The sequence below is a fragment of the Roseomonas sp. KE2513 genome (assembly GCF_016107305.1).
In the GTDB taxonomy this organism is placed as follows: domain Bacteria; phylum Pseudomonadota; class Alphaproteobacteria; order Acetobacterales; family Acetobacteraceae; genus Roseomonas.
The window spans coordinates 1-55,368 of the sequence record NZ_RCVR01000006.1 but is presented as its reverse complement, the minus strand read 5'-3'; the positions used below and the strand labels follow the sequence as shown (position 1 = coordinate 55,368).

The following is a 55,368-nucleotide window of genomic DNA, read 5'->3' as shown; positions in this document are numbered from 1 at the left end:
CAGCTTCGACAAGTCGCGGGACAGCTCCGACATCTCGCGGGCGGAGGGCGTGATGCTGTTCGAGGTGCTGGACGCCTGCGACGGCTGGGCCAGCCGCCAGCGCCTCACGATGCGCCTGCAGGACCGTGACGGCCAGACGATCGAGACCGCCTCCGACTACGCGACCTGGGAGAGCAAGGACGGCCGACGCCTCCGGTTCTCGATGACGCAGATGACGGGCGGCGCCGTCAGCAACCGCATCACCGGGGAGGCGGTACTGCAGGCCGACGGGTCCGGCGTGGCGAATTACGACCAGCCGGGCGCGCGGCAGGAGGCGCTGCCGCCCGGCACGCTCCTGCCCATGGCGCACACCATCCGCGCGATCGCGGCCGCCCGCGGGGGCCAGCGCATTCTCAACGTGCCCCTCATGGACGGGACGAGCGAGGATGGGGCGCAGGAGAGCACCACCGTCGTCTCCCCCTGGAAGCGCGAGGCGGACGCGCAGCCGCGCTTTCCGCTGCTGGGCGGGCAGGAGAGCGGGCGCATGCGCATCGCGTTCTTCGGCAAGGACAACAGCGGCGGCGGGGCCTCCTCGCCGGACTACGAGGTTGGGCTGCGCTACTACGCGAACGGCGTCGCCGATGAACTGAACATGGATTTCGGCGAGTTCTCGGTAAACGGGAAGCTGGAGACGCTGGAGGCGGTGCCGGGCGGCTGCTGAGGCCGCCCAGCCCCGGAAGCACCCTTAGAGGTTAAAGGCGGCGCGCAGGCCGACCGCCTGGAAGTCCCGCCCGGGGCCGTCCAGCACCGTGGTGCCGTTCTCGTAATGGGCGGCGAGGCGGAGGCGGTCGGTCGGGTACCAGTTCAGCCCGAGGGTCAGGACGGATTGCCGCGCGCCGCGTGATCCCTGCCTGAGGTCGACGGTGCTGTAGCGGCCGGCGAGTTCGAGGGCACCGGGAAAGCCGCCCGCCTCGGGCCGCTTCCAGGTGCCGCTCTCCGCCGCCCGCTGGCGGGGCGGGCCGACCACGGGCATCAAGGCCTGGACGTACCAGCCCTCGAAGCGGGCGTCGGGACCTGAGACGGCGTCCACGGCGACCCGCTGCCACACGCCCTCGAGGTAGACCGGGCCGAGACGGACCGAAGCTTCCGGCCCCGCGGCCCAGGCGCTGTCCGCGCGGATGCTGCCGCTGTCGAGGAAGCGGCGGCTGTCCACCCGCAGTTCGGGGTAGTCGCGCAGGCGGACGGATTCCGGGCCGGGGCTCGTGCCGGGGTGAAGCTGCACCGCGGCGTCCAGGCCGAGCTGGACCTGCAACCCCGGGCGGTCCACCGCCAGCAGCACGGCGCGCCCGACCAGACCGCGCTGCCGCTCGTCATGGGGCGTGGAGGCGACGCCGCCGGTGACATAGGCGCTGGCATTCCAGCGGGCGCCCTCCCCACCGAGCGCGCCGTTCCCCTCGGCGCCGATGGCCGTCCGCGTGGTGCCGGAGGCGAGGGAGCCGACGACATTGCTGATCGCCGCCCTCTCCAGGAAGGGAAGGTCGAAGGAGGAGCCGGCGAAATCGGGCAGGTGCTGGAGCGTGAAGGCTCCGGCGCGGATGGTGGTGCCCCGCAGGCCGGTATAGGCGACCTGGGCCTCGAAGAGATTGCCGTAATCGTTCGGCGAGGCGCCCCCGAATTCCCAGGTAAAGGCGTAGGAGAAGTCTCTCAGCACCGTGCCGCGCGCGCCCAGGCGGCCGCGCCGGATGTTCACGCCGCTTCGGTAGCCGCCCGGTTCCTCCTGACCGAAGAAGGAGCCGGCGTCGGCGTCCAGGCGAAGCGTGGGGCGAAGAGTGAAGTCGCCGCCCCCGAGTTGCAGAGTAGGCGCCGGGCCGTTCCAGCGGAGGCCGTCGGGGGATGGCGTGGCATTCCCCTCCTCTGCCACGGCCGGACCGGCCATCAGGGACGCCATGATCAGGGCGCGGCAGAGAAGGCGCGGAAAAAGCGGCCTTGGACGAGCAGGCATGGCGAACCCCCGCCGCGCCGATCGCGGCCCGGGGCTCGTAGCCGCCTTCGCGACCGCGCGCGCCCGTTCCGGAGCAGGCTGGAGGGGTTGTGATCGCCAGGCCGGCTATGGACGGGCTCGGGAGGCCCGTCCTCGCACGGATTATCGAGCCGGAAGCGCGCCGAGCTTGTCCAGCAGGACGGAGGCGGCATCCACGCAGGCGCGGGTGGATTCACCCTCGGCGCACTGGATATGGATCTCGTCGTCGTTGCGCTGGAAGTAGAAGCTGGCCGCACGGGAGGGCGGCGGGGGCCGGTGCCAGCCCCGCATGGGGCCGTAGGCCTCCATCATCGGCCCGTGCATGCCGGGGCCTCCCTCCGGGCCCGGCATGCCGGGTCCGCGCGGCCCCGGCCCGGGCGGCGGGGGCGGCACGGGGGCCTGCACCTGGGGCGCTGGCGGCGGTGCGGCCGGCGGCGGGGGCGCGGGCTGGGCCAGGGCGAGCCCTGCGGCGCCGGTCAGGCCCAGCGCCACGGCGAGGAACAGGGACTTGTGCATGGGGGAATCCTCAACACCGGCCTTTCCGGTGAAGCATCCTGGCGCAGGTGGGGTTTCCCGTGCGCGGCGGCCCGATACGGAAGGTAACGGCGCCCCTACCCTAGTCCGGCACCACGGCGCAGGTGATGCGGGAGATGCAAGCCAGCCGCCCGTCGGGCCGCCGAATCTCAGTCTGCCAGACCTGGGTGGAGCGGCCGGTATGGATCGGGCGGCACTCCGCCGTGATCTCCTGGCCCTCTGGCACAGGGGCGATGTGGTTCGCGTTGATCTCGATGCCCACGCAGTGGAAGCCCTCCGGCACCGCGAGGAAGGAGGCGACGCTGCCCAGCGTCTCCGAGACCACGACGGAGATGCCGCCATGCAGCACCCGCCAGGGCTGAACGTGGCGATGGTCCAGCAGCATGGCGGCGCGGAGGTAGTCCGGGCCGATCTCGGTGAAGCGAAGGCCGAGATAGCCGGGCGCGCCTGCCCCCAGGCGGTCGGTCAGCTCCTCCAGCGTCGTCTGCTTCTTCCAGATGGCCGGTGCTGTGTCGGGCGGGGTGCTCATGGCGCGATGGGGGCAAGCTGGCGGCGGCCCGTCAAGCCGCCGCGGCGGGAGAGTCGGGCCCAGCGCCAGCTCATCGCCGCCGCGACGCCGAGCAGGCCGATGACGAGCCCGGCCCAGATACCCGCAGGGCCCAGCCCGGCCGGGAAGGCGAGCACGAGGGCGGCGGTGAAGCCCAGCGCCCAGTAGCCGGCGGCGGCGATCAGCATCGGTGCGCGCGTGTCGTGCAGGCCGCGCAAGGCCCCGGCGCCGACCACCTGCACCCCGTCGCTGAGCTGGAACAGTCCCGCGAGGAAGAGAAGGGTCGCGGCCAGGGCGGCCGTCTCCCTCGCGCCCGGCGCGGCGGAGTCGAGAAAGAGGGCGACGAGGGTTCCCGGCGCCAGCAGCATCACGGCGGCCATGGGCCCCATGAAGGCGGTGGAGAGGAGGATGGCCGTCCAGCCGGCGCGCCAGGCCGCGCGGGGGCGGGCGGCGCCGATGGCCAGCCCCACCCGCGTGGTCGCCGCCTGGGCCAGGCCGAGAGGGATGGCGAAGGTGGTGCTGGCGATCTGCAGCGCGATCGCGTGGGCCGCAACCGCCCCGGCACCGAAGGCCCCCATGACGAGGCCCACCGCGCTGAACAGCCCTATCTCCAGCAGCATCTGGGCCGAGATCGGCAGGCCTAGCCGCAGCACCTTGCCGAGCCGGGAGGGGTCGAGGCGCCAGAAGCGGCCGAAGAAGCGGTAGCGCCGCAGGCGCCGGTCGCGCGCCACGATGAGGGCCAGGGCGGCGAACATGAAGATGTCGGCGCTGGCGCTCGCGATCCCGGCGCCGCGGACGCCGAGGGCTGGGGCACCGAGGTTGCCGAAGATGAAAACCCAATCGATGAACGCGTTGAGCGGCACCGCGAGCACACCGATCACCAGCGGCGCCCAGGGCCGCTCCATCGCGGCCATCAGGCCACGCAGCGTCAGGAAGAGGGCGAAGGCCGGGATGCCCCAGAGGACGGCGCGCATGAAGTCCTGCGCCGGCCCGGCAAGGGCGGGATCCTGGCCGAGCGCCCGCAGCACCGCGCCGCCGTTCCACAGGATGAGCATGCCGGGGATGGAAGCGAGCACGGCGCCCCAGAAGCCCGCCCGCAGCGTGCGACGCATGGCGCGCACATGGCCGACGCGCCTGCCCTTCTCCTGCGCGAGCATGGCAGCGCTGGCGAAAGAGAGGCCGAAGCCGGGCGACAGCACGGTCCAGAGGATGGTGCCGGAAAGGGTGACCGCCGCCAGCGCCTCGGTGGAGAGATGGCCGAGGAAGGCGGCATTGGTGGCCAGCAGGGCCATCTGGGAGAGATTGGTCAGCGCCATCGGCCAGGCGAGGAGAAGGGTGGCGCGCGCTTCCTCCCACCAGCCGGCGCGGCCGGGTATTGCCTTGTTCATCCGGGCCATGTGGAGCCTCTACCCCAATGATGGCAGGCGGGGAACGCGGTTATCGGCAAGGCTCGCCTCGAACCGTATCCGGCACGATCTGCGGCGGCGTTGGCAGGGGCGGGCGCGAGTGGCAGGTTCGGCCTATGCGCGGCGCCCGTCCGTTCGGGCCTCCGATCCGCCAGAGGAAACACCGGCCATGCAGCGTCGAACCGCCCTCGCAGCCCCCCTGATCGGGGGCACCGCCCTGGCGCTCTCCACTGTGGCGGACAGGGCCGAGGCGCAGCCGGCCGGCGTGGCCTTCGACGAGATGCTCATCCCCGGCAGCCAGGCCGGCACGCAAATCTATCTCCGGAACAAGCGGCCCGAGGGGAGCGCGGCCCCGCGGCCGGATCGCGTGATCCTCTGCGTGCATGGTGCGACCTACCCTGCCAGCACGGCTTTCGACCTTGCCCTCTCCGGCGTGTCCTGGATGGACTACATGGCCGGGCGCGGCTTCGACGTGTGGAGCCTCGACCTCGTGGGCTATGGCCGCTCCACCCGGCCGCCGGCCGACACCGCCCCTCCGCCGACGCGGGGCGAGGGGGCGGTTGCCGATATCGGGGCCGCGCTGAAGCACATCCGTGAGGCGCGCGGCGTCCAGAAGACGGGGCTGATCGGCTGGTCCTGGGGTACGGCCCTCGTCGCGCGCTTTGCCACGGACAATCCGGGCTTGGTGGACCGGCTGGTGCTCAACGCGCCGCTCTGGCTGCGGGACGCCTCCAACCGTGGAGCGGTGCCGGTGCCCGACGGACCGCTCTCGGCCTATCGCACGGTCACGCGGGCGCAGGCGCGGGAGCGCTGGATGAACGGGGTGCCTGACAACAAGCGCGCAGGGCTGATCCCGCCCGGCTGGTTCGAGCACTGGGCCGACACGACCTTCGCGACCGATCCGGAAGGGGCTCGCCAGGTTCCCTCCGTACTGCGGGCGCCCAACGGCGTGCTGCAGGACCTCCGGGACTACTGGGACGCCGGCAAGCCCTTCTATGACCCGGCGAAGGTGACGGTGCCGGCGCTGCTGGTACTCGGCGAATGGGACCGGGACACGCCGCCCTCCATGGCCAACACGCTCTTCCCGCTCATGGTGAACTCCCCGGGCAAGCGGCTGACCATCCTGGCGGAGGGAACCCACACGATGATGCTGGAGCGCAACCGGGGCGCGCTGTTCCAGGCGGTGCAGGTCTTCCTGGAGGAAGCCTTCGCCTGAAGGACCGGCCGGGTGGCCCTCCCGGGGCGGGGGTGAGCGCCCGATGAGTCGCCGTGCTAAGAGGCCGGCATGACACGGGGGAAGTCTGGACGATGAAGCTGCTGCGACACGGGCCCGCGGGCGCCGAAAGACCGGGGATGCTGGATGCGGGTGGGGTGATCCGCGATCTCTCCGACGTGGTGCCCGACCTTGGGGGAGCGACCCTCTCGCCGGAAGGCCTGGCGCGGCTCGCGGCGCTGGACCCGGCCTCCCTCCCCTCCGTGGAAGCAGGCGTGCGGCTCGGGCCGCCCGTCGCGGGCACGCGGAACTTCGTGGCGATCGGGCTGAACTACGCCGACCACGCCGCCGAGAGCGGGGCGGCGGTGCCGAAGGAGCCGATCGTCTTCCTCAAGTCGCTCAACTCCCTCGCCGGGCCCGACGACGACATCGCTATCCCGCCGGACAGCCAGAAGAGCGACTGGGAGGTGGAGCTGGCGATCGTCATCGGAACCACCGCCCGCCGCGTCTCCGCCGAGGCGGCGCTCGACCACGTGGCCGGCTACGCAATCTGCAACGACGTGTCCGAGCGGGAATGGCAGCTCGAGCGCGGGGGCACCTGGGACAAGGGCAAGAGCGTGGACGGTTACGGCCCCGTCGGCCCCTGGCTGGTCACGGCCGACGAGGTGGCGGACCCGCAGGACCTCTCGATGTGGCTAGAACTCGACGGCAAGCGGATGCAGGACGGGTCCACGCGCACGATGATCTTCGACGTGCGGACGCTCGTTTCCTACACATCGCGCTTCATCACGCTGCACCCCGGGGACATCATCACAACCGGAACGCCCCCCGGTGTCGGCCTGGGCATGAAGCCGCCGGTCTATCTGCGGCCGGGCCAGGTGATGCGGGTGGGGATCGACGGGCTCGGGGTGCAAACCCAGCGGACGGTCGCGGGGTAGGACGGGTTCGCGGCGCCCAGGGGCGGACTGCCGCGGCTGAAGTTCTCGCCTGCGGCCACCAGAGAGGGCTCCGCCCTCTCCGGACCTCGCCCGCCAAGGGCTTGAGGCCCTTGGATCCCCGTCTGGCTGTCGCGGATGCGGTGATCGAGGCCGGTTCTCTTTTCGCGCCCTTCCTGCCCGTGCAGTCGCCTCGGGTCGATGACCCGAGGCGCACCGGCCGCAAAGCATTTCAAACCAATAGAAAAAGATGATGGTGAGGGGTCTGGGGAGAGGAAGAATTCCTTCTTCCTCTCCCCGGAGTCACCCGCGCCCCCAGTTCAGAACCAAAGCCCGCCGTCACTCCTCGGCGATGACGCTCACATGGGCCGAGACCACGCGCCATCCCTCCGGGAACCGCGCCCAGGCCTGGCTTTGGCGCCCGACCTTTCCCGTCATGGTGTCGCGGTGGAACATCGTGTTGGCCGTCGCGAAGTCGCGGCCATAGGTGGTGATGACGGTGCGCGACAGGGTCCGCATGAGGCCGACCGAGGGGCGGGCGCGGCGGAAGGCGCGGATCTCGTCCATGCCGTAGAGGTTCTCGGCGGCGCCGTAGCGGATGGTCTGGGGGGCGTCGCGGAACAGTTCCTCCAGCACCGGCACGTCGTTGGTGATGAGCGCCTGCTCGTAGCGGGCGAAGGCGGCCTCGACCTCGGCGCGAACCTCGGGGATGTCGATCTCCACGCGGCGGTATCCTTTCAGCGTCTGCGGGCGAACCAGAAGCCGATGATCCCCGCCGCGGCCAGCCAGGCCTTGGTGGGAATCCGGATGGCCGCCTCCTTCCGGAAGCCGCCATAGACGGCATGATCCGCGGGCGCCGTGAAGAGGTTGCCGTCGGAGGGCGCCGCCCTGGGTGCGTTGCCGAGCCCGCGGCGCATCACCTTGCCCATCGCCCAGCGCAGCGGGCCGGGGGCTATGGTCGAGGCCAGGCGCATGGCCCAGGCGGCGGGGCCCACGGGCGTTGCGTCGCGCGGCTCCTCGATGAGGGCGGCAATGGCTTCCGCCACCTCGAAGGGCGAGGTCATGGGGCCACCGACCTCGATACGGTGGCCAGAATGGTTCGCGCCGTGGCGCAGGCCGGGCGTGTCCACGACGGCAGGGAAGACGTCGCAGATGCTGATGCCCGGCCAGTCCTGCAGCTCGGCCCGCAGCGATTCCGTGAATGCCCGCGCCCCCGCCTTGGAGGCGGCGTAGGAGGCCGCGAAGGGGGTCGGCACCCAGGAACCGATGGAGAGGGTGTTGATGAGCACGCCCCGCCGCCGTCCCTTGAAGAGGGGCAGGACCGCGTGGGCACCGTTGACGATACCGAGCAGGTTGGTGCGGATCGTCTGGGCATGGGCCTCGGCCGGCACCTCGTCGAAGGGGCCGATGGCGCCGATGCCGGCATTGTTGATCCAAGCGTCGATCCGTCCGAAGCGGATGCGTGCGGCCGCGGCCAGCTGCTGAACGGCGGTGGCGTCGGTGACGTCGGTCGGGAAGGCAATGGCCTCGGCGCCCAGACGCTCGCACTCCTCGCGCACCGTCTCCAGCGTGTCCGCCCGGCGGGAGGCGAGCACGAGCTGCGCGCCGCGGCGGGCGAGGAGCTGGGCAGTCGCCCGGCCGATGCCGCTGGAGGCGCCGGCGATGACGACCACGGCCCCCGCGACCGGGAAACCCGGGGCCTGGGCGCGGGCGGGCTCGGGGGCGAGAGGCATGGGCGGGCTCCTGCAGGGTTTGATAGGCCAATCGATGGGCCGATAACCGGGCGCTGCGGCACGGGTTCCCTCGGAACGTTGCGGCAAGCGCCACGGGCCTGTTCTGCCCGCCGTTCACGAGTTGCGATTCATCCCTCAAGGCGGCGTGACTTGACGACTGCGCGCGCGTTCTCAGCTGACAACCGAAACCGGCGTTCACGTGCCGTGTTCAAAGCAGGCGCATCGGGTTGATCAAGCACTCCTTCGGTTTCGCCCTGAGCGACGAGAATGGCCGCCTCACGCAGGTGGACCGGACCGTATGCGAGCTGCTGGGCTATGAGGCGGCCGCGCTTCTCGGCCGCACGCTGAAGGCGCTGACGCATCCCGACGACTGGGCGGCCTGCGAGGAGCTGATGGGGCGCCTCTGCGAACATGACGAGCCCTTCAGCGTTGCCAACCGCTACCTTCGCCGGGACGGCACGACCGTCTGGGCTCAGGCCTATCTCACACGCCTGACCGATGCGGAGGGGCGCGCCACCGTCTCCGCCATGATCCGCCCGGTCCTTCCCTCCCCGCCGCCTATGCTGACGCCCCCGCAGATGATCAGGCCTGCCATGGACCGCACACTACTGGCCGAGCCGGTACGGCCAGTGTTCCGGCCGGTACCGGGGCGGACCATCAACTAGGGGCGGCCCCCGTTCAGCCGGAAGGCTGTCTTAATACGCGCGCATCATGCTGGCTGCTCAACATTCCAGGGCCGCCCCATGCGATCCGCTCACCTCACTCCTCTCCTGTTGCCCCTTCTTCTCGGCCTCTTTGGCTGCGCGCAGTGGGAAAGGCCGGGCGCCACCCCGCAGCTGAGGGACGCCACGCTCGCCCACTGCGAGGCCGCCGCCTACAACCGCGCCCGCCCGGAAAACATCCGCGTGATGACCGACCCTGGCGGCTGGGTGCCGGGCTCCCGCGAGTGCCGGGGAGAGGGCGAGCGCCGCCGCTGCACGGAGACGCAGGGTTACTGGCGCTCCCCGAGATACGACACGCGCGACGGGAACGCGCCGGTACGGGACGCCATGGTTTCGGACTGCATGCGGCGGGACGGCTGGGTGCTGCGCTGAGGTCCAGCCCCTTGCACCGCGCCGGACCTGACCGCATACCGCCGGAGGACACCGGGGGGAGCCCATTCCGGGCTGAGAGGCGGGGAGAACCCGCGACCCCTGGAACCTGACCCGGTTCGGACCGGCGTAGGGATCGGTGCACCATGACGGCCAAGCACCCGCCGATGGCGGAATCGCCCCCTCTCCCGCCCAGGCGGAAAGTGGTGCGAAGGGCTGCGCCGTCCTGCCTCGCCTCCCGACCCGTCCTCTCCGGGATGGAGAGGACAGGATGCACCGCCGCTCGCTTCTGAAAGGGGCCGCCCTCTCGGCGCTCCCGCTTCACGCGCTGAATCAACCCGCCCTGGCCCAGCCCGCGCGCGCCAGGACGCTCCGCTTCGTGCCGCAGGCGGCGCTGACCGCGCTGGACCCGATCGTGCAGAACGCGACGATCAGCACGACGCACGGCTTCTGCGTCTTCGACACACTTTTCGCGACGGACGCGCGGCTGAACATCCACCCGCAGATGGCCTCAGGCCACGAGGTGAGCGCGGACGGGCTGCTCTGGACCATCCGCCTGCGCGATGGCCTGCGCTTCCACGACGGCGCGCCCGTTCTGTCGCGAGACTGCGTGGCGAGTATGAAACGCTGGTGCGCGCGGGACCTCTTCGGGCAAATTCTGGCGAAATCAGTGGTCGAATGGAGCGCGCCCGACGACCGGACGCTGACCATCCGCCTCGGCCGGCCCTTCCCGGCGATGCTTTACGCGCTGGGCAAGCCCGCTAGCGTGCCGCCCTTCATCATGCCCGAGCGCCTGGCCGCCACCGCCCCAGACAGGCCCGTGCCGGAGATGATCGGCAGCGGCCCGTGGAAGTTTCTGGCCGGCGAGTTCAACCCCGGCAGCTTCGTCGCCTATGCCCGCAACGAGGCCTATGTTCCGCGCGACGAGCCGGCCGAGGGCGCCTCGGGCGGCAAGCGCGTGAACTTCGACCGACTAGAGTGGCACATCATCCCCGACGGCGCGACGGCAGGGGCGGCGTTGCAGCGGGGTGAGGTGGACTGGGTGGAGTACCCCCTGCCGGACCTGCTGCCGTTGATGGCGCGGGACCGCAACATCCGCACGCAGATCTACGACCCCACCGGCTTCCTCGGCGTCATCCGCTTCAACCACCTGCACGCGCCCTTCGACAAGCTGGAGGTCCGCCGCGCGGTGCGGGACTGCATCAGCCAGCCCGACCACATGGCCGCGGTGGCCGCGCCGGGCGACTGGCGGGAGTGCCACGCCCTGTTCCCCTGCACCCTACCGGGGGTCACAGAATTCCCCAGCCCGCCACGGGACTTCGCGAAGGCGCGCGCCGCCATCCGCGCCGCGGGGGCGGAGGGCGCGAAGGTGGTGGTGATCAACCCCACCGACTTCGCGGCGGTGGCCCCCCAGGGCCGCCTGGCAGCGGATGTGTGCCGCCAGCTCGGCTTCGAGGTGGACCTGCAGGAGATGGACTGGGCCGCGATGCTGTCTCGCCGCAACTCGCGCGAGGATGCCGCGCATGGCGGGTGGAGCATCTATCCCACCAACTTCCCGGCAGCTTCCATTGCCAACCCTGCGGTCAACTCCGGCATCCGCGGTGACGGGCCGACGGCTTGGTTCGGCTGGCCGACCGACCCGGCGACGGAAGCAGGCATCGAGCGCTGGCTTTACGCCCCGGACACCGCGGCCCAGGCCGAGGCCTTCACCGAGGTGCAGCGCACGGCCTGGGAGCATGTAGGCTTCGCGCCCAGCGGCCTCTTCGTGCTCAAGACCGCCTTCCGCTCGGACCTGTCCGGCGTGCTGCAAGGGCCGAATCCCTATCTCTGGAATCTCCGGCGGGGGTAGTTCGCGGCCCGGACGCGGAAAAGGCCGCCGGGGTTGTCGGCGGCCTCTTCATCGTCGTCGATGGCACGGGCGCTGTGCCCGTGCCGCGGCTCAGGAGTGCTGGCCGCCGCCGCCGGTCGCGCCGCTGCGCTCCAGGAAGCTCTGGGCAGGCGTCTGGGCCGGGCTGGAGAGCGGGGTGCGGCTGCGCTGGATCGTCGCCTCGGGCACCTCGATCGGGCCGTCCACGGTGGCGAGGGTGCGGGCGCTCACGTCCTGCGCGACGAAGGAACCCATGACCGCGGCGGCGAGGCCAAGCGCGCGAAGGGTCTTGGTCATGCTGGTAGTCGACATCATACATATCCTAGGTGAATGGCGCCAAAGCATATCGGCGCCTCATCACCTCATATGCGCCACCCTTTGTCCTTTACCACGTGGCAGCGCGGATAGCTGCCATTCGTCCGGTGGATGGAACCTTCCCCAGGAGAGACACTAATGCAACGAAGGCCGGACGAGGTGGGGCTGCGGCAGTTCGATCTGAACCTGCTGCCTGTCTTCGCGGCCCTGATGCGGGAGCGGAGCGTGACGCGGGCGGGGGAGACACTGTTCCTCTCCCAGCCCGCCACCTCCTCCGCGCTCGCGCGGCTGCGCGCCCATTTCCACGACGAGCTCTTCGTGCGCAACGGCCGGGTGCTGGAGCCGACACCGCGCGCCGAGGCGCTGATGGAGCAGCTGGCGCCCGCGCTGACGGGCATGGCCGGCGCCGTGGCCAGCGCGGTTCCCTTCGACCCCGCGACCGACAGCCGCACCTTCCGCCTGGGGATGAGCGCGGATATCGGCATGGCGATGATTCCGGTGCTGCCGCAGCTGCGCCGGGCGGCGCCACACTGCCAGTTCATTATCCGCACCGCCAACTACCGCAACATCCCGCACCTACTGGACTCGCGGGAGGTGAACACGGCGATCGGCCTGGTGATCGACCTGCCAGCAGCGACGAAGCAGCGCGTGCTCCGGCGCGACGGGTGGCGAGTGCTGCGTGACGCCTCCTCGCCAGGGCCGGTGGACCTCGACAGCTACTGCGAGCGGCCACACCTGCTGGTGACGCCGCGGGGCGACCTGATCGGATTCGCGGACGAAGCGCTCGCGAAGCTCGGGCGCAAGCGGCACGTGGTGATGGGCATTCCGGATTACGCCCTCATGCCGCGCACCCTGCCGGGATCGGACATGCTCTGCCTCATCCCCGAGGGGGCACTGGCGGCCATGGACGCGCTGGGCATGCTCGCGGGCCTCGCGCACGACCCGCCACCCTTCCCCTGCCCGGAGGCGCTGACGCACATGGTCTGGCGCGCGGCCGTGGACCAGGACCCGAGCGAGGTCTGGCTGCGGGGCAAGCTGGTGGACTGGCTCTCCCGCCGGTGACGGGTCCGCAGCGGTGGTGCCACCCGCGGGGAGGCCTGTTAGAGGGGCGCATGTCCGATGCCCCCGCCCTGCTGGACGCCGCCCGCGCGCATTTCGCCGGCGGTGCCACCCTGCCCCTTCCCGCCCGCCGCGCCGCGCTGGAATCCCTACGGGCCGGGCTGGAATCAATGGAGGCGGAGCTTCTGGCCGCGCTGGCGGAGGACCTCGGCAAGTCGGAGTTCGAGGCCTGGACCTCCGAGATCATGCTTGTGCGGCAGGAGATCGCGCTGGCGGTGAAGCGCCTCTCCCGCTGGGCCAATGAGCGCCGGGTGGGCGGGCGCTGGTTCCACCTGCCGGGGCGGGCGGCGCTGCGGATGGAGCCGAAGGGGGCGGCGCTCATCCTCGGCCCGTGGAACTACCCGGTGCAGCTCTGCCTCGTGCCGCTGGTGAGCGCCCTCGCGGCGGGGAACGCCGTGGTGCTGAAGCCCTCCGAGGTCGCGCCGGCCACGGCGGCGGCGCTGGGCCGGCTGTCCGCGCGCTGCTTCGCGCCCGGGCATGTGCAGGTGGTGGAGGGCGGGCCGGAGGTGGCGGCGGGACTGACCGCGCAGCCCTTCGACCACATCTTCTTCACGGGCGGCACGGAGACCGGGCGGAAGGTGGCGGAAGCCGCGGCGCGCAACCTCGCGACGGTGACGCTGGAACTGGGCGGCGCCAATCCCTGCGTGGTCGATGGCGGCACCGACATCGCGCTCACGGCGCGGCGGATCGCCTGGGCGAAGTTCCTCAACGCCGGGCAGACCTGCCTCGCCCCCAACCACCTGCTGGTGCGGGAGGACGCGGCGGAGGCGCTGGTCGCCGCCCTGCGGGAGACCCTGGCGCGCTTCTACGGCGCCGACGGGCGCGGAATGCAGCGGGTGGTCAATGCGCGGCATCTCGCGCGGATGCGGGCTGTCGCGGCGCGCGGGCGCGTAGCCCTGGGCGGCGGCGTGGACGAGGGCGCGCTGCACATGCAGCCGACCCTGCTTCTCGACCCCGACCCCGCGCTGCTGGAGGAGGAGATCTTCGGCCCCGTGCTGCCGATCGTGACCTGGCGGGACCGGGCGGCAATGCTCGCGGATCTCTCCCGCCGCCCGCGGCCGCTCGCGCTCTATGCCCATACGCGGGATCAGGACTTCGCTGAGGCGGTGGCGCGCGCCCTGCCCTCCGGCGGGTTCTGCGTGAACGAGGCGATCGTCCACTGCACCGTGCCGGACCTGCCCTTCGGCGGCGTGGGGCCGAGCGGCCAGGGGCGCTATCACGGGCAGGCCGGCTTCGAGGCCTTCTCCAACACGCGCGCGGTGTTCCGCCAGCCCGCCGGGATCGATCCGCCCGTGCGATACCCGCCCTACAAGACGCCGCTCTCGATCATCCGGCGAATCATGGGATGAGCAACGCCTTCGATGCCATCGTGCTCGGCGCGGGCGCGGCCGGGCTGATGTGCGCCATGGCGGCCGGGCAGCGCGGGAAGCGCGTGCTCGTGCTGGACCACGCGGAGGGGCCGGGGGCGAAGATCCTCATCTCCGGCGGCGGGCGCTGCAACTTCACGAACACGGGCACGGAGCCCTCGCGCTTCTTCTCCGCCAACCCGCAATTCGCGCGCTCCGCGCTCAGCCGCTACACGGCCGGGGATTTCATCGCGCTCGTCGAGAAGCACCGCATCGCCTATCACGAGAAGACGCTCGGCCAGCTCTTCTGCGACGGCTCGGCGCGGGCGATCCTGGACATGCTGCTGGCGGAATGCGCGGCGGCGGGCGTGGAAATCCGGCTGCGGCACCGCGTCACCGACGTTTCCCGCGCGGACGGCTTCCGGGTGGAGACGGATCGCGGCGCCTTCACCGCGCCGGCGCTGGTGCTGGCAACCGGCGGGCTCTCCATCCCGAAAATGGGCGCGACGGGGCTCTCGCTCGACATCGCGCGCCGCTTCGGGCTGCCGATCGTCGAGCCACGACCGGGCCTCGTGCCGCTGACCTTCGGGGAGGAGGCGCTGTCGCTGATGCGGCCGATCTCCGGCGTGTCCCTGCCCATCGAGGCGCGGGCGGGCGGATCGACCTTCCGGGAGGCGATGCTCTTCACCCATCGCGGCCTGTCGGGGCCCGCGATCCTTCAGGTCTCCACGCCCTGGCGGCCGGGGCAGCCGGTGACGGTGGACCTGCTGCCGGACGTGGATGCGGGCGCCTGGTTGCGCGCGCGGCGGGACGAGCGGCCCCGGGCGGCGCTGCACACCGTGCTGGCGGAGCGGCTGCCGCAGCGCCTGGCCTCGGCGCTGGGCACGACGCGGCTGGCCGAGCACACGCGCCCCGTGGGGGAACTCGGCAACAAGGCGCTGAACGGCGTCGCGGCGATGCTGAAGTCGATGACCCTGACGCCCACCGGCACCGAGGGCTACGCCAAGGCCGAGGTGATGGCGGGCGGCGTGGACACCGCCGCGCTCTCCTCGCGCACCCTCGCGGCGAAGGAGGTGCCGGGGCTGCACGTGGTGGGTGAGGCGGTGGACGTCACGGGCTGGCTCGGCGGCTACAACTTCCAGTGGGCCTGGGCCTCCGGCTGGTGCGCGGGGCTCTCGGTCTGAGCCCCGCCGGGGCGCTTACCACTCCACCCCGATCTTGCCGAAGTGGCCTGCGCCCTCCTCGTAGCGGAAGGCATCGGCCAGCTCCTCCAGGCCGAAGACGCGGTCGATCACCGGGCGCAGCCCGCCGCCGTCGAGCGCGCGCACGAAGTCCCGCTGCTGCCGGCGGCTGCCGACGATCAGCCCCTGCAGCCGCGCCTGCCTGGCCATCAGCAGAGCCGTCGGCACCTCGCCGCCGATCCCGGTCAGCACGCCGATGAGGTGGATATGGCCGCCGACGCGCACGGTCTGTATCGACTGCGGCAAGGTGCCGGGGCCCCCGACCTCCACCACGTGATCCACGCCGCGCCCGCCGGTCAGCTCGCGCACGCGGGCGCCCCATTCGGGTGTCTCGCGGTAGTTGATCGTCTCGTCCGCGCCGAGGTCGCGCGCCCGCTCCAGCTTCTCGCCGGAGGAGGAGGTGATGATGACGCGCGCGCCCGCCATCTTGGCGATCTGCAGCGCGAAGATTGAGACGCCGCCCGTGCCGAGAGCCAGCACCGTGTCCCCGGGCTTGAGGCCGCCATCCTCCACCAGGGCGCGCCAGGCGGTGAGCCCCGCGGTGGTCAGCGTCGCCGCCTCCAGGTGGGTGAAGCCGCGGGGGGCATGGGTGAAGGCGGTCGCGGGCAGGGTGACGAATTCCTGCGCGAAGCCGTCGATGCCGTCGCCGGGGGTGCGGGAGAAGTCGGGGATGGTGGGGGCGCCGTCCTGCCAGTCTGGGAAGAAGCAGGAGACAACGTTGTCGCCGGGGGCGAACTCGGTCACGCCCTCGCCCACCGCCTCCACGACGCCGGCGCCGTCGGCCATCAGCACGCGCCCGTCCGCGGCGCGCATCTTCCCGGTGGCGACGCCGAGATCGTGGAAATTAAGGGAGGAGGCGTGCAGCGCCACGCGGATCGCGCCGGGGCCGGGCGGGCCGGGATTGGGGCGCTCCGCGCACTCGATCCGATCGAGCCCTCCGGGGGCACGCACCACCATCGCCTTCATCGCCATCTCCATCCGGGTTCCCCCGCCCTAACGCGGGGCGGCGCGATTACGGCGCGCGGGCGAGGATGCGGCCGAAATCGCCGTCCAGCGTGCTGAGCGCGGCCTCGATCCGCCCGCGGCGCTCGGCGGACCAGCGCGCATCCTCGTCCAGACGCGCCTTCGCCGCCGCCAGCATCCGCGCCATCTCGGCGGGCTGCGGGCCGCCCGCCGTCGCGCGATTGCGCACGATCGCGACGGGATTAAGCGTCTCGCGGAACTCCGCCTCGCTCATCGGCAGCTCGGCCTCCGGCAGGCTCATCTCGCGCAGCGTGGTCGCGTAGATGCGCCTCGCTTCCGCATAGGGGAAGTCGGTGGGGCGGATGTCGTGCTCCTTGGCGTAGTCCACGACTTCGGAGGCGAAGTGGTGGCCGGCGCGGAAGGGCAGGCGATACTTTCGCATCAGCACGTCCGCGATCTCCTGCGAGGCCGTCCAGTCGAGGTTCAGCTCCTCCAGCGCCCGCTCGGGGCTGATGATAAGGGCCTTCAGCACCCGGTCCCATCCCTCCAGCAGGGTCACGGCGCCGGCGGTGACGGCGGTATTGTCGGCCACGGCCTTCGCGTCGCTCATGCCTGGCGGGATGTTGTGGCCCTGAATCGCGCGGCCGATGCCGAGCGTGACCACGCGGGAGGCCTGGGCGCGCGTGTCGTTCAGCAGGCCCGGGTTGCGCTTCTGCGGCATGGCCGAGGAGACATAGGTGTTGCCGCCGCCCTCCTGCAGCAGAATCCAGGGGCGCGGCTGCGCGTACTGCGTCATCACGTCCTCGACGAAGGCGCCGGCGTGCAGGGCGATGCCGGTGGCGATTGCGCCGATCTCCACGGGCATCTCGGCCGCCGTGATCTGGGCCGCGTCGTAGGCATTCTCGACCGTCGCCGGGAAGCCGAGATAGGTGGCCATACGGTCCCGGTTCAGCGGCCAGCTCGTGCCGTTCAGCACGGTGGTGCCCATGGGCGAGCGGTCGAGCCGCGCGAAGGCCTCGCGCAGGCGCTGCGCGTCGCGCTCTAGCCCCGCGATATGGCCGAGGAGGAGGTGGCCGTAGCTGTTCGGCTGCGCCGCGACGCCGTTGGTGTAGTTCGGCACGATCGTGCCGGCATGCGCCTCGGCCAGGCGGAGCATCGTCTCGGTGGTGCGGCGCAACTGGTCGGACAGGCGCAGCAGTTCGTCCCGCTGGATGGCCGCGCGGACGGTCGCGAGCATGTCCTGGCTGGAGCGGCCGGCATGCAGCAGCGTGGCCTCGACGCCCGCGGCCTCGATCAGCAGCGGCTCGAAGGTGATGACGAGGCTCGGGCGGCGGCCGTTGGGTGCGTTGCCCGCCGTGATCACCCGGTTCAGCCCGGCGGCAATGCGCGGTGCCAGGGCGGGGTCGAGCAGCCCCTCCTCCGAGTTGATGACGGTGCTCGCCTTGTTGATCTCGCCGAGCCAGAAGAAGGGGTCGCGGCGGGGTGCAGTCTGGCTACTGGTCTGGGCCAGGGCGGCGGTGGAACACATCGCGGCCACTCCGATCAGCAACATCCAACGGCGCATGGCCTGCTTCCCCTCACGGCCGGCTGGTCCGGCCTTTCGGCGCGCATCCTACGGGGCGGGGGCGGGGGCGGCCAAGCGGGGGCGCCCGCGTGTATCATTCCGCCCCTCCCCACCCTATATCCCCGGCCACCATGCTGCGCCTGACCGAGATCAAGCTTCCCCTGGACCACGCGGAGGACGCCCTGCGCGATGCCGCGGCCGCGCGCCTCGGCGTGCCGCCCGCGGAGGTGCTGGACATCACCATCTTCCGCCGCGGCTACGACGCGCGACGGCGGGGCGCCATCGCACTCATCTACACGCTCGACGTCGCGCTGCGGGACGAGGCGGCGGCGATGGCGCGGCTGGGCGAGCACCGGCACGTCTCGCCCACGCCTGACACCCATTACCGCCTGCCCTCCCCGCCCCCTGCCCCGCCGCGGCTGCGGCCGGTGGTGGTCGGCGCCGGGCCCTGCGGCCTCTTCGCCATGCTCATCCTCGCGCAGATGGGCCTGCGCCCGATCCTGCTCGAGCGCGGCAAGGTGGTGCGGCAGCGGACGCAGGACACCTGGGGCCTCTGGCGGCGCTCCGTGCTGACGCCGGAATCCAACGTGCAGTTCGGCGAGGGCGGCGCGGGCACCTTCTCGGACGGCAAGCTCTGGAGCGGAATCGGCGACAACGCGAACCGCATCCGCAAGGTGCTGGAGGAGTTCGTGCAGGCGGGCGCGCCGGAGGAGATCCTCTACGTCTCCAAGCCGCATATCGGCACCTTCCGCCTCGTCTCCATGGTCGAGCACATGCGCGCGACGATCGAGGCGCTCGGCGGCGAGTACCGCTTCGGGACGCGGGTGGAGGACGTGGTGCTCGGCCCCGACCGGCGGGTGCGGGGCCTTGGCCTCTCGAACGGCGAGTTCCTGGAGGCGGACCACGTTGTGCTCGCCGTCGGCCACTCCGCCCGCGACACCTTCACCATGCTGCACGAGCGCGGCGTCTACATGGAGGCGAAGCCCTTCTCCATTGGCGTGCGGATCGAGCACCCGCAGGGCATGATCGACCGCTGCCGCTTCGGGCCGCAGGCGGGGCATCCGGTTCTCGGCGCGGCCGACTACAAGCTCGTGCACCACTGCACCACGCCCGCGGCGGAGGGCCGCGCCGTCTACTCCTTCTGCATGTGCCCGGGCGGCACGGTGGTCGCGGCCACCTCCGAGCCCGGCCGCGTCGTGACCAACGGGATGAGCCAGTATTCCCGCAACGAGCGCAACGCGAACGCGGGGATCGTGGTGAGCATCACGCCCGAGCGTGACTATCCCGGCTCCCCCATCGCCGGCATCGCTTTCCAGCGGCACTGGGAGGAGCGCGCCTTCGTTGCGGGCGGCGGGGACTATCGCGCGCCGGCGCAGCTCGTCGGGGATTTCCTCGCCGGGCGCCCCTCCACGAAGCTCGGCGAGGTCCTGCCCTCCTACAAGCCGGGCGTGACGCCGACGGATCTCTCCCTGTGCCTGCCGGACTTCGCCGTCGCCGCCATCCGCGAGGCGCTGCCGGCCTTCGAGCGGGGGATCCGAGGCTTCGCCATGGCGGATGCGGTGCTGACAGGCGTGGAGACGCGCACCTCCTCCCCGCTACGCATCAAGCGGGACGAGACGGGGCAGAGCCTGAACACGCCAGGCCTTTTCCCGGCCGGCGAGGGCGCGGGCTACGCGGGGGGCATCCTCTCCGCGGGTGTGGACGGGATCAGGGCGGCGGAGGCGGTGGCGGCGAGCCTCCACTCCCTCGTGCCCGCAGGGAACAGGGACTGAATGGTGGAATTCGCGCTCGACACCTTCGGGGACGTGACCCGAGGGCCGGACGGAGCCTTGCTGCCGCAGGCGCAGGTGATCCGCAACCTCGTGGAGGAGGCGGTATTGGCCGACGAGCTGGGCATCGACTTCTTCGGCGTCGGCGAGCACCACCGGGAGGACTTCGCGATCTCCGCGCCCGAGGTGGTGCTGGCGGCGATCGCGGCGCGCACCACCCGCATCCGGCTGGGATCGGCGGTGACGGTGCTCAGCTCCGACGACCCGATCCGCGTCTTCCAGCGCTTCTCCACCCTCGACGCCGTCTCCTCGGGGCGGGCGGAGGTAATCCTCGGGCGCGGGTCCTTCACGGAGTCCTTTCCCCTCTTCGGCTTCGAGCTCGACCAGTACGAGACGCTGTTCGAGGAAAAGCTCGACCTCTTCGCCGCCGTGCGCAGCGGCGAGCCCGTGACCTGGGAGGGCACGACGCGCGCGCCGCTCGCGGACCAGCGCGTCTTCCCGCCTGTGGAGAACGGGATGCTCCGTAGCTGGATCGGCGTGGGCGGCAGCCCGAAATCGGTGATCCGCGCGGCGCGCTACGGGCTGCCGATGATGCTCGCGATCATCGGCGGCGATCCCGGGCGCTTCCGGCCCTATGTCGATCTCTACCACCAGGCGCTCGCGCAGTTCGGGCTGGAGACGCAGCCGGTCGGCGTCCACTCCCACGGCTACGTCGCCGAGACCGATGCCCAGGCGCGGGAGGAACTCTGGCCGCACTGGAAGGCCTCGCGCGACCGCATCGGGGCGGAGCGCGGCTGGCCGGCGGCCCGCCCGGAGGACTTCGAGCGGGAGATCGCGGGCGGCTCGCTCTATCTCGGCGCGCCCGAAACGGTGGCGCGGCGGATCGCCTCCACCGTGGGTGCGCTGGGCCTCGCCCGCTTCGAGATGAAGTACAGCGCCGGCACCCTGCCGCACGAGCGCATGATGCGGAGCATCGAGCTCTACGGCCGGCAGGTCGTGCCGATGGTCAAGGACATGCTTGCCTGAACCGGGGCGGCGGGAACGGCGTTTCGTTCCCGCCATGAGCGACGATCCCCTCGCCCCCTACCGCGCCAAGCGCGACTTCCGCCGCACGCCGGAGCCCGAGGGCACGGCGCCGAAGCGACGCAAGGAGAAAGCGCTTCGCTTCGTGGTGCAGAAGCACGAGGCCACGCGCCTGCACTACGACTTCCGGCTGGAGCTGGGCGGGGTGCTGAAATCCTGGGCGGTGACGCGCGGCCCGAGCCTCGATCCCGCCGAGAAGCGCCTGGCTGTGGAGGTGGAGGACCACCCGCTGGAGTACGGGAACTTCGAGGGGGTGATCGGAGAGGGCTACGGCGCCGGCACGGTCATGCTCTGGGACCGCGGCACCTGGGTGCCGGCCTCCGACGACCCGGCGGCCGACGTCGCGGCGGGCCGGCTGCGCTTCACGCTGCGGGGCGAGCGGCTGCAAGGCGGCTGGCACCTCGTGCGGATGCGTCCGCGCGGGGAGGCGAAGCACAACTGGCTGCTTGTGAAGGATGAGGATGAGGGAGCCCGCCCTGGCGACGCGGACGCGCTGCTGGAGGAGATGGCCGTCTCGGTCAGCACGGGGCGGAGCATGGCGGAGATTGCTGGCCGCCCGACTGAGGCAGAGGCGCCCCGGAAGCGGGCGCGGGCAAAGCCGGTGGAGGCGAAAGCCGAACCCGCGAAGGCTCCGCGAAAGCGCGCCGCAGGGTCCGCAGAGGCGACGGTCGCCGGCGTCACGCTGACGCATCCGGATCGCGTCTACTGGCCAGAGGAGGCGATCACCAAGCGCGACTTCGCCGAATACCTGGAGGCGGTCGCCCCGCGCCTGCTGCCCTGGATCGCCGGGCGGCCACTCTCATTGCTGCGCGCGCCGGATGGCATCATCGGCGAAACCTTCTTCCAGCGGCACGCCGGGCGCGGCACCTCGAAGCTCATTACCCAGGTGAAGCCACGCGGGGAATCAACGCCTCTGCTGCAGGTGGACACGCTGGAGGGGCTGATCGCCCTGGCGCAGTTCGGCGCGCTGGAGATCCACCCCTGGCCCGCGCGCAGCGCCTCGGTCACGCGCCCGGACCGGATGATCCTCGACCTCGACCCGGCGCAGGAGCTGGGCTTCGAGGCGGTGGTGGCGGCCGCCCTGGCCCTGCGAACGCGGGTGGAGGCGCTGGGCCTCGTGCCCTTCTGCAAGACCACGGGCGGCAAGGGGCTGCACGTCGTGGTTCCGGTCACCGGGGCGACGTGGAAGGCGCTGCACGACACCGCCGGGCGGATCTGCAAGGCGCTGGAGGCGGAGGAACCCTCGCACTTCACGACGGAAAGCGCGAAGGCCGTGCGGACCGGCCGCATCTTCCTCGACTACCAGCGCAACGCGCGCGGCGCCTCGGCGGTGGCAGCCTGGTCCGCGCGGGCAAGGCCTGGCGCGACGGTGTCGATGCCGCTCGACTGGTCGGAAGTGGCGCCAGGCCTCGACCCGCGCGCCTTCACTCTCCGCACGGCACCGGCGCGGCTCGACGCAGCCGATCCCTGGGCAGGGTTTGAGGCGGCGGCGCGCCCCCTGCCAAAGGGTTGAGCGGGAGGCGCGCAGCCTCCCGCCCGGTTGGGGCTACTGCTTGCCGCTGCCGGGCTCGGCCATGCCGCGGTGAAGCGCCGCGGTCACGCCGGCCGGCAGCACATTGGCGACGGCGGACTGGATCTTGTTCTTCCAGCCGCTGACCACGTCGCCCTCACCCTTCATCATCGCCTCGAAACCGACGCGGGCGACCATGCCCGCATCGTCCTTCTTGCCCTGGCCGACGGAGGTGTCCATCAGGTCGGCGCGCTCGAAGAACTCGGTCTCGGTCGGGCCGGGCATGAGGCAGGTGACGGTGACGCCCGTGTCCTTCAGCTCGTCGCGGATGGCGAAGGAGAAGGAGTTCAGGAAGGACTTCGTGCCGTTGTAGATGGCTTGGAAGCTGCCGGGCATGAAGCCCGCGATCGAGCCCGTGATGAGGATCTTGCCGGCGCGCCGCGCCCGCATCGACTGCCCCACCTTGTGGATGAGGTAGATCGTGCCGGTGATGTTCGTGTCCACCACCTTGCGGGCCTCGTTGAAGTCCTCGTCGAGGAATCCCTTCCCGAGGCCGCGCCCGGCATTGGCGAGAAGCGCCTCCACCTCGCGGCCGCGGGTTGCCGCGAGAAGCTTGTCCACCCCTTCGGTGGTGGAGAGATCAGCCTGCACGGCGTCCACGTTCACGTTGAGCGCGCGCAGCTCGGTGGCCGCGGTCTCGATCGCCGGCTCGTCGGCGGCGATCAGCAGGTCATAGCCGTGGTTCGCGGCTTCCTTTGCAAGCTCGAGCCCGATGCCCGTGGAGGCGCCGGTGACGATGGCGAGCGGTCGGATGGCTTGGGCCATGATGGTTCCTTGGATTTGTGGGATCAGGGCTTCAGGACGACCTTGATGCAGCCGTCCTTCTTGTCCCTGAAGGTCTTGTAGAGATCCGGCCCCTGCTCGAGCGACGCGGTGTGCGTGATGACGAAGGACGGATCGATCTCGCCCTTCTGGATGCGCTCCAGCAGGATCGGCATGTAGTGCTGCACCGGGGTCTGGGCCATGCGGAAGGTCAGGCCGCGGTTGATGGCCGAACCGAAGGGGATCTTGTCCAGCAGGCCGCCGTAGACGCCGATGATGGAGACCGTGCCGAAGTTGCGGCAGCAATGGATCGCCTGGCGCAGCACGTGCGGGCGGTCCGTGCCCATGAAGGTCGCGACCTTGATGCGGTCGATGACGGAATCAAAGCTCGCGGTGCCATCGGCCTCGGTGCCGACCGCGTCGATGCAGGCGTCGGCGCCGCGGCCGTGCGTGCGCTCCTGGATGGCGTCGTAGACATCGACGTCGTGGAAATCGAGCGTTTCGGCGCCGGCCGCGCGCGCCATGGCCAGTCGCTCGGGCACGGTGTCGATGGCGATCACGCGCTCGGCGCCGAGCAGGAAGGCGCTGCGGATCGCCATCTGGCCGACCGGCCCGCAGCCCCAGATGGCGATCGTCTCGCCGCCCTGGATGTTGCAGAATTCGGCGCCCATGTAGCCGGTGGGGAAGATGTCGGACAGGAACAGCGCCTGCTCGTCCGTCATGCCATCCGGCACCTTGATGTGGCCGACATCGGCGTAGGGCACGCGCACGTATTCGGCCTGCCCACCGGCGTAGCCGCCGAGGATGTGGGAATAGCCGAAGAGGCCCGCCGGGGAATGGCCCCAGAGCTTCTCGGCGGTCTTCGCGGTGCGGTTGGAGCGCTCGCAGCCGGAGAAGAAGCCCTTCTGGCAGAAGAAGCACTCGCCGCAGGAGATGGTGAAGGGAATCACCACGCGGTCGCCGACCTTCAGCTTCTTGTTGTCCTTGCCGACCTCGACGACCTCGCCCATGCACTCGTGGCCGACGATGTCGCCGCGCTCCATGCCCGGGATCATGCCGTCCATGATGTGCAGGTCCGAGCCGCAAATGGCGCAGGAGGAAACCTTGATGATCGCGTCGCGGCCGTCCTCGATCTTGGGGTCGGGCACGGTGTCGCAACGCATGTCGTTCTTGCCGTGCCAGGTGATCGCCTTCATGCGGGGTCCTCTCTCGGGTTCAGGGCTGGCCTGCCCGGGTGGACCGGGCCGAGGTCTTCCAACGCGCCAGGGCGGAGAATGCTGCACAGTGAAACGCGGGCGCTCCGTTGCCGGGGATGCGGGTGCGGGGGATCATCCAGGCAAGGGGGATCGATGATGGCGGATGGATCGGCGGTGAATGCGCCGCGGGTGGCGCTCGCGGCGCTGAACGCGATGCCGGCAGAGGGCTTCGCGGCAGCGCTGGAGGGCATCTTCGAGCACGCGCGCTGGGTGGCTGCCGGGGCAGCCCCGGCGCGTCCTTTCCCCAGCGTGGCGGCGCTTCACGCCGGGCTGATGACGGTGCTGCGGGGGCTGGATGAGGCAGAAAGGGTCCGCTTTCTCAACCTGCACCCGGAACTGTCGGCGGGCGCCCTGCCCGTAGGGCTTACCGCCGCCTCCCGCGAGGAACAGGGCGGCGCGGGCTTGGCCGAAACCGATGCCGAGGAGTTGGCGCGCCTCAACGCCGCGTATCGCTCGCGCCACGGCATCCCCTTCATGATCTGCCTGCGCCGGCACACGGCGGCGGACGTGCTCCGCGGGTTCCGCGCGCGGCTCGGACGGTCCGTCGAGGAGGAGCGCGCGAGGGCGATGGAGGAGGTCGGCCACGTATCGCGGCTGCGGCTGGCGGCGCGGGTGGAGGCGCCGGACGCCGAGCCCCCGCGCGGCGCGATCCTGCTGCGCGCCCTGGAAAGGGCGGGCGCACCCTTCGCAGGGCTGCGTCTGACGCTGCAGATAGAGGGCACCGCCGCGGGCGAGTGGACAACCGATGCAGCAGGCAGGGCCGGCCCCCTGCTCGCGGGCGAGGCCCTCAAGATCGGGCGCTACGCCATCCTGGCTGATGGCGCGGCGCTGCCCTTCGAGGTGGCCGATCCCGCGGCCGATCTCGCCCTCCGCCTGCAAGGCGGGGCGGGGGGCTGGCGGCTGACCCTTTAGCCGTTCACCACATCGCCGCCGTTCGGGTGCAGCACCTGGCCGTTGATGTAGGAGCTGTCCGCGTTCGAGGCGAGGAAGATGTAGCTCGGCGCCACCTCGTCCGGCTGCCCCGCACGGCCCATCTTGGCGGAGGCGCCGTGCTCGGCGGTCTTCTCGTCGGTGAAGCTGGCGGGGATCAGCGGCGTCCAGATCGGGCCGGGCGCCACGCCGTTCACGCGGATCTTCCGCTTTTCGAAAAGCTGCTGCGAGAGGCTGCGCGTGAAGGCGAGGATAGCGCCCTTGGTGCTGGAATAATCGATCAGCTGCGGGCTGCCGCGATAGGCCGTGACGGAGGTGGTATTGATGATCGCGCCCCCCTCCGGCATGTGCGGCAGCGCGTTCTTGGCCACCCAGAAATAGCCGAGGATGTTCGTGCGGAAGGTGCGCTCGACCTGGGCCTCGTCGATGGTGGCGAAGTCCTCGTTCGTGTGCTGCTCGGCGGCATTGTTCACGAGCACGTCGATGCGGCCGCCGAGGAAGCCCGCCGCGCGCGTCACGGCATCGCGCACGAAGGCGGCGTCGCCCACGTCGCCGGCGATGCTCTCGCAACGACGCCCAGCGGCCTCGACCAGCCGCTTGGTCTCGGCGGCGTCCTCGTGCTCGTCCTTGTAGAGGATGACGACGTCCGCACCCTCCTTGGCGAAGCCGATCGCAACCGCGCGGCCGATCCCGGAATCGCCGCCGGTGACGAGCGCCTTCTTGCCCTCCAGCTTGCCCGAAGCCTTCCAGTTCTCCATCGAGGATTGCGGACGGGGCGTCATCTCGGCCTCGATGCCGGGCTGATGCTCCTGGTGCTGCGGCGGCTGGGGGGTTTTCTGGTCGTCGGGCATGCGCCGGGTCCTTTCGAGCTGGCCGGAAGAACGAGAGGCCGAAGCAGCAGTTTCGTTTGCCAGAACGCCCAGCGCCGTTAACCGCTTGATCAGCCCTTCCTGGCAGTCTCCGGCCGCATGAGCACGCAGCCAGTGCAGACCCTGGCGCCGCGAACGGGCCGCGCCCTGAAGGCGGTCGCCAAGACGGCGGATTTCAAGAACGCGCTGGCCCGGGTCCAGGCGCCTTTCGTGCCGGCGCGGGCGGTCGCGGCCGTGCGCCCGGCCGAGGCGACCCGCGTGGCAGGGCCGGACGCGGCCTTTCGCGACCGGATCGCAGCGCAGGAGAGCGCGGGCGCCAGCTGGGGGGCGCGCAACGACGCCTCCGGGGCGCTCGGCCGCTACCAGTTGTTGCCCGTGGCCCTGCGCGATATCGGCTGGCAGGACGCTGCGGGCGGCTGGACCGGGCGGGCCGCGGCGGCGGGGGTGCGGAGCGAGGCCGATTTCCTCGCGATCCCCTCCGCGCAGGAGGCGGCGATGGGGCAGTACCTCGCACGGACGGAGCGGCAGCTGAGCGCCAACGGGGCCCTGGGCGCCGCCGGGCGGACGGTGCAGGCGAGCGACGGCCAGCCCGTGACGTTGACGGAGGCCGGCCTTGTCGCGGCCGCCCACCGCCGCGGCGCCGGCGCGGTGGCGCGCTGGCTGGAGCATCGCACGCGCACGCCGGACGCCCCGGTGCCGGAGGCCAGCCGCGCCGCCTTCGCGGGGGTGGAGCGGCGGCTGCGGGACTTCTCGGACCTCTCCTACGCCGCGCGGGCGGGGGTCAGCCCTTCCGCATGAACAGCACGGGCATGGAAAGCCCGCCCGGAAGCGCCCGCTCGCCGGGCCGGTCGGCGACGTAGCCGAGGCGTTCGTAGAAGGGCACCGCGTTGAGATAGGCGCGCAGGATGAAGCGCGTGCAGCCGGCCGCCCGCGCCCGCTCCTCCGCGGCGCGCACCAGGTGGGTGGCCAGCCCCTGCCGGGCTGCACTGGGATGGACGAAGACCTTGCGGATGCGGCCGAGGCCGTCCCCCTGCCCCAACCAGCCGGCGCTGCCGAGGATCGTCCCTTCCCCTTCCGCCACCCAGACGTCGCTCTCGGCGACCTCGGCCGCGTAGGTCGGCTCCCGCAGCATGGCGTCGTAGGCCGGGGCGAGAGCGGGCGGATAGGCCGTGGCGAGCGCCGCGAAGGAGGCGGACTGCATCGCGACCAGGGCGGGCATCTCCCCCGGCCACAGCGGGCGCAGGATCGGGCCGGGGGTGGAAGGGTTCATCGCGGGCTCCTGAACTCGACCCGGCGGACGGGCGGGCGCAGGATCGAGGGATGTGGAAGGGCCGCCAAGGTCCGGAATTGTGAAAGAGGAGCGCTGGATGAGCCGGAATGCCATGTTTCTCGGGCGCCGCGGGCTGGGCGCCCTGGCGGGTGGGCTGCTCGCGGCGCCGGCGGTGCACGCGCAGGCGGCTTTCCCCAACCGGCCGATCCGGGTGGTGATCGCCTTTGCCGCCGGCGGCAATTCCGACACCATGTCCCGGCTGATCCAGCCGAAGCTGTCAGAATTCCTCGGCCAGACGGTGGTGGTGGAGAACCGCACGGGCGCGGGCGGCGCGCTGGCCGCAGGGCAGGTCTTCCAGGCGCCGGCCGACGGGCACACGCTGCTCTTCGACGCGGCCTCCTTCATCATCGCCCAGTTCATCAACCGCAACCTGCCCTTCGACTACGAGCGCGATTTCACCCCGGTCGGGATGGTGGCGGAGGTGCCCTATATCCTGGCCGTCCCGACCTCGACGGGAATCACGGACCTGAAGGGCTACCTCGACAAGGCGCGAACCATGCCGGGCGGCATGCCCTACGGCTCGCCGGGCGTGGGCAACACGGGGCATCTGGCGGGCGCGCTGCTGGCGCACCGCTCCGGGGTCAGGATGGAGCACATCCCCTATCGCGGCGGCGCGGAGGTGGCGCGGGACCTGGCGGGGGACACGCTGCCTTCCGGCTATCTCTCGGCCAATTCGCTGCAGCCGGTGATCGATGCCGGGAAGGCACGCCCGATCGCGCTCACCTCCGGCATCCGGCGCGGGGGCATCGAGGGGGTGCCGACGATCGCGGAATCGGGCTTCCCGGGCTTCGACCTGACGAGCTGGAACGCGATGTTCTGCCGCACCGGCACGCCCGAGCCGATCCGGCGGCGGTTGGAGGAGGCGGTGGAGTTCGCGACGAAGGACGAGGAGGTGCGGCGGCGCCTGACCGCGATGGGCGCCTCGGCGGTGCCGGCGGATGCCGAGGGGCTGGCGCGGCGGCTGGTGAGCGAGCGGGAGGTGGTGAAGGGGCTGATGCGGGATACCGGCATCAGCTTCGGGTAGGAGCAAGGCCGGGGGAGTGAACTCCCCCAGACCCCCTCCTTTTTCTTTCCGAAAGAAAGAAGATGGGGGTTCGGGGGAATTCCTTCTCCCGACCTTCCTTGCCTTAGCTCAGCCGACGATCTCGTGGCCGGCGAAGAAGAAGGCGATTTCCGTCGCCGCGTTCTCCGGGCTGTCCGAGCCGTGGACCGAGTTCGCCTCGATGCTCTCGGCGAAGAGCTTGCGGATGGTGCCCTCGGCCGCGTTGGCGGGGTTGGTGGCGCCCATGATCTCGCGGTTCTTGGCCACCGCGTCCTCGCCCTCGAGCACCTGCACGACCACGGGGCTGGAGGTCATGAAGGACACCAGATCCTTGAAGAAGGGCCGCTCCTTGTGGACGCCGTAGAAGGTCTCGGCCATGGACTGGGTCATCTGGATGCGGCGCTGCGCGACGATCCGGAGGCCCTTCTCCTCGAAGACGGCGTTGATCTTGCCGGTCAGGTTCCGGCGGGTCGCGTCGGGCTTGAGGATGCTGAAGGTGCGCTCGATGGCCATGGTGGCGGGTTCCCTTGGTTGGTCAGGGGGCCGGTAGCGGCGCCCGGCGCTCTCGGCAAGGGGGGTCAGCGGGAGGGCGTCGGGGGGAAGTCGCCCCGCGCGACCCGTAGCAGGGCGTAGCCGAGCAGGCCCGAGAGGAAGGACCCGCCGAGGATGCCGATCTTCGCCTCCGCCTGCAGCAGCTCGTTGCCGGGGAAGGCAAGCAGGGTGACGAAGAGGCTCATCGTGAAGCCGATCCCGCAGAGAAGGGCGGTGCCGAAGAGCTGGGTGCGGCTGGCATAGGCCGGCATATCCGCGAGGCCGAGGCGGATGGCCAGGATTGCCGCAGCGAAGACCCCGACGGCCTTGCCGATCAGCAGGCCGAGCCCGACGCCCAGCGTGACCGGCGCCGCCAGGGCCTCGGCGGGCAGGTTGAGGAAGGGCACGCCCGCATTCGCCAAGCCGAAGAGGGGCACGATGATGAAGCTAACGGGCGTGGCCAGGGCGTGCTCCAGCCGGTGAAGCGGGCTCAGCGCTTCGTCGTCCGGGGCGGCGACGCGGTGGCGCAGCGGGATGGTCAGGGCGAGGAAAACCCCGGCCAGAGTGGCGTGCACGCCCGAGCGCAGCATCAGCACCCAGAGCACGGCCCCGAGCGCCAGATAGGGCCAGAGCTTCAGCACGCCGAAGCGGTTCATCGCGGCCAGGACCGCGATCACCGCGGCGGCCGCGGCGAGGTCGGGCACCGAGAGGCCGCCGGTGTAGAAGACCGCGATGATGGCCACAGCGCCGAGGTCGTCGATGATGGCCAGCGCCGCCAGGAACACCCGGAGCGAGGCCGGCACCCGCTTGCCCAGCAGGGAGAGGACGCCCAGGGCGAAAGCGATGTCGGTCGCGGTGGGAATGGCCCAGCCATGGGAGGTGGCGGCCGGGTTGAGCAGCAGGAAGACGATGGCCGGCACCAGCATCCCGCCCGCAGCGGCCAAGCCCGGCAGGGCGCGGCGCGGCCAGGTCGCGAGCTGCCCGTCAATGGCCTCGCGCTTGATCTCCATGCCTACGAAGAGGAAGAAGAAGGCCATCAACCCGTCATTGATCCACTCCAGCAGCGGCAACGGACCGAGATGGGCGTGCAGCACCGCTTCATAGGCCCCGTTCAGCGGCGTATTGGCGATCACCAGCGCGAGGGCGGCCGCCCCCATCAGCACGAGCCCGCCGGAGGATTCCGCCTCCAGGAAGCGGCGGAGGGCGCTCGTCGGCGCGTGGCGGGGCTCGGCCATGCTCGTTCCTTTTCTCGGGCCGCCCCCGCCTAGCACGCGCCGGACCGGTGGCAAGGGTGGTCCGGCAGCGCTGCGTTGCACAACGCGTCGTTCCAACAGGACCCCGGGCGGTATAGAAGGCGCGGCATGACCGTCCTCGCCCTTCGCGACCTGACCATCCGCATGGCCGGCCGCACCCTGCTGGACGGCGCCAACCTTCAGCTCGACCCCGGCCGCAAGCTGGGTCTGGTGGGGCGGAACGGCGCCGGGAAGTCCACGCTGTTCCGCGCGCTGACCGGCGCCCTCTCGCCCGATGGCGGGGAGGTCCGCATCGCCGCGCGGGCTCGCATGGCGCATGTGGCGCAGGAGCAGCCCGGCACGGATGTCTCGCTGATCGACACGGTGCTGGCGGCCGATACCGAGCGCGCGGCGCTGCTGGCGGAGCTGGAGAACGGCGACCCCACCCGCGCCGCCGAGGTGCAGGAGCGGCTGATCGCCATCGGCGCCGATGCCGCCCCGGCGCGTGCAGGTGCGGTGCTGGCGGGCCTCGGCTTTGATGGTGCCGCGCAGCTTCGCCCGGTGCGAGAGTATTCGGGCGGCTGGCGGATGCGCGTGGCGCTGGCCTGCGCCCTCTCGCTCGAGCCCGACCTGCTGCTGCTGGACGAGCCGACGAACCACCTCGACCTCGAGGCGACGATCTGGCTCGAGGGCTGGATCAAGCGCTTCCCCGGCGCCGCCATCATCATCTCCCACGACCGGGAGGTGCTGGACGAGTGCGTGGACAGCATCGCGCATCTCGACCGCGGCAAGATCACGACCTATCCGGGCGGCTATTCCGAGTTCGTGCGCATCCGCACGGAGCGCATGGCCCAGCAGGCCGCGGCCAACGTGAAGATCATGGCCGAGCGCGCCCATATGCAGGCCTTCGTGGACCGCTTCCGCGCCAAGGCGAGCAAGGCGCGCCAGGCGCAGTCCCGCATCAAGGCGCTGGAGAAGCTGCCGCCGGTGGTGGCGACCGTGGAGGACGGGCCGACCCGCTTCGAGTTCCCCGACCCCGTGGAGGTCGCGCCGCCGATCCTGACGATGTACGGCGCCTCCGTCGGCTACGGGAACCGCACCATCCTCAGCGGCCTCGGCCTGCGGCTGGACCAGGAGGACCGCGTCGCGCTGCTCGGCGCCAACGGTAACGGCAAGTCCACGCTCGCGAAGCTCATCGCCGGCAAGCTGGAGCCGAGCTCGGGCGAGGTGCGGCGCACGCCGCGGCTGAAGATCGGCTATTTCGACCAGCACCAGGCAGAGGCGCTGGACCCCAACGGCACGCCGCTCTCCCACATGCAGGCGGTGATGCCCAAGGCCACCATCACCCAGGTGCGCGGCCAGCTCGCGCGCTTCGGCCTCGACGTGGACCGGGCGACGACGAAGATCAGCGACTGCTCGGGCGGGGAGAAGGCGCGGCTGCTTCTGGCACTCACCACGCGGGACGCGCCGCAGCTCCTCATCCTCGACGAGCCGACGAACCACCTCGACATCGACGCGCGCGAGGCGATGGTCCGGGCGCTCGCCGAGTACAAGGGCGCCGTCGTCATCATCACCCACGACCCGCACATGGTCGAACTCGCGGCCGACCAGCTCTGGCTGGTGGCCGATGGCCAGGTGAAGCCCTTCGACGGCGACCTCGCCGACTACCGTGCCTGGCTGGCCGGCCGCGCCCGGGAGGCGCGGAGCGAGGCGCGGGCGGCGGCACGGGGAGACACGGACGCGCCCGCTAAACCGACCGCCGCCAGCCGCGCGGCGGCGCGGGCCGCGCTGGCGCCGATCAAGGAGCGCGTGCGCGAGGTCGAGGCGCGAATGGAGAAGCTGAAGCTGGAGGACCGGCTGCTGGAGAAGAAGCTCTCCAACACCGAGACCTACGCGCGCTTCAAGCCCGCCGACATCGCCTGGGCGAACACGCGCCGCGCCGCCATTGCCGCCACGCTGGAGAAGCTGGAGGAGGAGTGGCTGGAACTCTCGGAGAAGCTGGAGGCGGCCTGAGGGCCGCCCCTCAGGCCGGGCGGCTCGCCTGCACGCCGGCGGCTCGCTCGGCCCGCACCCGGTTCACCACCATGCGGTCGTGCAGTTGCGCGATCGTGGCCGAGCCCGTGCGCGTGAACAGGAACGGCAGCAGCGCGTGCACGAAGCAGGCGAGCGAGCCGACCAGCATGCGCCAGCCGAACCAGGCGGCGGTGTGCATGTGCTCCGTATAGGTCTCGCCCACAGAGGCGGGGTGGTCGGTGAAAGAGGGGGTCGGCATGGGCGTCGGCTCCTCGGGCGCTCGGGCGATGATAGGCGCCGCCGCCGGGCAAGAGATTGCGTTCCCCGTCCGTTTTCCCGAGGATCGCGCAATCCCATGCCCGGATTGAGCAGCTTGGCGCAAAATCTCACCCCGCTCGACGGGTTCGACCGGAAGATCCTCGAATGCTTGCAGGAGGACGCGACCCTCTCGGTCGCCGAGGTGGCGCAGCGCGCGGGCCTCTCCCCCTCCCCCTGCTGGCGCCGCATCCGGCGACTGGAGGAGGAGGGGGTGATCCGCCGGCGCGTGGCCCTGCTGGACCCCGCGAAGATGCGCGTCGGCGTCACGGTCTTCGTAACCATCCGCACCAACCGCCACAGCATGGACTGGGCCGAGCGCTTCTGCCGCGCGGTGAGCGCCATCCCGGAGGTGCTGGAGTTCCACCGGATGAGCGGCAGCGTGGACTACCTGCTGCGCGTGGTGGTGCCGGACATCGCGGCCTATGACGGCGTCTACAAGCGGCTGATCGAGATGGCGGACCTCTTCGACGTGAGTTCCAGCTTCTCGATGGAGCAGATCAAGTACACGACGGCGCTGCCCACCGGCTACGCCCCGTGAGCCGCGACCTGTTCGGCGAGGTGCCGCGCGCGGGCTCACCCGCCCCCGGCTCCATGCTGGCGCGGTTGATCGACGGGCCGGTGGCGCCCGGCCGCCTCGTCTGGATCGGCCTGCGCCCGGCCCGGCGAGCGCCGATGCGGGTGGTGGAGACCGCCCTGGCCGAGGAGGGCCAAGGCCTGGTAGGGGACCGCTTCTCCAGCAGCCGCAACGGCGCGCGGCAGGTGACGATCGCCTCGGCCGAGCAGCTTCAGGCCATCGCCGGCTATCTCTCGCGGACGGAGGTAGCGCCGGAGCGGCTGCGACGGAACCTCTTGGTGGAGGGCATCAACCTCTCCGCCCTCCGGAACCGTCGCTTCCGGGTGGGGGATGCCGTGCTGGAATGGTCGGGCGACTGCCACCCCTGCTCGCGCATGGAGGAGGAGCTGGGCCCCGGCGGCTACAACGCCGTGCGCGGCCATGGCGGCATCACCGCGCGCGTGCTGGAGGGCGGCACGATCCGGCGCGGCGACGCGGTGCTGCGCCTGCTGGACGCCCCCCCTGACGGGGCCGGGGTTCTGCCCTAGCCTGCGCGCCGCGGGATGCGCCGGCCGGGCGCCATGCCCGGCAGGGGACGAAGCGCGCATGAACAAGCTGAGCCGGATCGCGGTGCTGGACGACTATCAGGGCGTCGCCCTCTCCTTCGGCGACTGGGGATCGCTCGGCGTGCCGGTGGACGTGTTCCGGGACACCATCAAGGACCCGGAGGCGCTCGTCGCCCGGCTTACCCCGTACGACGCCATCGTCCTCATGCGCGAGCGGACGCCCTTCCCGCGAAGCCTTATCGAGCGGCTGCCGAACCTGAAGCTGCTGGTCACCACCGCCGGGCGGAACAACTCGGTCGATGCGGCGGCGCTGAAGGAGCGGGGGATCACCTTCTGCGGCACGCCCGGCACCACCTCCCCCACCTCCGAACTGACCTGGGGCCTCATCCTCGCCCTGCTGCGCGATATCCCCGCTCAGGACCGCGCGCTGCGCGAGGGACGCTGGCAGACGGTGGTCGGCCAGGGCCTGGAGGGCCGCACCCTCGGCATCATCGGCCTGGGCAAGCAGGGCCAGCGCGTGGCGCGCGTCGCACGCGCCTTCGACATGCGCGTGCTCGCCTGGAGCACGAACCTGACGGAGGAGACGGCGCGCGCCGCCGACGCGACGCGCGTGGACAAGGAAACCCTGCTCCGGGAATCGGACGTCGTCACGCTTCACCTCGTGCTTTCGGAACGTTCCCGGAATACCATCGGCGCGGCGGAGTTGGGGCTGATGAAGCGGTCGGCGTATCTCGTGAACACCTCGCGCGGCCCGCTCGTGGACTCGGCGGCGCTGGCCGAAGCGTTGCGCTCAGGGCGGATCGCGGGGGCGGCGCTCGACGTCTACGACGAGGAGCCGCTGCCGGCGGGCGCCCCCATCGCCTCCCTGCCCAACACGGTGCTGACGCCGCATCTCGGCTACGTCACGCGCCAGAACTACGAGCATTTCTACGGCGGCGCGCTGGAGGCGCTGAAGGCATGGATGGCGGGACAGCCGGTGCGGGTGATCTGAGGCGGGGCGCCACACCCCTTGCCCCTGCGGCGCCGGGCTTCGCGGAGATGTTCACCCCGAAGCTCGTGACCGTGCTGCGGGAGGGATACGGGCTGGCGGGGCTGCGGGCGGATGCCGTCTCGGGCCTGACCGTCGCGATCGTGGCCCTGCCGCTCTCGATGGCCATCGCCATCGCCTCGGGCCTTGGGCCGGATCGCGGCCTCTACACCGCCATCGTCGGCGGCTTCCTCGTCTCCCTGCTCGGCGGCAGCCGCTTCCAGATCGGCGGACCCGCAGGGGCCTTCATCGTGCTCGTGGCGGCGACGGTCGCGGCGCACGGGGTTTCGGGACTGATCCTTGCCACGCTGATCTCCGGCGTCATCCTGATGGCCATCGGCCTCCTGCGGCTGGGCACCTTCATCAAGTACATCCCCTATCCCGTGACGGTCGGCTTCACCGCGGGAATCGGCGTGATCATCCTGGCAAGCCAGGCGAAGGACCTGCTGGGCCTGACGCTCGCGATTGAGCCGGGCCCGCTGTTGCCAAAGCTGGCGGCCCTCGCGGGAGCCCTGCCGACGCTCAACCCCGCGGCGGTCGGGCTGGCGGCCCTGTCGATCGCCGTCATCCTCGTCCTCCGTCGGATACGGCCGAACTGGCCGGGCTTCCTCATCGCGGTCGCGCTGGCGGCGGCGCTCGCCTGGGGGCTCGGCCTGCCGGTCGAGACCATCGGCACCCGCTTCGGCGGCATCCCGCAATCACTTCCCGCGCCCAACCTCCCTCCGATGGGCTGGTCGGAAGTTTCGGCCGTGCTGCCGGCCGCTCTCTCCTTCGCGCTGCTCGGCGGGATCGAGAGCCTCCTCTCCGCCGTTGTCGCCGACAGCATGAGCGGGCGGCGCCACCGCTCCAACGCCGAACTGGTGGCGCAAGGCGTGGCGAATATCGGCTCGGCTCTCTTCGGCGGCTTCTGCGTGACCGGCACCATCGCGCGCACGGCGACGAACGTGCGCTCGGGCGCGCGCGGGCCGGTCTCGGGCATGCTGCATGCGGTGTTCCTGCTCCTCTTCATGCTGCTGGCCGCGCCGCTGGCCGCCTTTATCCCACTGGCCGCGCTGGCCGGGCTTCTGGCGGTGGTCGCCTGGAACATGGCGGAGCGGCACGCGATGGCGGCGCTGGTCCGGGCCTCGCGCGGGGATGCCATCGTGCTCTTCGCCACGCTGCTGCTCGTCGTGTTCCGCGACCTGATCGAGGGGATCCTCATCGGCTTCGGCATCGGCGCACTGCTCTTCCTCCACCGCATGGCGCAGGCGGTGCAGGTGGAAACCGGGCGGCCGCTGGTGGAGGCGGACCAGCCGGATGGCGAGGGCCGCGAGGCCTATGACGCGTCGCTCGCGAGCGATCCTGATATCGCGGTGATCCGCATCTCCGGTGCCTTCTTCTTCGGCGCCGCGGCGGAGGTGGGGGCGGCGCTGGACCGGGTGGGGGCGCAGCCCCGGGCCTATGTGCTCGACCTCTCCGCCGTGGCCCTGCTCGATTCAACGGCGGCGGCGACCATCGAGGGTTTCGCGCGGAAGGCAGGGCGCGCGGGCGCGCTGGTCTATCTCGCCGGTGCGGCGCCGCCGATCCGCCGCGTGCTGCGGACCCACGGCGTGCGTCCGCCCGCGGTGCGCTTCCGCGCCGGGCTCGACGAAGCGGTGTCGGCGGCGCGGGAGGAAATCGGCTTCAGCGCGCGGCCAGGTAGGCCCGCCATCCTCCATGCGACGTGATCTCGGGCGCGCCCACCAGGCCTGAGGGCTCCGCGAGGAAGCCGAGGCAGGGCCCGCTCTCCAGCGCGACCGTCCCGAAGCCGAGCGGCGGCGGAACCTGCGCCAGCAGCGGTCCGATGCCGGCGGCGGGGATCGCCCAGACCTCGCCCTCGATGAAGGCACCGCCCTCCCCGTCCCGGATGAGGCCGGGCCGGTTGCCCAGCGCGTAGAGCCGGTAGCCGGCCTGCGTGCGGTCCCGCCGCAGGAAGCGCCCACCGAGCGCCGTCACCTGCCCGTTCAGCGGCAAGCCCGACATATGCGCGCCGATGCAGAAGAGCGGGATCTCTCCCACCTCCGCGCCCGCGGCGGGCGGGGGCGGCGGGGTGGGCTGCCCGGTCGCGCCGAGCGGCAGCCCCGCCGCGTGGTGCAGGGCGGCGCCCACCGCGCAGAGTCGCGCCTCCGCGAAGGCGGGGCCGATGAGGGTGATGCCGGCGGGGCGCTTGTCGGCGCGAAAGCCGGAAGGCACCGCCAGTGCCGAGAGATCCAGCAGGTTCACGAAATTCGTGTAGGTGCCACAGCGGCTATTTGCCGCGATGGGCTCGGCGGCCAGAGTTTCCAGCGTCGGGATGCCGGGCGCCGTCGGCACCGCCAGCAGATCGAAGCGGGCGAAGAGGGCGCGGGAGAGAAGGCGGGTTTGCGCCACCGCGTGGAAGTCGTCGAAGGCATCCACTGTCACGCGAGAGAGACCGCCCTCCAGGATGATGCGGGTGGTGGGGTGGAGCGAGTCCGGGTGGTTCTCCACCATGTCTCGCAGCGCCGATGTACGCTCGGCCACCCAGGCACCGTCGTAGAGGCGGCGGGCCAAGGCGAGGAAAGGGGCGATGGACACTCGCTCCAGCACCGCGCCGAGCCCCTCCAGGCGGGAGAGGGCGGCGCGGAACAGGGCCTCGTCCTCGGCGGTGTCGAAGAGAAGATCGGCGTCCTCGGGCACGGCAACGCGGAGCGCGGGGGGCAGGCCGCCACCCGCCGCGCGCCAGCCGGCGGGGGCGGCGCGGGAATAGGGGTCGGCCGCGTCAGGTCCGGCCAGGGCGTCCAGAACCGTCGCGGCCTGCTCCACGGTCAGCGCAAAGATGGAAACGACGTCGAGCGAGCGGCAGGCGGGCACCACGCCGCGGGTCGGCACGAGGCCGAGGCTGGGCTTCAGCCCGACGATGTTCTGGAACATCGCGGGCACACGGCCGGAACCAGCGGTGTCCGTGCCCAGCGAGAAGGCGGCGATCCCGGCCGAGACGGCGCTTGCCGAGCCGGAAGAGGAGCCGCCAGGCACGCAGGCCGCGTCCACCGCGTTGCGCGGCGTGCCGTAGGGGCTCCGCACCCCGACCAGCCCCGTCGCGAACTGGTCGAGGTTCACCTTGCCCAGCAGGATCGCCCCGGCCGCGCGCAGGCGGGCGACAGCCGGCGCATCTTCGGCCGCCACCTGGGCGAAGTCCGGGCAGGCGGCCGTGGTGGGCAGGCCGGCCGCGTCGATATTGTCCTTGATGACGTAGGGGATGCCGTAGAGCGGGCGGCCCATCGGCCCCTCCGCGGCCAGGCGCGCGGCCTCCGCCATCACCTCGACCGCGGGGATGCGGTGGATGAAGAGCGCCGGGTCCGCCCAGGCCTCGATCCGGTCCAGCGCGGCGCGCGCCGCCGCCTCCGGGCCCTCAGCCCGCGCCAGATCCCACAGCATCGCGTTCCCCCCAGCAGAAGTGGCCCTTGGCCCGTCATTTTGTGATTTAGCAAGACCCGGGCCGCCCCTGCCGCAACCGCGAACGAAATTGTGCTTGCCGCGTTAGCCCCGGGATGCTCACCGAAGCTCCTCCGCGCGCCCGGCCGCGGACCATGCCGTCGCGCGAGGCCTTCCCGCCCGCCTCGATCCTCCGCGAAGGCCGCAACGCCTGGCGGGTGGCACGCGCCCGTCGGGCGGCGGTGCTCTCAGACGGTGCCACCTATTTCGGCGCGCTGCGGTCGGCGATGCTGCGGGCGAGGCACAGCATTCAGGTGGTGGGCTGGGACATCGACAGCCGCACCCGCCTGGTCGGCGAGGCCCCGCCGGACGATGGCTTGCCGGAGGAGTTGGGTGCCTTCCTGGCGGCACTGGTTCAGCGGCGGCCCGGTCTCTCAGTGAAGCTGCTCCTCTGGGACTACTCGGTCCTCTACTCGCTGGAGCGGGAGATGCTTCCGGCGCTGCACCTCCGCTGGGGCGTGCCTGAAGGGGTGGAGCTCTGCCTCGACGACCGTACGCCCTTCGGCGCCTCGCACCACCAGAAGGTGGTGGTCGTGGACGGGCTGGTGGCCTTCTCCGGCGGCCTGGACCTGACGATCCGCCGCTGGGACACGAACCGGCACGACCCTGCGGAGCCCGGCCGCTTGGACCCCGCGGGCAAGCCCTATTCCCCCTTCCACGACGTGCAAATGGCGGTGGACGGCGAGGCCGCGGCGGCGCTGGCCGAGCTGGTGGCCGATCGCTGGGCAAGGGCCTGCGAGGAATGCGTGCCCGTCCCCGGCCCCTCCGCCCCCGACCACGACCCCTGGCCGGATGGCCTCGACCCCGACCTGACGAACGCGACCCTCGGTATCGCCCGCACCCACCCGAAGCACGATGGCGCGCCAGAGGTGCGCGAGGTGGAGGCGCTTTACCTCGACATGATCGGGGCGGCGGAGCGGATGATCTATGTCGAGAACCAGTTCCTCACCTGCGGCCGCATCGCCCGCGCCCTCATTCGCCGGATGAAGGAGCGGCCGGCGCTGGAGGCGCTGCTCGTCGCGCCGAAGACCCACCACACCTGGCTGGAGCACCGCACGATGCTCGCCGGGCGCATCCGCTTCATGCGCGCGATCCGCCGGGCCGGCATGGCCGGGCGGGTGCGGCTGGTCTTTCCCCATGTGGCGAACGGGGGGGCGGAGTCAGAGGTGATGGTGCACGCCAAGGTCATGGTGGTGGATGACCGGCTGCTGCGCGTCGCCTCCTCCAACCTCTGCAACCGCTCCATGGGCACGGATACGGAGTGCGACCTGATGGTGGAGGCCGCGGATGCGGGCCAGCGCGCGGCGGTGGCGGCGGTGAGGAACCGGCTGATCGCCGAGCACACGGGCGTCTCGGCGGACGAGGTGGCCGAGCGCCTCCGCGCCAGCGGCTCGATCCTGACGGCGGTGCGCGGCCTCTCGGCCAATGGCCACAGCCTGCAGGACGTGGAGGACGGCGACGCCCCCGCGCGCAGCCTCCTGCCGGGGATCGAGCGCGCGGCGGACCCGCGCCGGCCGATCGAATCGGGGGAATTCCTGGCGGATTATCTCGGCCACCCGGACGTCGCACCCCCCTCGGGCCGCCCCTGGCCGCTGCTGGCGCGGGCGGCGCTGATGCTGCTGCCGGTGGCGCTGCTGATCCTGCTGTGGAAGGCAACGCCCGTCTCCCAGTACATGACGCCGGAGGCGATGAAGGCGGCGCTCACCGCGGGCGGCTCCTGGGGGCCGGCGGTCTCGGTCGGGCTCTTCCTGCTGCTGGGCTTCGTCGCCTTTCCGGTGAACGTCCTCATCCTCGGCACGGCGGCCGCTTTCGGCACCTGGCCGGGGCTCGCCTATGCCGCCGTGGGGGCGATGGTCTCGGCGGCCGCGACTTATGGCCTGGGCCGGAAGCTCGGTCCCGGCGTGCTGCGGCGGGTGTTGGGGCCGCGGATCAACCGGGTGAGCCAGTCCGTGAACCGCAACGGCATCCTGGCGGTGACGACGATCCGCCTGCTGCCCGTGGCGCCCTTCACGCTGGTGAACCTCGTCGCCGGGGCGATGCGGATCCGCTTCCTCGACTACATGATCGGCACCGCGCTCGGCCTGCTGCCGGGCATCGCCCTGCTGTCGCTCGTGGGCGAGGGGCTGTCGCGCATCATCGAGCACCCGACGCCGCGCAACATCGGCATGCTGCTGGTGGTGCTGACGGCCTGGGCCGGAATCACCTGGGGCTTGCAGAAGCTGTTCCGCCATCTCCGCCACGAGGACTGAGCACGGGCGCGATGGTCGGCTTTACCTTCCGGGTCATGACCTGGAACATCCATGGCGGCGTTTGCACGGCCGGGCGGCACGACCTGCAGCGCGCCATCGACCTCATCCTCGGTCACGCGCCCGACATCGTGGCGATCCAGGAGGTGGAGGGTCGCAACCGCCCAGGGACCGCCCCCTTCACCGCCCTTCGCGAGGCCCTGGGCGGCCATGCGGTGGAGGCCGCGACGCTGCGCGCGACCGACGGCTGCTATGGCCACATGGTCGTCAGCCGCTGGCCGCTGGAGGAGGGCTCGCTGCACGATATCTCCGTACCCGGCCGGGAGCCGCGCCGCGCGATCACCGCGCGGGTGCAGACGCCGGGCGGGGCGCTGCGCGTGCTGGCCGCCCATCTCGGGCTGGGCTGGGGGGAACGGCGGGCCCAGGCGGCGCGGCTGGCCGCCCTGGCGAAGGGCGTCACCGAGCCGCTGCTCGCCATGGGCGACTTCAACGATTGGGAGCCGCATGGGCCGGTGGACCGCGCCTTCCTAGGCACCCTGCCCTCCCGCACCCACGGCCGGACCTTCCCGGTGCGCCGGCCCCTCTTCGCGCTGGACCGTATCTACGCGCGCCCGCGCGCGGCCCTGCTGCGGAGTTGGACGGACAGGGCCGCTCGCACTGCCTCCGACCACCTGCCGGTCATCGCGGAGGTGGCACTGCTGCCCGAAGGCGAAGGCCGGACGACGCGGCTGGCGGTGGCCTGACGCCGCCGGCTCAACCGCTCGGCGGGTTATAGGCGCCGCGCACCGTGTCGCGCAGTTCCCGCAGCATCGCGAAGCGCCCCCCGAGGCCGGAGATCTTCGTCGGCGTCTTTCCCTGCGGCGGGTAGCGGCGCGAGACGGGGATCTCGATCGTGCGGTAGCCGAGCTGGCCCGCGCGCATGGTCAGGTAGAACAGCAGCGCGTAGTCGCCGAACACGTCGCGGAAGGGGTTCACCCGCGGGTCGCGCAGGAAGGCCGCCGAGTAGCCGCGGAAGCCGTTGGTGGTGTCCGTGTACCAGCGCCGCCCGGCCAGGCTGAGCAGCGGTGCATGGATCAGCCGCCCCGCGACCTTGCGGTCGAACGGCGTGTTCACGGCCTCGCCGCCCCGGCGGTAGCGCGAGCCCTGGACGTAGTCGTAGCCTTGTTCGAGCGTCTCCACGAAGCGCTCGATCGCCTCCATCCCGTCCTTGCCGTTCCCGTCCACCGTGACGATGCCGGCATAGCCCTCGTCCAGGCACCAGGCATAGGCCATGCGGAGCTGCGCCCCGAGCCGGCCGGGCCCGCGCTTGGTCAGCAGCGCGCGGACATTGACCGAGCGGAGGAAATCGGGCGCGAGGGAGCCGTCGGTCGAACCGCCATCGGCGATCACCACGTCCACCCGCGGCGCGAGCTCCGCGATGCGGCGGAGCTGGCGCTGGATGCGCTCGCCCTCGTTGATCACGGGGATCACCAGGGCGTGGCGGTGCGCGCGCTCGGCCAGCACGAGCGTCTCCGAGGCGGGAAGCTCACGCCGGGCCGGGTCATCCTTCGTCATGCGTAAGTTCCATGGGCCAGTTCGGCGGCCCGGCGCAGCGCGCCCTGCCAGTCCGCGGTGGTGCGCATCTCGATCGAGAGGGTGCCCTGATAGGCGCTGCCGCGCAGAGCGCGGGCGATGGCGGGGTGGTCCACCGGCGCCCCGTCCGGCCCGGGATCGGAGCCGATCGGGCGCAGGTCGGGCTCGCTGAGATGGGCGTGGACCGCGACCGGCGCCGCGCGGAGGATCGCCGCAGGGTCCTCGTGCTCGAGGATCACGGTACCGGTGTCGATCTGCAGGCCGATGCCGGGGGTGGCGGCCTCCTCCACCAACCGCGCGGCCTCCTCCGTGCCGGTGACGAAGCGGCAGGCGTATTGGCGGGCGTTGGGCTCGAAGGCCAGCGCGCTGCCATGGGCGGCATAGGCGGGGCCGATGCCACGCAGGAAGTCGAGGGCGATGGCCCAGGCCTCCTCCGCCGGCAACTCGCCGGGGTCGCGCTGCCGCGGCGCACCGAGCACGCAGGCGCCGGCACCGAGCACGCCTGCGAGTTCCGCCACCACCTCAAGGTGGCGGTGCAGAGCCTGACGCGCCTCGGGCGAGGCGAAGAGATGCACGCCAGGCGCGTTGAACAGGATACCCTGGAGCGCGACGCAGCGCAGGCCGTGCCGCTCGATCCGCTCGCGCAGGCGCCGGGCGTCGTCGAGGATCCCGTCCCAGCGGCCGAAGACGTTGTAGGGCGCGATCTCCACGGCCGAGAGGCCAAGGCCGGGGAGCATGGCCAACGCCTCGTCCAGCGCATCGCCGGGCCAGGCGATGTTGGAGACGGCAATCGGGCGGGCGGTCACGAGCGGGCGCGCCCCTTCTCCTCGGCCACGTAGCGGCCCATGGCGTTCAGCACCTCCTCCGCGCCCAGCATGTAGTGCGGGGGCGGCGCCGGGCTGAAGAGGGCGCCGTGGCGGGTGTGCAGGTCGTAGAGCGGCGCCGGTTGCTTGGCAGGGCCGACGGGCGCGCCGGGGAAGAAGCGGTCGATGATCCGCTGCATGGCCAGCGGCTCGGGCACGAGGTTCACCAGCGGCAGCCCGCTCCGCCGGACGATCTCGATGTCGGAGAGCAGCCGCTCCATCGGGTACCACTGAAAGACGCCGGCGGGGTTGATGCTCTCCACCATGTTCCCGTTCAGCAGGTCGTAAAGCGCGTTCTTGCGGAGCCCCGCGCCGAAAAGCGCGGGCAGGCGGATGATCCGCACCTTCGGAAAGCGCGCCTTGACCCATTCCTCGAGTTCCAGGCGGTGGCGGCCATAAGCGTGGTTGGCGGCGGCATCGATCGGCGTCGCCTCGTCCGCGGCCTCCACGGGGTTCGGGTAGACGTCCACGGTGGAGATGAGGACGAACTCCTCCGCCCGCGTCTCGGCCAGGGCATCGGTCAGGCGCGCGATGCCGGCGCGGTCGGCCTCGGGCTCCTTGTTGGCGAGCCACTTCACTGCGGAGACCCCGGCACAGACGAGCAGGTCGAAGTGCCGCCCGCGCAGCGCCTCCGTGTTCTTCGAGCTCACCAGCGTGCCGAAATGCCGCCCGCGCGCGAGCGTGCCGCCCACGAAGCCGGTATGCCCGATCAGCGCATCCCCGTCGGGCGCGCCGGCCTCTGCCTTCCCGGTGGTCGTCGTCGCGTCGCTCATGCACTTGTCTTCGTCACGTTGGTCAGCAGCTCCGGCGGTGCGCCCACCTGGAAGCGCCCCTCGGCATCCACCACGTTCAGCCGCGCGCTGCGGCGCGACAGCGGGCTGCGCAGCTCGCGCAGCACGAGATGGCGGAGGCTGCGGGGCGGGTTCGCCGCGTGGATCTGCAGCACGTATTCCGAGAGCAGCAGGAAAAGCACGCTGAAGATGAACATCATCGCGGCAAGCTGCAGCGAGATCGTGGTCCAGCCCCGCGCGATGTTCCGCCCGAAGAAGTAGACCCCGATGACATAGGCCCCGTAGCCGAGGGAGAGCACGCCGCCCGCCGCCGCGAAATAGGTGACCAGGCGCATCGGGGCGGAGGTGGTGCTCAGCAGCGCGCTGATCCCCGAGGACCAGTTCGATCGCAGCGAGCCCGGCCGGTGCACGAAGGCATGGCCGGGCAGCAGCGGCCGTGTGATGCAGGCGAAGCCGGGGCCGAGGTCGCGGGCGCGCAGGGTGATCTCGGCGGTCGGATTGGCGGAGACGAAGAGCGCGGCCGCGCGGCTCATCGCGCGGAAGCCCGTCGGGCGGCTCTCGAGCTCCTTGCCGGTGAGCAACTGATAAACGGAGAGATAGGTGCCGAGCAGGAACCTGGTGCCGGCCGGGCGCTGGACCACCAGCGGCCCCTCCAGCGGATCCGCGACCGAAAGGTCGTATCCCTCCCGCAGCGGCTCCAGCAGGTCCGGCAGGGCGAGGATCTCCTCCTCCGACAGCGCGGTGAAGAGGATATAATCGCCCACCGCGTGGTCAATGCCGACGAGCCGAGCGACGTCGCCGGTCTGCGGCCGGTTGAGGAAGACGGCGGTGCTGTCGGGCACCTGCGAGACGAATTCCTTGAGGTCGAGCGTCACCGCAGCATCCACGCCATTGGCGACAAGCACCACGTCGAAGTCGTCGATCCTGGCCGCTTCCAGCACGGAAGCGAGCTGCTCGTAGCGCCTGGGCTCGGGAACCTTGCCATTCACGACGATGACAGTGGTGAGGGAGGAGAGGTGCTGCTTCATGCCGCGGCGCTCAGTTCCTGCGCCCGAAGGTAGGCGCGAACATCATAGATGTTATCGATCTTGGCTCCCAGGACGGAGAGGATTCGCGGCGCCGCCGGGTTGCGCTCGATGAGGATCGGCCGGCCGTCGTCGTCCTCGTTGCGGATCAGCGTCGCCTTTACCTCGAAGATCGAGTGCCGGACCCGGGCCTGGGAGAGGCAGGGCAGGAAGCGCTGCGAGTCCCGGAGGATCGCGTCGCGGTTGCTCCGCCGCGGCTGCATCCCCGGGCCGTCCTTGGCAGTCGCGGATTCATGCGGCGTGAAGCTGACATGCGAGAGGGAGTGCAGGCCCGCCGCCGGGAAGGGCATGGTGGAGAAGAAGGGCCCGTCCATCACGGTGATGCCCACGCCCCGCAGATCCGGCGGCGGCTCGATGAGCAGCATCTCCGCCATCTCGCGCTTGAGGCCGGTCATGAGCGGCGCGCCGACGAATTCGAGGTCGGCATAGGTGCAGTTGAAGACCTGCGCGGCCCGTTCCAGCCGGTCCCCGACCTGCACCCTGACCTCGCGGTCGTCCCAGTCCGCGATGCGGGCGGTCTGGCCGAGGCGCAGCTCCACCCTCGCGTTCTCCAGCTGCCGCAGCAGCCGCGCGGCGAGGCGCGAGGCGTCGAAGGCCAGCTCCCGCGTCAGGAAGGCCTCCTCAATCATCCCAGGCTCGAAAAGGGCGCGGATGCGGCTCGGGGCGGGGCGGCAGGTGGCGCCGATCACGCGGCAGAAGGTCTCGAACTGCGCGGCACTCACGCGCGAGCCGGCGGCGATCGCGTAGATCGCCTCCATCTCGTGCAGCACCGCCGGGGCGTAGTCGGCGACGAAGGCCTCGAAGTTGATGCGCGAGCGCTCGGCGGTGCCGAGGGAGCGGGGATAGTGGTAGCCGTTATGGACCCGCGCCTGGTTCACATAGGAGGAGCGGCGCAGGATCCCCTGTTCGCGCTCGATCACCACCACGCGGCCGAAGCCCATCCGGCGCAGCTCGAGCGCGATCTCGGCGCCGTAGAAGCCGCCGCCGATAACGATTGCATCGTATTTATCGGTCATGGGCGGGTATTCCCCGGAAAGCGCCACCCGGCGCTGCCTCAAGCCGCAGGAGCCCAAACCCAGCCGCTTTCCAGCACCAGTCCGACATTATCGTCGAGGAGCTTCAACAGGCGGAATGAACAACAGATTGCTCACTGAGCCGCAGCCAACAGTGCCAGTCAGGGTGCGGCTGGCAAGTCCGCTGCTCTTGCGGGTGAGCACCGCGTACCCCACGACGATGCCATCGGGGCCGGCGAGAGGCGCAATGGTGCTGCGACTCGGCAGTCCCCGTCCCCAGGCTGGAATGGTCGCGGTGACGCGACACCAGCCCGGTGCGTCCTGGAGCGAGAAGGGCTCCATTTTCATGTCGTTCAACTGGTATGCCGCGTAGGATGGGCCGCCGCGGGTATGGAGCGGCGGCAGGTAACGGAAGGGACCTGCGCCCTCCGCGCGAAGCCAGGCAGCCACGCGCGGCAACTCGGCCGTCCAGTACCAATCCCCCCTGACGGACGGCCAAGTGTTGAGGTTCTCCGGAATGGTTGGCGAGATGCCGACCATCATCGCGGCAACTGCGGCATTCGTTCCGTCGTCGGTTGGACTAAGCTCGGCCATGCGGAGGGTGCCGCCCAGGCCTGCCGCGAGCAGCAGCACCGAGATGGATAGCGGCAGCAACCGGGAGACGCTCCTCTGGTGCCGGCCCGCCGGTCGGTGCAGCCAAGCGGCGAGCGGCATGATGCAGGCGAGGGTAGAGTAGGCGGCGTAACGGGTCGCGTCGAAAACATCCGGCCATGCACGGAGGTGAAGCGGAGCGGTCCGCACGAAGCCGAGCACCGCAGCCACCAGGGAGGAGATGAGGAGCAGAAGACCGGCTATTGTAAAGAACGCCACCGCCGGATCGACCGCAGTGACAAGCTGGCCAGGGGTACGGAGTTGGCGGAGCCAGCCACGAGGTGACCAGGAGTTTAGCCCGAGGACCGCACGCAGCCCAAGCAAGGTCAGCAGGAGGGTTGAGCAGGCGAGGATCGCTCCCGGGATGAGGAGGAGGCGGTTATCGACGATATGAAGAAAGGCAACGAAGGGCGTGGCGAAGTAGGCAGCCACGGCAAGGGCGACCTCCGGGAGGGCGGAAGGAGTGAGGACCGCCCCAAGGCTCGACAACTCGCCCACGCCGACAGAGTAGCGCGACTGAATGAAGAGGCCGAAGACGAGCGGCACGCAGGAACCGAGGGTCCTCAGGGCCCCCTGGCGGAGAAGCACGTGCAGAATGATGATGGAAAGGCCGAAGATCTGTCCAGTTCCGTGAAAGGTCACGGCTGGAACGGCGAGCAGCATGGCCGAGGCGTAGAGGGCTGGCCGGCGTTGTATCAGCGCGAAGCAAAGGGCGAGCAGAAGGCTGAGATAGAAGAGCCGGGAGACCGTCAGCACGGCCTGGAACGGGATCAGCAGGGACTGCGTGTCCGACATGCTGCAGATCAATGCCACGGCGGCAAGGCAGGCGAGGACCGTTTCGAGAAGGCTTGCGCCCCTGTTCAGCCCCTCCCGGGCGAGAAGCCAAACGATCATGCCGGCGTGAAGCGCAATCGCCAGGAAGGACGCGACAGTCTGAAGGTATTGCTGCCCACCCAGCCATTTGTAGTCGAGCAATGCCAGAAGATAGATGATGGTGTGCAGATGAGCACCGTGCAGGGCGAACAGATACCATCCCCAGCCGATCTCTCCGCTTTCGAGAAGCATGATGCGGTGCAGAACCGGCCAGCCATCCACAAAAGGAGCATCGATCCGCTTGATCAGAGCAAGGTCGAGGCTGACGCCGAGAATGACGATGCAGAGAAATGCCCCCGACAGGGCTGCAACGACGGTTCCTGATTTCCACGACCTGGTCGGCCGGTGGGGATCCATAAAATGCCTCGGACCAACGTGAATTACGTCCCTTTAGGGCAGCGCCTTTGCGACTTCAAGTTGAGTGCCTTGCCCGCTCCGATCTGGGCGGACGCTGCGCCGTGAGATGGCCAGCAGGTCGCGCGCTCCATGCCCGGCCGCGTATCGCGAGCCGGAACAAAGGGGGCAGCCGGGTTTGGACTTGCCCCGAAAACGCGGGCAGGATCCTCGTTCCGGGCTTGCTCTGCCCAGGCCTGGAGGCTTTGCTCACCCCCTGCTTAGGGCTCAGCATCCAGGCCCTTTGCCTCTTTCGTCAGCAGACCTCGGCCTGCCTCCTGGACGATAGCTCTCCGAAAGGGATCGGCGAGCGGCGCGCAGGAAGGTTCAAGCTGCGCACATACCCGCTTCCCACAGGCCACGTCATCTGCGACACAGTGCGCATTCGCGACGTTGGCGCCGCACGAGCCCCAGCACGCCCGTCGCCATCCCAGAGGGTTGCGCCAGGTGCAGAGAGCCGAGTTTTTGGTAACGGGTGCCTCGGGCCTCCTGGGACATGCGCTGGTGAACGAGCTGCGGAGCGCGAGCGGGGGCGAGGTGGTCGCCCTCACCAGCCGTGACGTGGATCTGACCGATTACGAGGCCACCCGCCAGGCCTTCGAGCGCCACCGTCCCGCCGTCGTGTTCCACCTCGCCGCCCGCGTTTCGGGCCTGATGGGCAACATCAAGGCCCAGGGTCAGGCGTATCTCGACAACACCCGGATGAACACGAACGTCGTGGAAGCCGCGCGGCTAGCCGGCGCCACGAAGATCGTCGCGATGGGATCGACCGCGATCTATTCCGACGTCGTCCGCCTGCCGATGACCGAGGAGCAGATCTGGGACGGGGCGCCGCACCACTCCGAATCCGGCTACGCCCACGCGAAGCGCGGGATGCTCGCGCATCTCGAATCCTATCGCGACCAGTACGGGCTGGACTACGCCTACTGCATCTCCACCAACCTCTTCGGCCCGCACGACAAGTTCGACGAGCAGCACGGGCACGTCATCCCCTCGCTGATGTCGAAGTTCCTGCGCGCCAACCAGCAGGGCAGCGCCGTGACCATCTGGGGCACGGGCACGCCCCAGCGGGACTTCCTCTACGCCAAGGACGCGGCGCTCGCGCTCCGTATGATCGCCGAGGGCTTTACCGGCCCGATCAACATGGCGACCGGCACCGCTATCTCGATCGCCGATACCGTGAAGCTCATCACCGAGGTTTCCGGCTTCAAGGGTCCGGTCGAGTGGGACCGCACCAAGCCGGACGGCCAGAAGCTGCGGCAATACGACGTCAGCAAGCTCCAGGGCCTTGGCTTCAGGCCGCGCTACACGCTGCGCGACGCGCTGCTCGAGACCTATGAGTGGCTGGCAGCCCACGCCGCCGTCGCGCGCCGCTGAGCCGCCGCCAAGCCGGGGGCGCGGCCGCCCCCGGAACCCGCCTCAGAAGCGGAAGCTGCCGAGCCTGATATCCGGCAGGTCGCCCCGGTTGGGGGCATCAAGCGGTGTCGGGAAGATCTCCGCGGTCGGCTCGAAGTCGTAGCGGCCCCGGTTGGCGAAGGTGACCTCCAGCAACTCCGGGAAGGCCACGTTCCCGCGGGAATGCAGCGCGCCGTAATTATTGGCGTGGACATGCACGACAGCAAAGGAGGCCGCGAGGCGCCGCAGCACCCGCTCGGCGCGCCCGAACCAGGCGTTGTCCGCCACCTTGTCGAAGTCGTGGAACTCGAGCACGAGCTGGGTCACCCGCTCGAAGTCCCCCTCCCCGGCGGCGTCCAGCACCACCCATTCGTCGCCCTCGATGTCCATTTTCACGATGCAGGGGTGGTTGCCCCCCAGCGCCTGGGCCGAGGCGAGGCTGTGGTCGCTACCCTCCGCCACGGGGGCGATGCGGCTGCGGTGGAAGCGGATGCGCTCGTGCGTCTCGGGCGGCGCCTCGATCGTGTAGTCGAACTGGTGCACCTCGATGCCGCGCCCGGCCATCTCCAGGTCCCAGGTCATCTCGTCGCCCACCCCGAGGGAGAGCGCGAAGCGAACCTGCTCCAGGTCGTCCAGCATGACGTAGCCGCCATCGGCCGCGTGGCCGACGCGGCGCTTCGCCACACCCTTGGCGGCGCGGGGCTCCAGCAGGCGCCCGAGGGTGACGAGCCGCTCCTGCACCACCCGCGGGTCGCCCGCCTCCCCGCCCGCCCCGCCGGTGCCGAGCAGCAGGGCCACCTCCTTCGAGAGATGAGCCGAGAGGTGCCGGTCCACATGGCTCATCCCGTCGTGCAGCGCCGCCATCAGCGCGGCCCGGTCCGCCGCCAGCGTCTCGATGAGCTGGGCATGCAGTGCACCCGTCCGCTCGTCCAGGTGGCGGGAGAGATCGCCGGCGAGGTGCTCGTGCAGGTGGTTGACGTTGCGATGCACCTCCGCGGCCACCGCACGCGCCAGGGCGTCCTCCAGCCGGTGCGCGGCCGCGTCGCCTCGGGCGGCGAGCTGGCCATCGAGATAGGCCATGCCCTGGTGGACATCCTCGGCCACTGCGGTGCGAAGCATCCCAGCCAGGTGCCCCGCCACCTCCTCGGACCGCAGGTGCACCAGTTCGGTGACGCGCGCGTCGAGATGCGCTGTGCCGCGATGCACCTCCTCGGCCACCGCGGTGTGGAGCATCCCGGCCAGGTGCCCCGCCACTTCCTCGGACCGCAGATGCACCAGTTCGGTGACGCGCGCGTCGAGATGCGACGCGTTACGATGCACCTCCTCGGCCAGGCCGGCGCGCAGCGCCCCCTCCAGGCGCTGAGCCCCCTCCTCGGTTCGCGCGGCGAGCTGCCCGTCGAGATGCGCGGCGTTCCGGTGGACCTCCGTCCCCACCGTCCGCTGCACGGCCTCCTCCAGCCGATGGGCCAGCGCCTCGAAGCGCGCCTCCATGGCCTCACCCAGCCGATGGTCGATCCCAGTCAGGCGCGCCTCGATCTCACCGGCGAGGTGGGCACCGAGTTCGCTGGCCATGACATCGGTGCCGACCGTGCGCCGTACCAGGCGCGTGATGGAGCTGTCCTTCTTCATGCCGTGCCGCGCGACCTCGCGCATACCCTCTTTCACGGTGGTCGCTCTCCGCCCTGTGCGTTCCTGACGAGGACGGGCGGACGGCGTCTCACCGCTTCCCTAACCGGCGGCCCCCGATAGGAGTGGCCGGTTTCCTCCACCCCCTGCCTAGCATCGCGCCCCCGTTCCGTCAGCGGGGCGCCCGCGCACCTTCTTGCCATCGCGCCCGCCTTCGGGGCGGGCGAGAGGCCATCCCGGCCACTGCGGCACCCGGGCCACGTCCCGTGGCCGTGTCGGGCCGGGCGAGGTGGTGCCCATTGGCATGTCAGGCCCGCCATGGCATGCGGCCCCGACTTCCCAACATGGTCGGCGAAGCCTGGCGGCGGGCGGGGCGATTCGCGCGTTGTCCGGTGCCAGCGGCGGCCACCCATGGCACCGAAGGCCAGGTTGTCCGCGAAAGGGCTCAGCGTGCCGGAAAAAGACATGGACCCGACCCCCACCGCCGTCAGCTTCAAGCCCTCCGAAGGGATGCTCGGGCGCTTCGGCGTCATCAAGCTTTGGCCGGACATCCAGGTGGCCGAGGACGAGGTCATCGCCCGGCTGGACAACACGGCGAAGCTGCTCGGCCTCGAATGCGTCGTGCTGGACCACATGGGGCGGCCCCTGCACGAAGGGGGGGAACCGCTGACGCAGAAGGATCTGGACTTCGTCATCCACCTCCATTTCAGCACGCCCAAGACCTACGACATCTTCTCCTTCGTCACGCTCTGGAACCCAGTCCCGTTCTTCCACGACTTCGGCTATCGCTCGACCGCCGAAAACCTCCTCACGCATGACGACTTCCTGAGCTGCCAGTCGCCGGGGGCCGACCTGCACCTGCGGCGGCTGATCACGGACAGCAACTCGCATCTCGCGCCGTCCTTCAACCTCTTCCACGCGCTCTCCACGCCGATCCTGCCGCCGACCCTCGGCGACCTGAAGATCTTCTACATGGGGATCAACTGGGAACGGCTCGGCCGCGGCGGCTCGCGCCACCAGACTGTGCTCAACATCCTCGACCAGTCATCGATGATGCGGATCTACGGCCCGGAGACGCTGCGCGGCGTTCGGGTCTGGGAGGGCTTCGACAGCTACCAGCGCTCCCTGCCCTTCGACGGCATCTCCGTCATCGAGGAGATCCACAAGGCCGGCATCTGCCTCGCGCTCTCCTCCGAGCAGCACAAGGACGCGGTGCTGATGTCGAACCGCCTCTTCGAGGGGTTGGCGGCCGGCGCGCTCATCATCTGCGACGAGAATCCCTGGGCGCGGCAGCACTTCGGCGACAGCCTGCTCTACGTGGATCTCCGCAACGGCGCGGAGCCCGTGGCGCGCCGGATCATGGAGCATGTCGAGTGGGCCCGGACCAACCCGGAGAAGGCCCTGGCCCTCGCTGCCCGCGCGCAGGAGATCTTCAAGCGTGGCTACACGATGGATGCCTCCCTCGCCGCGATCTACGGCGGGCTCGAGGCGCGCAAGGCCGAGCTGGCCGCGCTGCTCCGCCCGGTGGGGGACGAGACCGCGACGCGGATCGTCTTCCTCGCCCCCGATCCCGAGGCGGAGTACTTCGAACGCCAGGTCGAGGCCGCGCGGGCCCACCGGGCGCAGGGCTACGAGGCGGTCCTCCTTGTGGACGAGCGCGACCTGCACGCCGCGGGCAAGCGGCTGTCCGCCCTGGCTCACGGCGACGCGGTCCCGCCCGCGCTGCGCGGCGCCGCCTTCTTCCAGCGCGACAGCACCGGCAAGGTGGTCCGCCGCAACCGCATCGGAACAGTCCTGAAAGCGGAGTTCGAGGCGGCGCCGGAGGGCTCCGCGCTGCTCTTCGTCGCGCCGAACGAGACCCTGTTCAGCAACCACGTGGCGATGCTGGCCGCCCTCCTCTCCCGTCATCCGGAGGCGGACTACGCCCACTCGAAGGCGATCACCCGCCTCACGGACGGCAAGGGTGAGCCCTTCTTCGGCGTGGAGACCGAATTCGACCTCCTCAGCCGCGACCCCGGCGCGCCCATCGGCCTCGGCCGGTTCCTCTTCCGCGCCGCCGCATTCGAGGAGCCGGTGGAGCTGCTGCTGGAGAGCCTCGACCTGCGCGCGCCCTCGGGGCTCGCGCTCTACGCCAAGGGGGTCTCCACCGGCCGCGCGAGCCTCATCGTGGACCGCCGCAAGCCCTTCCACCTCGGCCTGATCGAGGCGGGCGAGGGCGAGCGCGACCTGCACGGGGAGTTGCGGCCGGACCTGGAGGCCATTCGCGACCTCCACCCCGCCCGCTTCGACGAGCTGGACCGGGCGAACCGCCTGCGCGAGGAGCTGCGCGACGTCGATACGCGCCATCAGGCCTCCGCCGACGTCCTCCACAAGGCCTTCGGCGACTTCCACACGGCCTTCATCGACACGCGGGATACGGTGAGGGGGATGGGCGCGCAGGGCGGAGCGGCCGGCGGCTCGCCGCCCGTGCTCTATTTTGACCAGTTGAGCATCGGAAACCGGCGCGTCCTGATCTACCAGCTGCTCCAGGCGCTGCCCGTGCCGCGCGTGATCTGGCGCGCGCTGCGCGGCCTCGCCCGCGGCACGCGCGCCATGCTGCGCCCCCTTCGCGGCCGCTGAGGAAGCCGGGAGCAAACCCCGGAAGGGCCACACCGGGGAAGGGATTGCCCGCTCACTCGAACAAGGCGCCGGATCGTTCGCCGTGAGTCGGGACGGGCGGGCAACGCCCTAGCGCCAGGCCCGCCAGAAGAAGACCACCGTCATCAGCGTGCTGAACAGGATAACGAAGCCGCGCAGCACGCGGTCCGGCACCCGGCTGGCGAGCCGCGCGCCGGCATAGCCGCCGATGATGGCCGAGACGAGCATCGCGAGCGTCTCCGGCCAGTGGACCGGCCCGGCCACGACGAAGATGAGCACGGCGACGAGATTGGCGATGCTGACCAGCAGGGTGCGGAGCGCGCTCATCGCCTTGATGTCGAGGTCGCCCAGCATGCCCCAGACGGCCATCATCATGATCCCCACGCCGCCGCCGAAGTAACCTGCGTAGACCGAGAGCAGCACCTGCGAGGCGAGCACCGGTCCGCGGCCGATCCGCACCCTCTGGCGCAGCGCAGCGCCGAGCGGCCGGCCGAAGGTGAAGGCCAGGGTGCCGACCAGAAGCAGCCAGGGCAGCACGTCGTCGAAGGCGCGCTGGGAGGTCGAGAGCAGCAGCACCGCCCCGGCGAGACCGCCGACAAGGCTGATGAGAACGAGCACGGGCAGGCGGAAGCCCTGAAGCGACCGGAAGGCGCCCCGCCAGGCCCAGGCGCTCGTCAGCGTGCCCGGGAGCAGCGCCACCGTGCTGGAGGCGTTCGCCGCCACCGAGGGCAGGCCGACGAAGACCATGGCGGGGATGCTGACGAAGGAGCCCCCGCCGGCCGCAGCATTCAGCGCCCCGGCCAGGAACCCGGCCCCGAGCATCACGAGGGCAGCTTCAAGCGTCATCCGTGGCCTCGGCGGGAGGGGAGGCCGGCGGACGGCCAGAAGGAGAGGATTCGCCCAATCCTAGGCCCAGGGACGCGCCCGGGAAACGGCCACTGGCCGCGCCGGGTCAGGCCGGCCGCACCGCAACCCCGCTGTTCACGCGGAGATGAGAACCTTTATGCTCCCAACGGGTGCGGCGGCTCGCCGCTGGAAGGCCACATGAATCCAGCGCAGAGGCAGCGGCCTAGGCCTTGCGCCTCTTGGCCGGGCGCGACTCCGCGCGACAAGGCAGAGATCGAGTTCCGCGACTTTCTCGCCCGCCCGGTGGCCGAGCCGCCGCGCTACGCCATCCCGCCCTTCCCTTTCCGCGCCCCGGAGCATCCGGGCATCCCCGCGCTCCTGGATGAGCCGACGCTCGCCCGGCCCGTCTCGCAGCTCCGCACTGCCTCGTAGTTCGACGGGCCTGCCTTCCGCACCCGCTGCGGCGCGCTCGGCCCTTTGCCCGACCACTCTCGTAGGACCTGGGAATTCTGCTACGTCATGGCCGTGCTCTGGGCGGCTGGCGGGGGCGGGGGACGAGGTCTGACAGCTGAACCTGCACTCGGACACAACCCCGGTGGACGAGCACATCGACCGGCCGCCCTATGCCCTGCCGCACCTGAAGCGGCGGGTGGCGAACGACGTGACCACCTCGATCGGGCTGGTGTGCGCAAGCGCGGGGACTATCAGCACCTCACAGCGTATCGATTTCGCAATTATGATCGGGAAAGCCTTGACCGGCCCGGCGTTTGTCCAGTTTAGCGAGACTTGTTGCGGAGAACTGGACATGTGCGACGTCCTTCTGGTGGAGGACCAGCCCGAGGTGCTCGAGCTCGTGCAGCTCGCCCTCGAGCTGCGTGGCTATATCGTGGAGGTCTGCGCGACCGCCGAGGTAGCGCTCGAACGCCTTTGCTCTTCCAACCTGCCTCAGATCCTCGTCACCGACATTGATCTCGGGCGCGGCCTGGACGGCTTCGCGCTAGTGGATGCGGCGCGGCGCATCCACCCTGGGCTGCGCGCCCTCTTCTACAGCGGCCATGCCGCCCCGCCCGCGGGCCGCGGCCTAGGGCCGAACGAGCGCTTCCTCGAGAAGCCCTTCAGCCGGCTGGCGCTCTTCGAGATGCTCGACGAACTCGGCGTCCAGCCGAGCGGCGAACCCTTGAA

The 55,368-nt window shown here is 70.9% G+C and carries 52 protein-coding genes and 1 riboswitch (1 of these 53 only partly in view); of the genes, 27 read left to right on the top strand and 25 right to left on the bottom strand.

Translation table 11 applies throughout. From position 1 onward, the window contains the following. A protein-coding gene (locus D9599_RS08055; protein ID WP_198380714.1) for a cell envelope integrity EipB family protein crosses the window boundary here: on the top strand, window positions 1–700 show its 3' portion. Its footprint begins 182 nt before the window's first position; 700 of the gene's 882 nt are visible here — the last part of the coding sequence; the start codon falls outside the window, past its left edge; the stop codon is at window positions 698–700. Window positions 701–724: 24 nt separating this feature from the next. Here the strand turns inward: D9599_RS08055 and D9599_RS08050 are convergent, their stop codons facing one another. The 4 genes from D9599_RS08050 to D9599_RS08035 form a co-directional block, all read right to left on the bottom strand. Next, complete coding sequence (locus D9599_RS08050; RefSeq protein WP_198380713.1) at window positions 725–1,915, bottom strand: OprO/OprP family phosphate-selective porin; 1,191 nt, start codon at window positions 1,913–1,915, stop codon at window positions 725–727. A 207-nt stretch (window positions 1,916–2,122) separates the two neighbouring features. Beyond that, window positions 2,123–2,515, bottom strand: coding sequence for a hypothetical protein (locus D9599_RS08045; RefSeq protein ID WP_198380712.1), 393 nt, complete (start codon window positions 2,513–2,515; stop codon window positions 2,123–2,125). Between the two features lie 100 nt (window positions 2,516–2,615). After that, window positions 2,616–3,062 (bottom strand): PaaI family thioesterase, encoded by a 447-nt coding sequence (locus D9599_RS08040; RefSeq protein ID WP_198380711.1) that lies wholly within the window; start codon window positions 3,060–3,062, stop codon window positions 2,616–2,618. Then, window positions 3,059–4,477 carry an MATE family efflux transporter gene (locus D9599_RS08035; protein WP_198380710.1) on the bottom strand — a complete coding sequence of 473 codons (1,419 nt, stop codon included), beginning with the start codon at window positions 4,475–4,477 and terminating at the stop codon, window positions 3,059–3,061. The genes D9599_RS08040 and D9599_RS08035 overlap by 4 nt, the downstream gene beginning before the upstream one ends. A 178-nt stretch (window positions 4,478–4,655) precedes the next feature. Here D9599_RS08035 and D9599_RS08030 point away from each other — a divergent pair, with 178 nt between their 5' ends. Together D9599_RS08030 and D9599_RS08025 are read left to right on the top strand one after the other, a co-directional pair. Further along, entirely contained in the window at window positions 4,656–5,702 is a 1,047-nt protein-coding gene (locus D9599_RS08030) for an alpha/beta hydrolase (RefSeq protein WP_198380709.1), read from the top strand. A 92-nt stretch (window positions 5,703–5,794) separates the two neighbouring features. Further along, on the top strand, window positions 5,795–6,637 hold the full coding sequence (locus tag D9599_RS08025; RefSeq protein WP_198380708.1) for a fumarylacetoacetate hydrolase family protein: 843 nt from the start codon (window positions 5,795–5,797) through the stop codon (window positions 6,635–6,637). Window positions 6,638–6,973: 336 nt separating this feature from the next. On the opposite strand, the gene hpxZ is transcribed toward D9599_RS08025, so the two are convergent. Both hpxZ and D9599_RS08015 read right to left on the bottom strand, forming a co-directional pair. After that, entirely contained in the window at window positions 6,974–7,357 is a 384-nt protein-coding gene (gene hpxZ / locus D9599_RS08020) for an oxalurate catabolism protein HpxZ (RefSeq protein WP_198380707.1), read from the bottom strand. A gap of 14 nt (window positions 7,358–7,371) precedes the next feature. Then, complete coding sequence (locus D9599_RS08015) at window positions 7,372–8,367, bottom strand: SDR family oxidoreductase (RefSeq protein ID WP_198380706.1); 996 nt, start codon at window positions 8,365–8,367, stop codon at window positions 7,372–7,374. Window positions 8,368–8,594: 227 nt separating this feature from the next. Between D9599_RS08015 and D9599_RS08010 the strand changes: the two genes are divergently transcribed. The 3 genes from D9599_RS08010 to D9599_RS08000 all read left to right on the top strand — a co-directional run bounded on the left by D9599_RS08010 (window position 8,595) and on the right by D9599_RS08000 (window position 11,307). Then, entirely contained in the window at window positions 8,595–9,032 is a 438-nt protein-coding gene (locus D9599_RS08010) for a PAS domain S-box protein (protein ID WP_198380705.1), read from the top strand. A 78-nt stretch (window positions 9,033–9,110) separates the two neighbouring features. Next, a complete protein-coding gene (locus tag D9599_RS08005) occupies window positions 9,111–9,461 on the top strand; it encodes a hypothetical protein (protein ID WP_198380704.1) in 351 nt (116 codons plus the stop codon). A gap of 44 nt (window positions 9,462–9,505) precedes the next feature. Next, window positions 9,506–9,612: riboswitch (TPP riboswitch) on the top strand. A 117-nt stretch (window positions 9,613–9,729) separates the two neighbouring features. Next, window positions 9,730–11,307 (top strand): ABC transporter substrate-binding protein, encoded by a 1,578-nt coding sequence (locus tag D9599_RS08000; protein WP_198380703.1) that lies wholly within the window; start codon window positions 9,730–9,732, stop codon window positions 11,305–11,307. A gap of 90 nt (window positions 11,308–11,397) precedes the next feature. On the opposite strand, the gene D9599_RS07995 is transcribed toward D9599_RS08000, so the two are convergent. Then, entirely contained in the window at window positions 11,398–11,637 is a 240-nt protein-coding gene (locus D9599_RS07995; protein ID WP_198380702.1) for a hypothetical protein, read from the bottom strand. A gap of 141 nt (window positions 11,638–11,778) precedes the next feature. On the opposite strand from D9599_RS07995, the gene D9599_RS07990 reads away from it, so the two are divergent. The 3 genes from D9599_RS07990 to D9599_RS07980 are packed head-to-tail and all read left to right on the top strand — an operon-like array spanning window position 11,779 to window position 15,289. Then, window positions 11,779–12,702 (top strand): LysR family transcriptional regulator, encoded by a 924-nt coding sequence (locus D9599_RS07990; protein ID WP_198380701.1) that lies wholly within the window; start codon window positions 11,779–11,781, stop codon window positions 12,700–12,702. Window positions 12,703–12,752: 50 nt separating this feature from the next. After that, a complete protein-coding gene (locus D9599_RS07985) occupies window positions 12,753–14,108 on the top strand; it encodes an aldehyde dehydrogenase family protein (RefSeq protein ID WP_198380700.1) in 1,356 nt (451 codons plus the stop codon). Next, window positions 14,105–15,289, top strand: coding sequence for an NAD(P)/FAD-dependent oxidoreductase (locus D9599_RS07980; protein WP_198380699.1), 1,185 nt, complete (start codon window positions 14,105–14,107; stop codon window positions 15,287–15,289). Before D9599_RS07985 ends, D9599_RS07980 begins: the two co-directional genes overlap by 4 nt. A gap of 15 nt (window positions 15,290–15,304) precedes the next feature. Here the strand turns inward: D9599_RS07980 and D9599_RS07975 are convergent, their stop codons facing one another. Together D9599_RS07975 and D9599_RS07970 are read right to left on the bottom strand one after the other, a co-directional pair. After that, complete coding sequence (locus D9599_RS07975; protein WP_232480273.1) at window positions 15,305–16,318, bottom strand: NAD(P)-dependent alcohol dehydrogenase; 1,014 nt, start codon at window positions 16,316–16,318, stop codon at window positions 15,305–15,307. A 40-nt stretch (window positions 16,319–16,358) separates the two neighbouring features. Further along, on the bottom strand, window positions 16,359–17,873 hold the full coding sequence (locus D9599_RS07970; RefSeq protein ID WP_198380698.1) for an argininosuccinate lyase: 1,515 nt from the start codon (window positions 17,871–17,873) through the stop codon (window positions 16,359–16,361). A 131-nt stretch (window positions 17,874–18,004) separates the two neighbouring features. Between D9599_RS07970 and D9599_RS07965 the strand changes: the two genes are divergently transcribed. From D9599_RS07965 to ligD, 3 genes are read left to right on the top strand one after another with little or no spacing between them, the layout of a single operon-like run. After that, on the top strand, window positions 18,005–19,645 hold the full coding sequence (locus D9599_RS07965; protein WP_198380697.1) for an NAD(P)/FAD-dependent oxidoreductase: 1,641 nt from the start codon (window positions 18,005–18,007) through the stop codon (window positions 19,643–19,645). Further along, window positions 19,646–20,668 (top strand): LLM class flavin-dependent oxidoreductase, encoded by a 1,023-nt coding sequence (locus D9599_RS07960; protein WP_198380696.1) that lies wholly within the window; start codon window positions 19,646–19,648, stop codon window positions 20,666–20,668. A gap of 34 nt (window positions 20,669–20,702) precedes the next feature. Continuing rightward, a complete protein-coding gene (gene ligD / locus D9599_RS07955) occupies window positions 20,703–22,238 on the top strand; it encodes a non-homologous end-joining DNA ligase (protein WP_198380695.1) in 1,536 nt (511 codons plus the stop codon). Between the two features lie 33 nt (window positions 22,239–22,271). Here the strand turns inward: ligD and D9599_RS07950 are convergent, their stop codons facing one another. After that, complete coding sequence (locus D9599_RS07950; RefSeq protein WP_198380694.1) at window positions 22,272–23,060, bottom strand: SDR family oxidoreductase; 789 nt, start codon at window positions 23,058–23,060, stop codon at window positions 22,272–22,274. 23 nt (window positions 23,061–23,083) lie between these two features. Continuing rightward, on the bottom strand, window positions 23,084–24,253 hold the full coding sequence (locus tag D9599_RS07945) for a zinc-dependent alcohol dehydrogenase (RefSeq protein ID WP_198380693.1): 1,170 nt from the start codon (window positions 24,251–24,253) through the stop codon (window positions 23,084–23,086). Window positions 24,254–24,409: 156 nt separating this feature from the next. Here D9599_RS07945 and uraD point away from each other — a divergent pair, with 156 nt between their 5' ends. Further along, on the top strand, window positions 24,410–25,225 hold the full coding sequence (uraD, locus tag D9599_RS07940; protein ID WP_198380692.1) for a 2-oxo-4-hydroxy-4-carboxy-5-ureidoimidazoline decarboxylase: 816 nt from the start codon (window positions 24,410–24,412) through the stop codon (window positions 25,223–25,225). Here the strand turns inward: uraD and D9599_RS07935 are convergent. Next, the gene (locus D9599_RS07935; protein WP_198380691.1) at window positions 25,222–26,094 is read right to left on the bottom strand and encodes an SDR family oxidoreductase; all 873 of its coding nucleotides are present in this window, start codon (window positions 26,092–26,094) and stop codon (window positions 25,222–25,224) included. The two genes, uraD and D9599_RS07935, sit on opposite strands and share 4 nt — an antisense overlap. Window positions 26,095–26,211: 117 nt before the next feature. Between D9599_RS07935 and D9599_RS07930 the strand changes: the two genes are divergently transcribed. Then, window positions 26,212–26,910 (top strand): hypothetical protein, encoded by a 699-nt coding sequence (locus tag D9599_RS07930; protein WP_198380690.1) that lies wholly within the window; start codon window positions 26,212–26,214, stop codon window positions 26,908–26,910. On the opposite strand, the gene D9599_RS07925 is transcribed toward D9599_RS07930, so the two are convergent. Continuing rightward, window positions 26,894–27,382, bottom strand: coding sequence for a GNAT family N-acetyltransferase (locus D9599_RS07925; RefSeq protein ID WP_198380689.1), 489 nt, complete (start codon window positions 27,380–27,382; stop codon window positions 26,894–26,896). The two genes, D9599_RS07930 and D9599_RS07925, sit on opposite strands and share 17 nt — an antisense overlap. 97 nt (window positions 27,383–27,479) lie before the next feature. On the opposite strand from D9599_RS07925, the gene D9599_RS07920 reads away from it, so the two are divergent. Next, window positions 27,480–28,466: a tripartite tricarboxylate transporter substrate binding protein gene (locus D9599_RS07920; protein WP_198380688.1), complete on the top strand. Its 987-nt coding sequence runs from the start codon at window positions 27,480–27,482 to the stop codon at window positions 28,464–28,466. Between the two features lie 108 nt (window positions 28,467–28,574). Here the strand turns inward: D9599_RS07920 and ndk are convergent, their stop codons facing one another. Next, window positions 28,575–28,997, bottom strand: coding sequence for a nucleoside-diphosphate kinase (gene ndk / locus D9599_RS07915; protein ID WP_198380687.1), 423 nt, complete (start codon window positions 28,995–28,997; stop codon window positions 28,575–28,577). Between the two features lie 65 nt (window positions 28,998–29,062). After that, window positions 29,063–30,250 (bottom strand): Na+/H+ antiporter NhaA, encoded by a 1,188-nt coding sequence (nhaA, locus tag D9599_RS07910; protein WP_198380686.1) that lies wholly within the window; start codon window positions 30,248–30,250, stop codon window positions 29,063–29,065. Between the two features lie 126 nt (window positions 30,251–30,376). Here nhaA and D9599_RS07905 point away from each other — a divergent pair, with 126 nt between their 5' ends. Then, window positions 30,377–32,260, top strand: a complete 1,884-nt coding sequence (locus D9599_RS07905) for an ABC-F family ATP-binding cassette domain-containing protein (protein WP_198380685.1) — start codon at window positions 30,377–30,379, stop codon at window positions 32,258–32,260. A gap of 10 nt (window positions 32,261–32,270) precedes the next feature. Here D9599_RS07905 and D9599_RS07900 read toward each other — a convergent pair whose 3' ends face one another. Beyond that, the gene (locus D9599_RS07900) at window positions 32,271–32,519 is read right to left on the bottom strand and encodes a DUF6356 family protein (protein WP_198380684.1); all 249 of its coding nucleotides are present in this window, start codon (window positions 32,517–32,519) and stop codon (window positions 32,271–32,273) included. A gap of 96 nt (window positions 32,520–32,615) precedes the next feature. Here D9599_RS07900 and D9599_RS07895 point away from each other — a divergent pair, with 96 nt between their 5' ends. The 4 genes from D9599_RS07895 to D9599_RS07880 are packed head-to-tail and all read left to right on the top strand — an operon-like array spanning window position 32,616 to window position 36,430. Next, complete coding sequence (locus tag D9599_RS07895; RefSeq protein WP_198380683.1) at window positions 32,616–33,116, top strand: Lrp/AsnC family transcriptional regulator; 501 nt, start codon at window positions 32,616–32,618, stop codon at window positions 33,114–33,116. Further along, entirely contained in the window at window positions 33,113–33,679 is a 567-nt protein-coding gene (locus tag D9599_RS07890; RefSeq protein WP_309228573.1) for an MOSC domain-containing protein, read from the top strand. The genes D9599_RS07895 and D9599_RS07890 overlap by 4 nt, the downstream gene beginning before the upstream one ends. 58 nt (window positions 33,680–33,737) lie before the next feature. Next, complete coding sequence (locus D9599_RS07885) at window positions 33,738–34,688, top strand: D-2-hydroxyacid dehydrogenase family protein (protein WP_198380682.1); 951 nt, start codon at window positions 33,738–33,740, stop codon at window positions 34,686–34,688. Continuing rightward, entirely contained in the window at window positions 34,655–36,430 is a 1,776-nt protein-coding gene (locus tag D9599_RS07880; protein ID WP_198380681.1) for a SulP family inorganic anion transporter, read from the top strand. The genes D9599_RS07885 and D9599_RS07880 overlap by 34 nt, the downstream gene beginning before the upstream one ends. Here the strand turns inward: D9599_RS07880 and atzF are convergent. Then, window positions 36,387–38,138 (bottom strand): allophanate hydrolase, encoded by a 1,752-nt coding sequence (gene atzF, locus D9599_RS07875; RefSeq protein ID WP_198380680.1) that lies wholly within the window; start codon window positions 38,136–38,138, stop codon window positions 36,387–36,389. The genes D9599_RS07880 and atzF overlap by 44 nt on opposite strands. 152 nt (window positions 38,139–38,290) lie before the next feature. Between atzF and D9599_RS07870 the strand changes: the two genes are divergently transcribed. Together D9599_RS07870 and D9599_RS07865 are read left to right on the top strand one after the other, a co-directional pair. After that, window positions 38,291–40,444: a VTT domain-containing protein gene (locus D9599_RS07870; protein WP_198380679.1), complete on the top strand. Its 2,154-nt coding sequence runs from the start codon at window positions 38,291–38,293 to the stop codon at window positions 40,442–40,444. 11 nt (window positions 40,445–40,455) lie between these two features. Further along, window positions 40,456–41,184, top strand: coding sequence for an endonuclease/exonuclease/phosphatase family protein (locus D9599_RS07865; RefSeq protein ID WP_232480272.1), 729 nt, complete (start codon window positions 40,456–40,458; stop codon window positions 41,182–41,184). 10 nt (window positions 41,185–41,194) lie between these two features. On the opposite strand, the gene D9599_RS07860 is transcribed toward D9599_RS07865, so the two are convergent. From D9599_RS07860 to D9599_RS07835, 6 genes are all read right to left on the bottom strand, one after another. Beyond that, a complete protein-coding gene (locus D9599_RS07860) occupies window positions 41,195–41,995 on the bottom strand; it encodes a glycosyltransferase family 2 protein (RefSeq protein ID WP_198380678.1) in 801 nt (266 codons plus the stop codon). Beyond that, a complete protein-coding gene (locus D9599_RS07855) occupies window positions 41,992–42,819 on the bottom strand; it encodes a sugar phosphate isomerase/epimerase (protein WP_198380677.1) in 828 nt (275 codons plus the stop codon). The genes D9599_RS07860 and D9599_RS07855 overlap by 4 nt, the downstream gene beginning before the upstream one ends. Continuing rightward, window positions 42,816–43,649: an NAD-dependent epimerase/dehydratase family protein gene (locus tag D9599_RS07850; protein ID WP_198380676.1), complete on the bottom strand. Its 834-nt coding sequence runs from the start codon at window positions 43,647–43,649 to the stop codon at window positions 42,816–42,818. The genes D9599_RS07855 and D9599_RS07850 overlap by 4 nt, the downstream gene beginning before the upstream one ends. Continuing rightward, window positions 43,646–44,695, bottom strand: a complete 1,050-nt coding sequence (locus D9599_RS07845; RefSeq protein ID WP_198380675.1) for a hypothetical protein — start codon at window positions 44,693–44,695, stop codon at window positions 43,646–43,648. Before D9599_RS07845 ends, D9599_RS07850 begins: the two co-directional genes overlap by 4 nt. Continuing rightward, window positions 44,692–45,768, bottom strand: coding sequence for an FAD-dependent oxidoreductase (locus tag D9599_RS07840; protein ID WP_198380674.1), 1,077 nt, complete (start codon window positions 45,766–45,768; stop codon window positions 44,692–44,694). Before D9599_RS07840 ends, D9599_RS07845 begins: the two co-directional genes overlap by 4 nt. Window positions 45,769–45,855: 87 nt before the next feature. Further along, window positions 45,856–47,310 carry a hypothetical protein gene (locus tag D9599_RS07835; protein ID WP_198380673.1) on the bottom strand — a complete coding sequence of 485 codons (1,455 nt, stop codon included), beginning with the start codon at window positions 47,308–47,310 and terminating at the stop codon, window positions 45,856–45,858. Window positions 47,311–47,316: 6 nt separating this feature from the next. On the opposite strand from D9599_RS07835, the gene D9599_RS07830 reads away from it, so the two are divergent. Both D9599_RS07830 and D9599_RS07825 read left to right on the top strand, forming a co-directional pair. Further along, the gene (locus D9599_RS07830) at window positions 47,317–47,613 is read left to right on the top strand and encodes a hypothetical protein (protein ID WP_198380672.1); all 297 of its coding nucleotides are present in this window, start codon (window positions 47,317–47,319) and stop codon (window positions 47,611–47,613) included. A gap of 516 nt (window positions 47,614–48,129) precedes the next feature. Next, window positions 48,130–49,059, top strand: a complete 930-nt coding sequence (locus D9599_RS07825; protein ID WP_309228572.1) for a GDP-L-fucose synthase — start codon at window positions 48,130–48,132, stop codon at window positions 49,057–49,059. A 42-nt stretch (window positions 49,060–49,101) separates the two neighbouring features. Here the strand turns inward: D9599_RS07825 and D9599_RS07820 are convergent, their stop codons facing one another. Continuing rightward, window positions 49,102–50,742, bottom strand: coding sequence for a hypothetical protein (locus D9599_RS07820; protein ID WP_198380670.1), 1,641 nt, complete (start codon window positions 50,740–50,742; stop codon window positions 49,102–49,104). Between the two features lie 426 nt (window positions 50,743–51,168). Between D9599_RS07820 and D9599_RS07815 the strand changes: the two genes are divergently transcribed. Beyond that, window positions 51,169–53,322 (top strand): glycosyltransferase, encoded by a 2,154-nt coding sequence (locus D9599_RS07815; protein WP_198380669.1) that lies wholly within the window; start codon window positions 51,169–51,171, stop codon window positions 53,320–53,322. Window positions 53,323–53,430: 108 nt separating this feature from the next. Here the strand turns inward: D9599_RS07815 and D9599_RS07810 are convergent, their stop codons facing one another. Continuing rightward, the gene (locus tag D9599_RS07810) at window positions 53,431–54,186 is read right to left on the bottom strand and encodes a sulfite exporter TauE/SafE family protein (RefSeq protein WP_198380668.1); all 756 of its coding nucleotides are present in this window, start codon (window positions 54,184–54,186) and stop codon (window positions 53,431–53,433) included. A 198-nt stretch (window positions 54,187–54,384) separates the two neighbouring features. Here D9599_RS07810 and D9599_RS07805 point away from each other — a divergent pair, with 198 nt between their 5' ends. Next, the gene (locus D9599_RS07805; protein ID WP_198380667.1) at window positions 54,385–54,618 is read left to right on the top strand and encodes a hypothetical protein; all 234 of its coding nucleotides are present in this window, start codon (window positions 54,385–54,387) and stop codon (window positions 54,616–54,618) included. A 163-nt stretch (window positions 54,619–54,781) separates the two neighbouring features. Further along, window positions 54,782–55,368: response regulator (locus D9599_RS32240; protein WP_198380666.1), on the top strand; the 587-nt coding region annotated here is incomplete at its 3' end.

Bases quoted from the DNA above. Each gene is read 5' to 3' on its own strand.
- D9599_RS08050 (WP_198380713.1), bottom strand. From the start codon at position 1,915: ATGGCCGGTCCGGCCGTGGCAGAGGAGGGGAATGCCACGCCATCCCCC.
- D9599_RS08045 (WP_198380712.1), bottom strand. From the start codon at position 2,515: ATGCACAAGTCCCTGTTCCTCGCCGTGGCGCTGGGCCTGACCGGCGCC.
- D9599_RS08040 (WP_198380711.1), bottom strand. From the start codon at position 3,062: ATGAGCACCCCGCCCGACACAGCACCGGCCATCTGGAAGAAGCAGACG.
- D9599_RS08035 (WP_198380710.1), bottom strand. From the start codon at position 4,477: ATGGCCCGGATGAACAAGGCAATACCCGGCCGCGCCGGCTGGTGGGAG.
- D9599_RS08030 (WP_198380709.1), top strand. From the start codon at position 4,656: ATGCAGCGTCGAACCGCCCTCGCAGCCCCCCTGATCGGGGGCACCGCC.
- D9599_RS08025 (WP_198380708.1), top strand. From the start codon at position 5,795: ATGAAGCTGCTGCGACACGGGCCCGCGGGCGCCGAAAGACCGGGGATG.
- D9599_RS08015 (WP_198380706.1), bottom strand. From the start codon at position 8,367: ATGCCTCTCGCCCCCGAGCCCGCCCGCGCCCAGGCCCCGGGTTTCCCG.
- D9599_RS08005 (WP_198380704.1), top strand. From the start codon at position 9,111: ATGCGATCCGCTCACCTCACTCCTCTCCTGTTGCCCCTTCTTCTCGGC.
- D9599_RS08000 (WP_198380703.1), top strand. From the start codon at position 9,730: ATGCACCGCCGCTCGCTTCTGAAAGGGGCCGCCCTCTCGGCGCTCCCG.
- D9599_RS07995 (WP_198380702.1), bottom strand. From the start codon at position 11,637: ATGTCGACTACCAGCATGACCAAGACCCTTCGCGCGCTTGGCCTCGCC.
- D9599_RS07990 (WP_198380701.1), top strand. From the start codon at position 11,779: ATGCAACGAAGGCCGGACGAGGTGGGGCTGCGGCAGTTCGATCTGAAC.
- D9599_RS07985 (WP_198380700.1), top strand. From the start codon at position 12,753: ATGTCCGATGCCCCCGCCCTGCTGGACGCCGCCCGCGCGCATTTCGCC.
- D9599_RS07980 (WP_198380699.1), top strand. From the start codon at position 14,105: ATGAGCAACGCCTTCGATGCCATCGTGCTCGGCGCGGGCGCGGCCGGG.
- D9599_RS07975 (WP_232480273.1), bottom strand. From the start codon at position 16,318: ATGGCGATGAAGGCGATGGTGGTGCGTGCCCCCGGAGGGCTCGATCGG.
- D9599_RS07970 (WP_198380698.1), bottom strand. From the start codon at position 17,873: ATGCGCCGTTGGATGTTGCTGATCGGAGTGGCCGCGATGTGTTCCACC.
- D9599_RS07965 (WP_198380697.1), top strand. From the start codon at position 18,005: ATGCTGCGCCTGACCGAGATCAAGCTTCCCCTGGACCACGCGGAGGAC.
- D9599_RS07960 (WP_198380696.1), top strand. From the start codon at position 19,646: ATGGTGGAATTCGCGCTCGACACCTTCGGGGACGTGACCCGAGGGCCG.
- ligD (WP_198380695.1), top strand. From the start codon at position 20,703: ATGAGCGACGATCCCCTCGCCCCCTACCGCGCCAAGCGCGACTTCCGC.
- D9599_RS07950 (WP_198380694.1), bottom strand. From the start codon at position 23,060: ATGGCCCAAGCCATCCGACCGCTCGCCATCGTCACCGGCGCCTCCACG.
- D9599_RS07945 (WP_198380693.1), bottom strand. From the start codon at position 24,253: ATGAAGGCGATCACCTGGCACGGCAAGAACGACATGCGTTGCGACACC.
- uraD (WP_198380692.1), top strand. From the start codon at position 24,410: ATGGCGGATGGATCGGCGGTGAATGCGCCGCGGGTGGCGCTCGCGGCG.
- D9599_RS07935 (WP_198380691.1), bottom strand. From the start codon at position 26,094: ATGCCCGACGACCAGAAAACCCCCCAGCCGCCGCAGCACCAGGAGCAT.
- D9599_RS07930 (WP_198380690.1), top strand. From the start codon at position 26,212: ATGAGCACGCAGCCAGTGCAGACCCTGGCGCCGCGAACGGGCCGCGCC.
- D9599_RS07925 (WP_198380689.1), bottom strand. From the start codon at position 27,382: ATGAACCCTTCCACCCCCGGCCCGATCCTGCGCCCGCTGTGGCCGGGG.
- D9599_RS07920 (WP_198380688.1), top strand. From the start codon at position 27,480: ATGAGCCGGAATGCCATGTTTCTCGGGCGCCGCGGGCTGGGCGCCCTG.
- ndk (WP_198380687.1), bottom strand. From the start codon at position 28,997: ATGGCCATCGAGCGCACCTTCAGCATCCTCAAGCCCGACGCGACCCGC.
- nhaA (WP_198380686.1), bottom strand. From the start codon at position 30,250: ATGGCCGAGCCCCGCCACGCGCCGACGAGCGCCCTCCGCCGCTTCCTG.
- D9599_RS07905 (WP_198380685.1), top strand. From the start codon at position 30,377: ATGACCGTCCTCGCCCTTCGCGACCTGACCATCCGCATGGCCGGCCGC.
- D9599_RS07900 (WP_198380684.1), bottom strand. From the start codon at position 32,519: ATGCCGACCCCCTCTTTCACCGACCACCCCGCCTCTGTGGGCGAGACC.
- D9599_RS07895 (WP_198380683.1), top strand. From the start codon at position 32,616: ATGCCCGGATTGAGCAGCTTGGCGCAAAATCTCACCCCGCTCGACGGG.
- D9599_RS07885 (WP_198380682.1), top strand. From the start codon at position 33,738: ATGAACAAGCTGAGCCGGATCGCGGTGCTGGACGACTATCAGGGCGTC.
- D9599_RS07880 (WP_198380681.1), top strand. From the start codon at position 34,655: ATGGATGGCGGGACAGCCGGTGCGGGTGATCTGAGGCGGGGCGCCACA.
- atzF (WP_198380680.1), bottom strand. From the start codon at position 38,138: ATGCTGTGGGATCTGGCGCGGGCTGAGGGCCCGGAGGCGGCGGCGCGC.
- D9599_RS07870 (WP_198380679.1), top strand. From the start codon at position 38,291: ATGCCGTCGCGCGAGGCCTTCCCGCCCGCCTCGATCCTCCGCGAAGGC.
- D9599_RS07865 (WP_232480272.1), top strand. From the start codon at position 40,456: ATGGTCGGCTTTACCTTCCGGGTCATGACCTGGAACATCCATGGCGGC.
- D9599_RS07860 (WP_198380678.1), bottom strand. From the start codon at position 41,995: ATGACGAAGGATGACCCGGCCCGGCGTGAGCTTCCCGCCTCGGAGACG.
- D9599_RS07850 (WP_198380676.1), bottom strand. From the start codon at position 43,649: ATGAGCGACGCGACGACGACCACCGGGAAGGCAGAGGCCGGCGCGCCC.
- D9599_RS07845 (WP_198380675.1), bottom strand. From the start codon at position 44,695: ATGAAGCAGCACCTCTCCTCCCTCACCACTGTCATCGTCGTGAATGGC.
- D9599_RS07840 (WP_198380674.1), bottom strand. From the start codon at position 45,768: ATGACCGATAAATACGATGCAATCGTTATCGGCGGCGGCTTCTACGGC.
- D9599_RS07835 (WP_198380673.1), bottom strand. From the start codon at position 47,310: ATGATCGTTTGGCTTCTCGCCCGGGAGGGGCTGAACAGGGGCGCAAGC.
- D9599_RS07815 (WP_198380669.1), top strand. From the start codon at position 51,169: ATGGACCCGACCCCCACCGCCGTCAGCTTCAAGCCCTCCGAAGGGATG.
- D9599_RS07810 (WP_198380668.1), bottom strand. From the start codon at position 54,186: ATGACGCTTGAAGCTGCCCTCGTGATGCTCGGGGCCGGGTTCCTGGCC.
- D9599_RS07805 (WP_198380667.1), top strand. From the start codon at position 54,385: ATGAATCCAGCGCAGAGGCAGCGGCCTAGGCCTTGCGCCTCTTGGCCG.